Raw genomic sequence first — 42,421 nt, forward strand, 5'->3', positions numbered from 1 at the left:
CAGCCGTGCAGTGCCTGGCCCGCCGTCATCGCGGGCAAGCCCGCTCCCACAATGGGGGGCGGTGAGGCGGGAGGCTTGGAGGCACCACAAAACAAATGTGGGAGCTGGCTTGCCTGCGATGGCGGTGTGTCTGCCAGCCGTGCAGTGCCTGGCCCGCCGCCATCGCGGGCAAGCCCGCTCCTACAGGGGCGGTGGCTGCCTGGCACCGCGGCTACACAGGCTTGCGGATGCGCATCAGCTCAGAAACTCCGACCTTGAGCAACCGCGCCGTCTTGCCCTTGGCCAACGCCTCGACACCTTCATGCTCGGTCAGCCCTGCCAGTTGCGCCGCCATGTTCATCACCAGCGCCTCTCGGGAATACACCCCGCCTTCCAGGGAATAGCTCGCCGCGATCAGTTGGCGCAGTTCCAGGGGCAAGCGCCAGCGCGTACGCAGCGCCGAGCCGTAGCCGGCACCGAAGGTGGACAACGACTCGCCAATCAACTCATCGTCCAGTTCACCGCCGCCCTGGCGCCACTCCTGCAAGCTGCGCAGCAGCGCAAGGTCGCCCAGGCGGTGGAGGATACCGGCGCTGTAGCAGCGTTCGTGGTCAAGGTCGAGCATGCGCGCCAAGGAGCGGGCGTATTGCGCAGTCTGCTGGGACAGTTGCCAATGGCGTTCGGCGTACTCCATCAGGCTGGCATCGCCAAGGATCACGTTGCGCTTGAGGGCTAGGCCAAGCATCAGGTTCATGCTCTGCCCGGCTGCCAGCTTGTGCAGGGCCATGGACAGCGTCTGCACCGGCGTGCCGTGATGGCCGGCGCTGTTGGCGGCGGCGATCAACACGGCGGTGATCTGTGGATCGGTTTTTACCTGCTCTTCCAGTTGCTTGAGATCCAGGCCTTCCGGCGCCAGGCTGCGTTGCACGGCGGCCTTGACGTCAACCCGCAGCGGCGCGCCGTCCGACAGCTCGCGGCGCCGCTCCAGGAACACCGGCAAGGTCATGCCCGCGGCCAGGGCCGGGGCCTCGCAATAAACCGTTTCGCCTTCATTGAGCAGCAGGTCCTGCAGGCGTTGCGTAAGGCCTTCCATGTTCAAGGGTTTGGTCAGGTAAGCAGTCGGCGCCAACGGCAACGCTTCGCGCACGCTGGCGCCGTCATTGCGTGCGCTCAACAGAATAAACGGCAAGGCCGGCACGCGCCGACCCTGACGCACACTGCGCAACAGGCTCAGGCCATCAACGCCCGGCAGTTCCCAATCGGCAATGATCAAATCGTAGGGTTTGTCTCGCAACAACTCGGCGGCTTGCTGCCCGTCGGCGCACACATCCAGCCGCGCGTCGCAGCGCACATTCAACAACACCTGCTTGAGCAGATCCCGCGACCAGGGGTCGGTCTCGGCAATCAGCACACGGGGTACAGCAGGTAAATCAACAGCAGTCATGCAGCACGCTCCATCGGCAATCCTTGCACCTTAGACAAAGGAAGCGCCCGCGTACAATGAACAAGGCCTGAATCGGCGCATAGCCCACAAAAAAACCCGCCGAAGCGGGTTTTTCCTGTCGATCGGGTCAGCCTGCGCTTACAGCTCGGAGAAGCACTCTTCGATGATCGCCAAGCCTTTGTCCAACTGCTCGTCCGGCGAGGTCAGCGGGACCAGTACGCGCAATACGTTGCCGTAGGTGCCGCACGACAGCAGGATCAGGCCCTTGTCACGCGCCTTGGCCACGACGGAGGCTACCGCCGCAGCGTTCGGCTTGTGGCTGTCGCCATTCTCGAACAGCTCGACCGCGATCATCGCACCCAGGGCACGCACTTCACCGATCACCGGGTACTTGGCCTGGATAGCCTTGAGGCCGGTCACCAGGCGCTCGCCAACAGCCTTGCAGCGGTCCAGCAGGTGCTCTTCTTCGAACACCTCCATCACCGCCAGGGCCGCGGCGCAAGCGATCGGGCTACCGGCATAGGTGCCGCCCAGGCCGCCTGGGGCGATGGCGTCCATGTATTCGGCCTTGCCGCACACACCGGCCAGCGGGAAGCCGCCAGCGATGGACTTGGCGAACGTGGTCAGGTCGGCGGCAACGCCCATCTGTTCCATGGCGAAGAAGGTCCCGGTACGACCGGCACCGGTTTGCACTTCGTCGGCGATCAGCAGGATGCCGTGCTTGTCGCACAGTTCGCGCAGGCGCTTCATGAAGGCTTTAGGCGCGACGTAGAAACCGCCTTCGCCCTGCACCGGCTCGATGATGATGGCCGCGATATCACGCGGCTCGGCATCGTTTTTGAAGATGCGTTCGATGCTGGCGATGGAGTCGTCGATGCTCACGCCGTGCAGCTCGTTCGGGTACAGCGCACGGAAGATGCCGCCCGGCATCAGGCCCATGCCAGCGGAGTACGGCACGACCTTGCCGGTCAGGCCCAGGGTCATCATGGTGCGGCCGTGGTACGCGCCAGTGAAGGCGATCACGCCGGCACGGCCAGTCGCGGCACGGGCGATTTTCACAGCGTTTTCAACGGCTTCGGAACCGGTGGTGACCAGCAGGGTTTTCTTGGCGAAATCACCCGGGACCTTGGCGTTGACTTTTTCGCACAGCTCCACGTAAGGCTCATAGGCCAGGACCTGGAAGCAGGTGTGGGTCAGCTTGTTCAGCTGTTCGGTCACGGCCGCGATGATTTTCGGGTGCAGGTGACCGGTGTTCAGTACAGCGATACCGCCAGCGAAGTCGATGAACTCGCGACCTTCTACGTCGGTCACCGTGGCGTTCTTCGCGGATTCGGCGAAGATCGGGTGAATCTGGCCAACACCGCGCGGTACAGCGGCTTCGCGGCGTTTCATCAAGGAAGCGTTAGTCTTGTTGCTCATAAATTCCTCATTCGCCACTCATCGGGTGGCGCGGTCCAAGGATTACGTGGCGGGGAGGCAACTACGCCAGCATGCGATGATCGACTGCCACAGCTTTCCCGGCCACTTCGAATAACGGTGTGAAGCACGCAAAGGGACAGCGCTCTCGTGCCCTTTGCGTTTACAGCGATACCTTGCCGGTTAGATGCCCAGGCAGAGGTATTTGATTTCCAGGTAATCCTCGATCCCGTACTTGGAACCTTCACGGCCCAGGCCCGAAGCCTTGATCCCGCCGAACGGTGCCACTTCGTTGGAGATCAGCCCGGTGTTGACGCCGACCATACCGTATTCCAGGGCCTCGGCCACACGGAACACACGGCCCAGGTCGCGGGCATAGAAGTAGGACGCCAGGCCGAACTCGGTGTCGTTGGACATGGCGATCACTTCGGCTTCGTCTTTGAAGCGGAACAGCGGCGCCAGCGGGCCGAAGGTTTCTTCCTTGGCCACAGCGGCGTTTTTCGGCACGTTGGTGAGGATGGTCGGCTCGAAGAAGTTGCCTTCCATGACCTTACCGCCAGCCAGCAACGTCGCGCCTTTGCTCAAGGCATCGGCGATGTGTTCCTGGACCTTGGCCACGGCTTTTTCGTCGATCAGGGGACCGGTGGTGGTGCCGTCTTCCAGACCGTTGCCGATCTTCAACTTGGCCACGGCCGCTTTCAGTTTTTCAGCGAACGCGTCATACACCGAGTCCTGGATATACAGGCGGTTGGCGCATACACAGGTCTGACCGTTGTTACGGTACTTGGAGATGATCGCGCCTTCGACGGCCTTATCCAGGTCAGCGTCGTCGAACACGATGAACGGCGCGTTGCCGCCCAGCTCCAGGGAAACTTTCTTGATGTCCTTGGCGCATTCGGCCATCAACTGGCGACCGATTTCAGTCGAGCCGGTGAAGGACAATTTACGCACGATAGGGTTGCTGGTCAGCTCGCTGCCGATATCGCCGGCGCTGCCGGAAACCACGCTGAACACGCCGTTGGGGATTCCGGCCCGCTGGGCCAATTCGGCCAGGGCGAACGCCGAGAACGGGGTTTGCGACGCAGGCTTGAGGACCATGGTGCAACCGGCGGCCAGGGCCGGGCCGGCTTTACGGGTGATCATCGCGGCCGGGAAGTTCCACGGCGTGATGGCGGCGGTGACACCGATCGGCTGCTTGATCACGATCAGGCGCTTGTCCGGCTGATGGCCAGGGATCACGTCACCGTAGACACGCTTGGCCTCTTCGGCGAACCACTCGATGAACGAAGCGGCGTAGACGATTTCGCCCTTGGCTTCAGCCAGCGGCTTGCCCTGCTCCAGGGTCATCAGGCGGGCCAGGTCATCCTGGTTCTCGATGATCAGCTCGAACCAGCGACGCAGCTTGTTCGCCCGGTCCTTGGCGGTCAGTGCGCGCCAGGCCGGCAAGGCCTTGTCAGCGGCTTCGATGGCACGACGGGTTTCGGCGGCGCCCATCTTCGGCACGGTGCCCAGGATCTCGCCAGTCGCGGGGTTGTTGACCTTGATCGTTTGACCGTTGTCCGCATCGACCCAAGCGCCATCAATAAAGGCTTGCTGGCGGAACAACTGGGTGTCTTTAAGCTGCATGTCGGCTTTCCTTAACAGCACCGCGCGCGCGCGGGGCAAATTAGAGTTGTTGAAAGGCGCCTCGAAGGCTGCCGTCAGGGAAATCAGTCACTGGGCGCAAGCTGAAACATCGCGCACGGGAGACAGAGCGTTTGAAATCTCAAACGAATCCTAGGATCAATGGGGGGGCAGGGCAATAGTCTGTTCGAAAAAAAGAACGAAAACGGCGCATTAGCCGGATTATTCTGACAAGCGTACGACAGCCCGATTCAACGCCAACGACGCACACCGCCCGGTACAGAGCCTCCCTACTCCAGAATCCCACCGGCAGACGGCCAAAAACCAGCATGGACGCCCAAGGTCGACATGGGTATGATGGCGCCCGCACAAGCATCCGTAGCTCAGCTGGATAGAGTACTGCCCTCCGAAGGCAGGGGTCGTGGGTTCGAATCCCGCCGGGTGCACCATACAAACGAAAAGCCCCAGGTCTTGCGACCTGGGGCTTTTTTGTGGGCGCTGGTTCAGCGTTTTTGCAACGCTTCCAGCCGAGCCGGTAGGTCTTCGTCGGGAAAGCGCGTGTGCAAGTCCAGCAGCTTTTCATCCGCCGCCCTGCTCTCACCCGCCTGGCGCAGGCGCACGATTTCCTCAAGCCCTTGCTCCAGGGACTGCGGTTTGGCGGCCATCTGCTTGCTCATTTTGGCCATGGGCTCGTCAGCCATGGCACTTGCCATCTCAGCCTGGACGGGCGCGCTGTCTGCCTGTGGCGCTAGCGCCAGGCGAGCCATCGGCGCGGGGGCGGCTGGGGCGGACAGTGCCTGTGGCGGCGGCGCGGCGGCGTACTGGGCGGTCTCGGGCAGGTTGAGGTCGGGCACTGGCGAGCGCAGTACTACGCCAATCAACAGTGCGACCCCGGCTACGGTGGCAAAGGCCATCTGCCAGCGTGGTCGTTGGCAGGCTTGCAGCCAGCGTTGCCACAGGCTTGGCGCGGGCGTGGGGGCTTCGCGGCGGGCGGCGGCGAGGATGAAGGCGTCGAGGGACGCGGGTGGCTCGCTGGCGCTGTGTTGGCGAAAGTGCTGGATCAGCCCTTCGTCAGTCGGATCCTGGGGGTGTCGGGAGTCAGTCATACGGGTACCTCCTCGGCCAGCAGCCGACGCAGTTTCTGCTGGGCGTAACGCAAGCGGCTTTTTACCGTTTCCAGTGGGCTGCCGGTGAGGGCGGCGATTTGCGGCAGTTCCAGCTCGCCATGCAGGCGCAGCATGAACACTTCGCGCTGGTCTTCGGGCAGGTCTTGCAACGCTGCTTCCAGGCGGCCCTGGTCGCGGCTCAGGCTCAGTTGTTGCTCGGGGCCGGCGCTGTCGTCGGGCTTGGCGTGCAGCTGTTCATCGTAGCTGTCGTGCAGCGGGTTGTGGATGCCGTGCTTGCGCCAATGATCGATCAGGCGGTTGCGGGCAATCTGGAACAACCAGGTACGAAAACTCGCCCGGCCTTGTGGCTCGGTAGTGCTGCGAATCAGGCTGAGCCAGGTGTCCTGATAGATTTCCTCGGCCAGTTCGGCCTTGTTGCAAAGGCCCACGAGGAACCGGTAAAGGCCCTGGCGATGCCGGGCGTACAGGGTCTCGAACGCAGCAGCATCGCCGGAGCGGTAGCGGGCCAGCAGCGATTCGTCGCTGGGTGGATCGTCTGGTACGGCCATATCAGGTGGCGAACTCCTTTCGATGGATCAATGCAGATTAGCTGTGGGAGCCGGGCTTGCCCGCGATAGCGGTGGGTCAGGCGCTATTTTCGGCGCTGACCCACCGCTATCGCAGGCAAGCCAGCTCCCACAGAGGATCTCTGTTGTGGGCAAGATCAGTGTTTGAGACTTTGGGCCAGTTCCACCAGTTGTACGAATTCATTGCGCAGCCCGTAGGGATCATCGCCACGGGCCGAGCGGGCCAGGGCGGCGGTGTCTTTCAGGCTCATGGTGCCAGTGTAGCGGCCATCGCCCTTGAGCTGTTGGGCGAAGGCGGCCACGGCTGCCGCGAAGCGCAGGTCGTCGCTGGCAGCCTGCTGGGTGCTATTGATCGGGTGTTCGATCAAGCGACTGCTGCCACCCGCCGCCGGCTTGTAGCAGACCCGCAACATGGCCAGTTCTGCAGCGTTACCCTCGGCAGCCGGCGCCGGGGCATAGCGCAGCGGTTCCAGCCAGCCTTTGGCGCCCTTCGGTACGATTTCATACAGCGCCGTCACGGTATGCCCGGCACCGATCTCGCCGGCGTCCACCTTGTCGTTGCTGAAATCCTCACGCTTCAAGGCGCGGTTTTCATAGCCCAGCAGGCGATATTCGCTGACTTGGGCCGGGTTGAATTCCACCTGCAGTTTCACATCCCGCGCCACCACGGCCAGGGTCGAGCTGAGTTGTTCCACCAGCACCTTGCGCGCTTCGCGCAGGTTGTCGATATAGGCGTAGTTGCCATCGCCCGCGTCGGCCAGTTGTTCCATCAGGTGTTCGTTGTAGTTGCCCACGCCAAACCCCAGGGTGGTCAGGGACACCCCGGTTTTGCGCTGGTCCACGGCCATTTGCTTGAGGCTGTCGAAGTCGCTGATGCCGACGTTGAAGTCACCGTCAGTGGCCAGCAGGATGCGGTTGATGCCCTTATCGATAAACCCTTCGCGGGCCATCTGATAGGCCAGTTCGATACCCGATGCACCTGCCGTCGAACCACCGGCGGTCAATTGGTCGATGGCGTTGCGGATTTTTGCCTTGTCACCCCCGGACGTAGGCTTGAGCACTACCCGCGATTCGCCGGCATACACCACCAGAGACACGCGGTCCTGAGCACGCAGTTGGTCCACCAGCAGCTTGAGGGTGCTTTTAACCAGCGGCAGGCCTTCACGACGGTCCATGGAACCGGACACATCCACCAGGAACACCAGGTTGGCCGGCGCCAACTCGGCCACGGCACGCTCGGAGGCCTTGATGCCGATACGCAGCAGGCGCGTGTTGGGATTCCAGGGGGCGGGCGCGACTTCCGTGGTCACGCCGAACGGCGAGCCGTCGCTCGGCAGTGCGTAGTCGTAGGGGAAGTAGTTGACCATTTCCTCAAGTCGTACAGCGCCTTCAGGCGGCAGTTGACCTTGGTTGAGGAAGCGTCTGACATTGGCGTAGCTGCCCGTGTCGACATCGACGCTGAAGGTAGAAACCGGGGTTTGGGCAACGCTGTGCACCGGGTTGTCCGGCAAGTGCTGATACTGCTCACGCGGCTCGGCGCGGTATTCCATGGCCACCGCGTCATGCATGGCCATCGGTGCCGGCATTGCCATTCTTTTGAGCATGGCGCCCTGAGCCTGAACGGGCTCGCTTTGCAGTTCGGGGACAGCAACCGCTTCGGGTGCCTTGGCTTCGTCACGGGATGACAGCCCACACCCGGCAAGTGCCACCAGCAAGGTCACGGCAAAGCCCTGGGCAGCGGGGCGCAGGAAGAGAAGAGGACGGGACATGGGTTGAACCTCGTGAGTGAATGATGCGTTCACAAGGTCAGACGTTAGAAATGGGCGGTTCGGGTTAACTCCCGCTCAGCACAGTGGCGAGGGGGCTTGTCCCCCGCTGGGCTGCGCAGCAGCCCCTCTAAGACCCATCGAGCTTTATCAGATACACCGAGGGGCCAGGGTTGGGGCTGCTGCGCAGCCCAGCGGGGGACAAGCCCCCTCGCCACAGCAGCCCCCTGGCCACAAAAAACCTCCTCACTACAAGGAGGCTCTTATCAGTCCGAGCCGTACTTGGGCGAGCGCGGGCCGTACAGCAGGCCGGTGCGTTGCCCGGCCGACAGCAGGCGTGCGCTGGTGATGCCGGCAATCGGGTGCGCTGCGTCAGTGGAGCTGTTGATCACTTGCTTGACCGCCGCCGTGATCAGCATGCCCACCAGGCCGCCACCGTTGTTGTTGCCTTCCTCGCTGGATGCCCGCGCCGAACCGGTCCACAAGGTGGTGCCAGTACGCAGGTCGACCAGTTTGGCCGAGGCCGTCACCGAGGTGTCGCTGGTGACCAGCATGTACTTGGTGCCGTACTCGCTGACGGTGATGTACAGCGCCGCATCTGCGCCGAAGATCTCATGCAGCTTGCCCGGTGCCACGGCCTGGATATCGTTGGCGGTGGTCAGGCCGTTCTGGCGGAAGGTTTCATCCACCAGGGCAATCGGCATCACGTAGTAACCAGCTTCGGCCAACGGGTAAGTCACCTGCGATACCAGGCTGTAGGACGCCTGCACTTCAGGGGATTCGTTGATCGGTGGCAACACCAGGATCGACTTCGGCCGCGCCTGCTTGTACGCCGAGTAATCGACGGTCTTGGGCGCCGCGCAACCGCCCAGCAAAGCCAGGGCCAGCAAGGCGCCGGTGATTTTCAGCAGGCTCATTTGACGTCTCCGGCCTTGGCGTTCTTCAGCAAAAAGTCCATGTAGGCGGCCGACTCAGGGAACAGCGCCTTCTCGGTGCGAAACTGCTGCACCATCTGGTCATCCTTGCCCATGCTCAGGTACAGCATGCCCAAGTGGGCGTGGTAGCCCGGCGGGGCCTGGCGGCCACTGGCGTTGATCTTTTGCAGGTCGCGTTCCAGCGCTTCGACCTGGGCTTCCTTGGGCTCGCCCTTGAAGTACTCGTAAACCTGTGGCTGGTAGCTTTCCCATTGATACAGGGGTTTGGGTGCCGTCTGGCACCCTGCAACCAGCGCGGTTGCTGTCAGCATCAGCGCCAACTTCACTGCCTTGCTCATCCGTGTACTGCTCCTTGAAAACAACTAATCAGTTACGCGGGTTCCAGGCGCCGGCGTTGATGCCGTCGACCAGGCGATTGATCGCTTCGCGCATAGCCAGGTCCAGGACCTTGCCATTGAGGGTGGAGTCGTAGCTGGCGGTGCCGCCAAAGCCCACGACTTCGCGGTTCGACAGCGCGTATTCACCGGCGCCCTGGGTGGAATACACCACTTCGGAAGTGCTGATGTTGACGATATTCAGGTTGATCTTGGCGTAGGCCACCTGGGTCTTGCCACGGCCGAGGATGCCGAACAGTTGGCGGTCGCCAGTCTCTTTGCGGCCGAACTCGGTCACATCGCCGGTCACCACGTAGTCAGCGCCCTTGAGGTTTTGCGCGGTGCCTTTGATTTTCGCTTCCTGGGAGATTTCGCCCATGTTGTCGCGGTCCAGCACGCTGAAGCGGTTGGTCTGCTGCAAGTGGGTGATCAGGATGGTCTTGGCCTGGCCACCGAGGCGGTCCACGCCATCGGAGAAGATCCCGCGCATGTAGCTGGAGCGGTTATCGAACTTGCCCACGGCAATCGGCACACGTACGCCGGAATAGGCGACGTTGGCGCTGGCGACTTTTTCGATCGGCAGTGCGCGGGAGCTTTCGGTGGCGCAACCGGCCAGGGACAGCACTGCTGTAACGGTAAGGCCGGACAGGCGGATTTTTAAGAGTGATTTCACGTGGTGCTCCTAAGTGGTAAATCGAGACCGCAGGTGACGCTAGCGCGATGGAATACCGCGCAGATCGTCAACGATAAAACGGCTAAGCGCTCCGGTGTAGAAGGTCTCTACATTAGAGTTGCCGCTGTTGGTCAGCACCCCGGCCATGGTTTTCATGTTCTGCCAGTCGCCCTTGTAACCCGCAGGCATCAGCCCTTGGCGAGCCTGGGAAAAATGCAGAACCTCGGCATCGGCTTTCTTGACCTTGACCTGATAGCTGAAATCGACACTGGCAAGGATGGTGTTGTCATCGACGATGGCCGTCATAAAACCGCCCTTCGTATCTTGAATACGCCGCGTATAGATGACGCTCACCTCCAACAAGTAGTCGGCCTTTTCCTTGCTGGCGGCGTAGCGCTTGGCCTTGAGCAAGCGGTCGACCAGATCGACACCCAGTTGCTGGCGAACCTTGTCATCTGGCAGGAAGCGTTCGTTCTTGCCCACCACCTCAACGTCAAATGTATCGAGCCAATACGTGGCGCTCTTGGCAATAGTCACGGGCGCTGGAGAGATGTAGTACGCAGGCTTGGACGCACAGCCGGCCAGGAAGGACAGCGCCAGCAGTAAGGCAAAAACACGCATCTTCGAATTCATCCCTGATTAAGTGCAGCGGCATTTTACGGGGTTGAGAGCGGTTCTCAAGTTGTTTCGTCCATTCCTGTAGGAGCGAGCTTGCTCGCGAAGCACGTAAACGATAACGCGCATTTGCTGAATGAACGCGTCGTCTGGACGTTTTTCGCGAGCAAGCTCGCTCCTACAAGGACTGTTTAGAACGCGTAGCGCGCCTTGAGCATGACGCCATCGGCATCAAACCCGCTGCGGGCCTGGCGGGTGTAGCTGGCACCGACGCTGAACGCCGAGACCTGGTAGTTCACGCCCACGCTGGCTTCATAGCTGTCACGCGCGACCGATGCGCCGGTTACGCTGAACGTCGAGCCACCGTTCACAAAGCTGGACGTCTGCGCCACGCGATCACCCATCAGGTCGTGATAGGCCATCAAGGTCGCTTCCGGTTGCAGGGTACCGGCGCCCAGCGGCAGGTTGCCCGCCACACGCAGGCCAGCGCCCAGTTCACCGACTTCGTAACGCTGGGAACCGGTGTTCAGGGCCGCCGAAGAACCCTTCTCATGCAGGCTGTCCATGTGCACGCTGGAGTAGCGTGCTGCCACACGTGGTTCGATCAGCACGCTGTCCGACGCCTTGAAGCTGTAGCCGCCGATCACGCTGGCCGACAACGCCTGGCTGTCGTAGCTGCCCTTGGCGGTGGTGCCGACGATGTGGCGCTTGCTGTCGTTGTCGTTGACGCCATAGCTCAGGCTGCCATCGACAAACCAGTTTTGCAGCGACCAGTTACCGTACAGCGACAAGGCGTTGCCCTGCACTTCGGTCTTGTTGCCCTGGTCCGAATGGATGTTGGAGTTGAGGTAGCTGTACGCCACACCCACGCGGGTGTTGTCGTTCAAGCGCCCGTCCACACCCACTGCCACGCCGCTGCTGTTGGCCGAGTAGCCGTTGTCGCCACCGCGACCGTCCTGGTCCATGTTGCTGCTCAGGGCTTGCACCCAAACACCGCCGCGTTCGCTGCCATCGCGTTGGCCGGCCAGGCGATTGAGGATCGCGCCGTTGATCACGGTCTGCCCGGACAGGGCCACGTCCAGCGCGCCACGGTTCACGTCCGGCTTGAGCTGTTCGCCAATCCGCGCCAATTGCTGGGCGGTGCCGGCGTTGGCCACGGCCTGGAACACCGCGTCGTCCTGGCTCAGTTGCCCCAGCACTTCGTTTTTCAACAGGTTAACGGCCGTCACCGCCGAGGTCGTAGCGCCAACGCCGCCGAGGTCGGTTTGTACCTGCTCGTCTGGTTTCAGACCCACTACGGCCTTGACCGTCTGCGTATCGGCCGAGTAGCTGAGTACATCGAGCAACGACGAGCTGCTGGCAACCGTCAGGCCGTTGTTCTGCACGCTGCCGGCTTGCAGCAGGGTGTATTCGGTGCCGCTGGGTGCTGCGGTGAAATCGCCGGGCTTGGCGCTCAAGGTCACGTTGGAGCCCTGGGCGAAATTCGCGGCGCCGCTGACCGTCAGGTAAGGCGTGGTCGGCACGACGCTGTTGGACAGGCGCATATCAATCCCGGCACCGTTGGCCACATTCAGGTCGCCAGTGATCGCGGTACCGGCGCCAGACAGGTTCAACGAACCCGCGTTGATCGATACCGGGCTGCCAATGCGCGCGCCGGTAAAATCGGCCTGGCCGTTGATGTTCACACCCGTGACACCGAGTACGTCACCCACGATTTTGCCGCCGCTCCAGTTCAGGCTCGCCAGGTTGCCGCCGTCGATGGCGGTGCCGGAGTTGCTGCGGATTTCGCCGGCTTGCTGGTTGATCTCCAGGGGCGTCAACTGGTACTGCGGGTTGATCTTGATCGCCGTCGCATCGGCGCTGATCAGGCCACGGTTGACCAGGCCGCGCTCACCGCTCGGCGAGGTGGTGTTAAAGGTCGCGCCTTGCACGTTGAAAGCCATGGCGTTGCTGCCGTGGGCTTCGATGGTGCCGGTGTTGAGCAGGTAGTCGTAGGTGCCCGCATCCAGTTGCACGGCGATCGACTGCCCGCCGTTGACGGAAACCAGGCCGCTGTTTTCGATACGCAGGGGGTTGGTATCGGTTTCGATCTCAATCCCCAGGGCCTCTTCACCGGTAACGCGAATGGTCCCGGAGTTGAGCAGCTTGCCACCGATGGTGACCGGCATGTTGTTGTGGGTATCGAGGATCAGGCCATAGCCGTAGTAGGACGTGACATCCACCACACCGCTGTTGACCACGTCGCCCGCCACGGTGGTGCCGTTGAGGTAGATACCCTCGGCGTCGGATTCATCGCCCGAACCTGGGACTTCAACCAGGGTGATATTGCCCGAGTTGATGATGCTGCCGCCCACGTTGCTGGCGCCCACTTCAAAGCCTTCAGCCCAGATCGTGTTGCTCAGGTGGATATTGCCGGCCTGAATGATATCGCCGGTGATGTTGCTGCCGGTGGTGGTGAGCATTTGATCCAGCGCCCCATCGACGATCAGGCCACGCACGGCTTTACCGCCGGCATCCAGGGTCAGGTTGGCGTCGTTGCGCAGCGTGCCCTGGATATCGGTCAGGGAAATATTCACGCCATCGGCACTGGGTTGGGTCGAGACGACATTGCGCGCGCCCACCAGGGTCACAGGCTCGTTGAACGTCTGGGAGGCCCACACGTTCTGACCGGTGCTGACGTCAAACTCCACCGCGCTGACTTGTGCGGCAACGGCGCTGACCATCATGGCCAACAGGGTTTTCTGGAACTGCTTGCACTTCATTTGAAACTCCATTTACTACGACAACACCGCCAATGTGCCCGGCGGTTGTAGGGGGCATGATTCAGGACGCGGGGACGGGAATACGCTGTGCGGGGTCGGTGATGTCATACACATGCTGCTCACAGCCGGCGCCGACGATCACGAACTCCACCAGGTACACCTTTTGCTTTTGCGGCTTGAACGCCGAGGTCATCGGGCCGCAGGCGTAGACAATTTTTTCGGCGTAGCGGTAGTAGTTCGAGTCGTACACCCGCGACTCGCCCAACACTTCAATCGTGTGCTGCGGGTCGGCCAGCACTTCCAGCTGCGGGAAGCGCTTGACCGCCGCGCTGTTGGCCACCTCGCTCATCTTGGCGATCCAGCCGAACACCTTGCCCCGGCCCGAATCCACCACTGTGCCGAGGATCTCCGGGCGCTGGTCGGCATCGCCGCCACGGCGCACGGAGAACTGCACGGGGTAGGTAAACCCGGTGGCGCGCATGATCACCTTGGCGTGCTCGGCATCGGCCACGACTGTGTTCTGCTGCAACTGCACGCCATCTTTCAAGAGGCTGGGCGACGAGTCGCGGGCATTGGAGTGGCAGCCTGCGAGGGCCAGGGCTGCGAGGATAAAAGCAAGGTTCTTCATAAAAGGTTTTTCCTTGGCGACAGCGGGGCTGGGGTGGCCCTGCTGGAATCAAAAACTCAAAAAAAACACCACCCCATATAAAAACAGGGAAAAGCCAGCCAACGCCGCACGCCACTGCGGGTCGGCGTCCTTGCTCATGCCGCCAGGCGCGATGGCCACCCTGGCGCCTCGCGCATAGTTGTAGACCGCCTGGCCAAACCACAGCTGCACCAACACCATGGTCAAAAAACGATTCCAACTACCATCAAATCGCAAGAAGCCGTTCAATAACGCTGCCAGCAATAAAGCCACGCCAATGCCATGCCGGTACTTGTACAAGTGATGGCTCATTCATCTGAGCGCCCAAACAACCGCGCCAGCCAGCCGGCTTTTTCTACGCGGGCAGAGGCTGGTGCCGGGATAACGTCTTCACTGGGGTGGAGCAAGTCGCCGGGGTAATGCTCATGCCCCAGGCAGGCGCTGTCATCGAGCCCGAACGCCTTGACCGCGGCAACCGCCTCAAAGCACCAGCGGCCGAAGTAGCTACCCATCTCAAGGGGGTGTTTTACCGGATCGCCATAGACATACCACCAGGGTTGCTGTTTACCGCGTCGGTTCAGCTCCAGGTACCAATGTTCCACGAACGCCCGCAACAGCGAGGCCTGCTGTTGCTGGGGCGCGTCGATGGCCTTGAGCAGCCTCGCATAAGGTTTGGCGTGCAATAGCTGTTCACCAATCACGCGCCCTGGCTGACGGGATGCGATGATTCGATCCAGCAGAACGTCCTGCCCGCCTTCGCCGATCAAGGCGACCAGCCGACGCCACTGGTCGTCGGGAATCTCCAGCGCCAGCGCCAGGCTCACCAACCAGAAACACCAGATGTAGTGGTTCAGGTCCGCCAACTCGAAGGTCCAGTCACGGCAAGTCTGCAGCGCATTTTCAGCACATATCGTGTCGGACTCTCGATTGGAAAGCTCCCATGCATCCATGATGGCGGGAAAGTACGTAGCCATCGATGCAACAGGACTGCCTCGCGAGTAGACGCGAATGGCTGCACGCAAATTATCTTTGGCAAAGTCGAACGCAAATTGCGCTCTGTATACCGGATTGGCCGACGGCTGCGACAACGTTTGGCTCACGCGCTCTATCCATTGCAGATCCTTTGCCTCACGACCATCCCAATACTGTTTATCTCCCAAAGGTGCGCGAATCATGGAGAACCTCATTAACGTCTTTCGGACGGTAAAATTTTAGACGTGTCTACCGCTTTGATTTTTCCGCGGGCATCAAGCACTTCAATTTCTGTCGCGCCATCTGGACGCGTTCTCACGACCCAAGTCTCCGTGCGGTTCGCGTCCACGGCGAGCCGTACATCCATACTCTGATTCTCTCCAACCGCACGTTCCAGACGATCGCCGCCAAGAATCCATGAGGTCGAGCCTTGCTTGCCATCTTGCGTATTGCCTAACCCCGAGGAGCCAGACTTCTTGTTATCCCCAACGAACTTGTACTCGATAACAACAAAGTCGACATCCGGGCGAGTGACCTTATAAAGATCATCGACCCCTGTTTCCCCGATACCCGGCACGCGGGCCAGCTTCTGTCCTTCGGGAACGATTTGCCGCACAGAGCGCTCGCCAAACAAGTCTCCCATCACACCTTTCTGCTCCCTGGTCAAAACCCCAAGGTCCATCAGCGGCTTGCCATCAGGCCCATAGATACCGCCACTCTTGAGCAGTGCCTGCTCGGCCGCTTCGTTGATGATACCGGTGAAGCGTTTGCCCACCGCCCCGGCCAGCTCGCCGGTCAGGCGGGTGGTCGTCGCGCCAGCACCACCGACACCCGCGCCGCCCAGGCCGAGGCCCACGCCGGTAGAGGTGGCGATCATCTCGTTCTGGCGCAGCACGTCGGCGCCATAGCCCTGCATGATATGCAGGGTGTCCAGATAGCCCTTGAGCCTCAGCTCTTCGGGCAAGCTCTGCACCGCCTCTACCGCCGCGATAAATTGCCGGCCGCCACAGCTTGGGCAATTGACGGTACTCATCGCCCAAAGCGCCGTCTTGGAACCGAAACTGGCCAGATCCTCTACGGCATTAGCAATACCCTCGGCACTGCCCTGACCTTTGGCATTGAGGATTTCGGCCATGTTTTTCGGGTCATGCAGGTACTTGTAAGGGTCGACCAGCTCAATGTACTTGACCAGGTTTTCAACCGACGGCCGGTCTTTCATCAGGCGCGACAGACCCAGCCGTTCATTGTTGTAATCGGCCAGGCTGACCTGGAACAGGTCCGCGCTTTTGGACTGCGAAAGCTCGCTGCGCAAGAAGCTGGCCGCCGTCGTGGTGTTGCCATCCTCGACACCCAACACGGTGTTCCAGCCGCGATCGACCATCGCCGCCGCCGTTCGCAGCAGCTCTATGCGTGCTTGCTCTTCGGTGATGCCCTGCGCTTGTGCATAGCGATCGACGCGCTCCTTGTCGGAGGCGAACTTGATCTCGTCCGGGTGCAACTGACGGTTGTACCGATCCACGCTGGCCGCAGTGCCACCGGCAACAATGGCGCCGCCGGTGCCATGCCCGGAACCGACCGCCGTCCCCACGCCGGAGGCAATCAGCGTAGCCACGGCCTTACGGTCGGCCTCTTTCATGCCACTGTCTTCCAGCGCTTGCAGAATCGAGGGCATCAGCGCCGCCGAGGCGCCCGCACCCAACGCGCCGCTCTGCACATTGCCGCTGGAAAGCCCCAACGCAGCGCCCGCCAATGCGTGCAACATAACGCGCGCTGCGCCGCCTTCGGCCCAGGCGGCCTTGGTTGCGCTGTCGATGTCTTTGCGGTTTTTCTGCTCGTCGGCAAAACTGCCGATTTTATTGAAGATATCGCTGGCCGATGTATTGGCCACGATCCCCACCGCCGTACCGCCGGTAGCGCCGCCCAGCCCGGCGGCAATCAGCCCGGACGCAATATCGGCCATCAGTTTTTTGTCGCCACCCACTTGCCAGCGCAGCGCCTCGGCATTCGCCGTCTCGTACGCCTGGGCCGCAGCACCCGCCGTTGGCGAGCCCGCGGTGGCCTGGTCTTTTGCCTCTTGCCCAAGCTTCTTGGCTTCATCTGCCTTGGCTTTGGCTACCGCACCGATCACCCCACTGGCCAATTGCGCCGAGCTTTGGATCAGGTCGATGCGCTCCTGCATGGCCTTTTCGTCTGGGCGGTCGAGCTTCTGGTTGGCATTGGCGGTGTCGCGGTTGAGCCCCACCAGGTCATTGGCGCCCTCGGGGTTGCGGACCACAATCGTGCCATCGCTGACCGCACTGCGGGTGTGGCTGCGCTCGTCTTCCTTGAGCGCCACAGGAATGCTGCCACCCGGTGAGGTGCCGCCGCTGCTGCTGAATGATGCAGAGAGGCCCGCCGACTGGCTCTGGATCTCACTGGTGTTCTTGATATCACTGACGATCAGGCGATCGGTGCTCAAGCGGTTCTTCACCGCCGCCGCTTCGCTGGCAATCACCCCGCCCTGCAAGGTGGTGGTCTTGCCGACATTGATGTCGTAGCCACCGGCCCCCGCAAACAGGCCGGTCTGGTCGGTCACGGCCTTGTAGTCGCTGTTCATCTTGGCCGCAGCGATGCTGGCCGAGCCGGTGACGGTGGAGCCGTAGCAGAACGGCGGGATGCAGATACTCGCGCCAAAGCCTGCGCTGCTCTGCTTGCTGCGCGAAGACTCGGTGTCCTGACGCGAGAGGATATTGAGGTCGCCACCAATGTCGGCCTGGATGCGATCGGCGCGCACCTGGGCACCGGCGAGGGTGGTGTCGCCGCCGCTTTTGAGCAGCAGCGAGCCGGTGTCCAGGGTGGTGTTGACCTGGGTTACCGAGTTGCCATTACCGTTGTTTTTCGCGCCCTGTGCACCCAGGTCGAGGGTGAAGCCGTTCTGCTCGCCGATGTTGAAGCTGGCGCCAATGGCAGTCTTGTTGGTCGAGCCATCGTTCTTGCGGTCGACGGTGTCCTGGGCGCTTTGCAGCAACACGTTGTTCTTGGCCAGCAACAAGGTGTTGGCGGCTTTCAGGCTGCTGCCGGTGATCTCGATATTGCCCTGGGTGCCAGGCGCTTCGCCGGTGGCGACAATCGACAGATCCTGCCCCGCATTGAGCGTGCTCTGGCGCGCCGTCAGGCTGTTGTACTCGCTGCTGGCCTTGCTGCGGGTGTTGGCCAGTTCGGTGCCGATCTTGATCAACGACCCGTTGCTGGGCGAACCGCCCTCTTTGTTCTTGAAGCCGGCGCTCTGGCCGTTGGCGTCCGAGGCCTGGCCACCCAGGTTGTAGGCGGCCAGCGCAGCCTGGGCGATTTTCACCGCCTTGAGGCGCGGGTCATCGGCGTTCTTCGCCGCTTCAGTGGCATCGTGGATGCTGCGCGCAGTATCAATCACCGCACCGCCAATCACCCGGCCCACGGCCAGGCTTTTGGAGCTGTCTTGCGTGGTTTGCCGCGCCGTTTCAGCACCGGCGGTGATGGTCACGTTGGAGCCACTGAGGTCCATGTTCTTGGTGCTGACCAGGTCACTGGCGACCACGTTCAACTCACGCCCGGCAATCAACGAAACATTGCCTTCGCTGGAGCCGATGGTGCTGCCGGTCAGGGTGGTTTCCTGGGCGGTGCCGTTGTGTTTGCTGCTGCTGATCGACAGGTGCTGATTGCCGGTGATGTCGTCCAGGCCCAGCTTGTTGCCGGTCAACACGCCGGTCAGGTCGCGATTTTTTTCCTTATGCATGTCGGTGCGCGAAAAGGTGTTCTGCGCCGCATCAATGGTCAGGTCACGCCCGGCCTGCACGGCCAGGTCGCCGGTGCTGACCAGCGCCGAACCGGTCACTTTCGCATCCTGCCCCGCCACCACGCTGACCGTCTCGCCAGAAACCATGCTGCCCACGGCCATGGTCCGTTTCTCGTCAACCTTGTCCTGGACCTTGCTCGACTTCAGCCCGCCCCAACTGCTTTTGCTTTCTTTGCGCTCATGCCGCGCACTTTCGGCATCGGTCACGGCGACGATTTGCACATCCTTGCCCGCCACCAGTTTTGCCGCGCCTTTGTCGGCGGCAACGCTGCTGCCCGCCAGCAGCAGGTTCTCACCGGCTACCAGGGTGCTGTTACCGCCGGAGCTGACGCTGCTGCCCACGTTGTTGACGGTGTCGGTTTCATCGAGGCGGAATTTTTTCCCGGACGAGCTTTTCTTGGTCTTGCTGTAGAAGCTGTAGTCCTGATCTTCGGCGGCCTTGAGGGCCAGGTTCTTGCCGGCCACCAGGTACGCTTCATTGCCAGCGCTGACGTTACTGGCGAGCAACAGCAAATCCTCGCCCGCATTCAAGGTCAGGTTGCCGCCGGCCTTGAGCACGGTGGACACCTGGCTGACATGGTCCTCGATGCTCTTGACCTTTTTCGAGTTGTACGCCGAATGCTGCTCGTTGGCCGCCGCTGCCAGGTTGACGTTGCGCACGCCACCGACGCTGATATCGCGCTTGGCTTCGATCTGGCTGCCCACTGCGCTCACATCACGCCCGGCGACCACATGGAAGTCGCGCCCGGCTTCAACCACCGAGCCTTGCTGGGTGATGATCTCGTGGCGCGAACGGCTGCCAATGGCGCCGCTGTCCAGGGTTTGTGCCGAGACGATATTCACGTCGCGCATCGCCTGGGCGGTGGTGTCGCCGCCACTCTTGAGGGCACCGCCGACGCTGTTGATATCGCGCCCGGCCTGAATCGCCAGGGTGCTGGCCGATTCGATGCGCGCCGCGTTGTCGATAAAATCGGTGCGCTCGATGCGGTAGTCGCTGGCGCTCTGGTGCGTGGTGACGCTGCGCTCATTGAGCAGGTCGGCGCCCACCACCAGGTTGACCTGCTGCCCGGCGATGATCCCGCCGGCACGGTTGTTGAGGTTATTGCCGGTCAGCAGGTCGAGACGGTTGCCGGCTTCCATCAGCCCTCTATTGCTCAGGTTGCCGCCCACATTGGCGCCCAGGTTGCTGGTGGCGCGCAGCGTGCCGACGTTGTTGAGGTTGGCGCCGGTCATCAGGCTCAGGTCGCTGCCGGAAATCAGTGCACCGTTGGGGGCCAGGCGATTGCTGGCCTGGGCCAGGTACAACACCGGCACCAGCACTTGCTGGCCGGCGACGCTGGCGTTTTCCAGCCACACGATGTCGTGGGTCAGGGCCGCCACTTGTTCGGCGGTGAGGCTCACGCCCACAGCCAGGTTCAGTTGCTGGCGCGCGCCGATGGCATTGTCCATCAGGTACTTGAACACACCGGCGTCGCTGGTCTGGCCGTCGATAAAACGCTGGCCGGTACGGGCGACTACGGCTTGCTGGATCAGGCGCTGTTCATAGAAGCCATCGCCCAGGCGCTTCTGGCTGGTATCGGGGTCGTAGCCCAACTTGGCCAGCATGTAATCGGAACTCAAGAACTCAGCCATGTTGGTCAGCTGCGGGTTGGTCTCGATCAGGTACTTGTGCGGGTTGGCGGCAAACTGGCTGTTGGGCAGACCCTGCACGCCGCTGCCGTCGCTGAAGTGGAACAGGCCATTCTGGCCGGTGGGCAAGCTGAAGCCCGGCAGGCCCAGAGGGTTGACTTGTTGTTGGGCGACGTCCGGTGGCAACTGCCCGTTGAGGTGCACCTGGGTGGAGAAGCCGGGGGCGTTGGTGTCGGTCTTCGCGCCGCTGCCAACGTAGGTGTAGCCGCCGCGCACCACGCTGTTATCGATACCGGCCTGGGCCTGGATATTCACCGCGCCGCCCGCCTGGATCACCGCTGCGTAGCGCTGGTCGGGAGCCGCCAGCTGGGTGGTTTTGGTATCGCCCCACTGGCGCTCCATGCCGCCGATAAAGCCGGCCATCGCCGCTTCCAGGCCGCCCAGATTATTGGGGTCGTAGGCTGCGCCACCCATCGAATAACGCTGGGTAAATTGCGCAGCGGCCCGGTTGTAGCCTTCCGGGTGACGGGTACGTTCAGAAGAGAACACACGCTCGGTGAGGGTGTCGTGGGTTTCGAGACCGATGTTGGTCAACTGGTTGACCCGCGCCGTCAGGCTGCCGGCCGCAGCGATGCTACTGCTGCTGTTGAGCACATCGCCGCCGACCAACAGCAGGTTGGCGCCAGAGGTAATGCTGGAGGCCGCACTGGCGTCGGTGACCCTCAGGCGATCACGCTGGGCGATCAAGAACGGACGGTTTTCCTTGCCGCCGTCGCAGTCGCCACCGTTGACGTTTTCAATGCACTGCACCGGGCTGATCGACGCGCTATAGATCCCCGACTCGCTGGTCAACACGGTACGGATATTCTGGATAGTGCCAGCGGCCAGGCTCAGGCTGCCGTCACTCTGGATGCTCGACGAGCTGTTGAGGATGCTGGTGGCCAAGGCCCCTTTGCCGTCGCGGTCGATGCTCAGGTTGCCCATGGCATAGATATCGGCACCGAGGTTTTTCAGGCGCTCGACCCGCAGGCTCATATCGCCGCCACTGAACAGCAAACCGTTCTGGTTGAGCAGGCTGGCGGTGGTCAGGGTCATGGCGCGACCGCTGCCCAGGGTGCCGAGGTTGTTCACCGCAGCGCTGGCCAGGGTGAAGTCGGTGGCGGCTGTCAGGCGGCCGGTGTTGTTGAGGGCGCCGCCCAGGCTCAGGTCGAGGCTGCCGTTGCTGGCGATCACGCCCTGGGTGGACCAGTTCTGGCCCGTGCCTTTGATACGGTTGGACGCGAGCAATTGCCCGGTGGTGGTTTGCTCAAGGGTGTCGACATTGACCGTGAGGTTGCCGGCCTGGATCAGGCTGCTGTTGGTCCAGTTGGTTTTATCTAGACTCAAATCGCCTTGGGTCACCAGACTGCCGCCGACGTTATCGAGGTTGATCCCGGCGATATCGAACACCCCGGTGCCCACATGCAGCACGCTGCCACCCTGGTTCTGGAAGGTGCCGGCGGCCAGGCTCAAGTCGGCATTGGCCGCTTCCAGCTTGCCGCCGCTGTTATCCAACACGCCGCCAATCGCCAGGCGGCTTTGGCCGCTGGTGCCCAGGGCGCGCAATTGCCCGCCCTGGTTGCTCAGGCTGGCGGCGGTGATATCCAGGGTGCTGGCGCTTTCGATCAGGCCACGGTTGTTGAGGGCGCCCAGCAGGCTGAGATCGACCTGCTGACCGGCTATCTGCCCAGCGTTATCGACGCTGCCGCCACTGAGGCGCACGCGCTGGCCGGCGAATACACCACCGTTACCGTTGTTGAAAACACCGGCGTTGATCAGCGCATCGCCTGCCTTGGCCGAGAGCTTGCCCCCGGCATTGTTCAAGCTGCCGACCGTCAGGTTGAGACCGGCGTTTTCGCTGTGGATCAGGCCATCGTTGTCGTTTTGCACCAGGCCGCTGGTGTTCAGGGTCAGCCCGGCGTTTGCCGCCAGGGTGCCGCTGTTGCGGTTGTCCAGGCTGGCCGCCAATACCGTCAGCAGGGTTTGGCTGGTGAGTTTGCCGCCCTGGTTGTCGAGGGCTGCAACACGCTCGATCGACAGCGGGCCGGCACTGGCCAGCTTGCCGTTGCGGTTGATCAGGTCGGCCAGCAGGTCGAGGGTCAGTGCGCCGTTGCCGGTCAGGCTGCCGGCGCTGTTGTCCAGGCTGTTGCCGCGCAAGGTGAAGGCGCCGGCGCTGTCGATGGCGCCGCCCTGACTGTTGTTGAGTGCGCCGCTGAGGGTCAGGGTTTGCGCGGCGGCGCTGGAAATCACGCCTTTGTTGCTGTTATCCAGGCTGTCGCCGGCCACGCTGAGGGTGTCGTGGCTGACCACCACGCCGCCCTGGTTATTGACCTGTGCAACGTTGGCCTGCAACGCGCCATCGCTGATGATTTCGCCTTGGCTGTTGTGCAGCGCAGCGGCGGTCAACTGGGTGCTGCCGCTGGTCAACAGGCGGCCTTTGTTGCGGTTATCCACAGTGCTGGCGGTGACGTCCAGGGCCTTTCTGGCGCTGATGACACCGCCCTGGTTATCCAGGGTCTGGCTGGCCTTGGCGGTGGCGGTACGGCTGGCAACCACACTACCGTTGTTGCGGATATCGCGGGCGTCGAGACTGACGTCGCCGGTGGTGGTGCGGGTGTTATCGGCATTTACGCCGGCTTCGATAACGCCGTTGTTGGTCAACTTGCCGCCGCTGCTCAGGCGCACCGTATCGCGGGCTGCGAGGCTTTTCTGGGTGTTCAGGTCGCCGCTGGTTTTCACCGTCAGGGCGGTGCCGGCGTAGGCCGGGCCCTTGGCGTCGAGGCTCGCCGCCTTGACGTCGATCGCGCCACTGGCCGCGGCTTGCGCCATGCTCAGGTGCCCGTTGGCATCGAGCTGGATATCGCCCGCGCTGGCCGCCAAAGTGCCGTCCAGTTTCACCCCGACACCGGCCTCGGTGCCCACCAGCTTGATCGCGCCGGCGTACATGCCGCCCAGCGCCGACGAATCGATCGCCAACGCAGGCTTGTCGCTGCCATCGTCGGCACGCGCGGTGGTTTTTAGCGTCTGGGCCTCAACATCATTGCGCCCGGCAATCACGGTCAGGTTGCGCGCATTGATCTGCGCGTTGATCTTGGCGGTGCGGGTGATGATTTCGAAGCGGTCGACGTTGCTCGCGTTCAAGCCCTGGCCGTCGATGGTCACTGCGCCGCCATCGACCTGATAACGGTCCAGGCGACCGTTATCGAGGATCGGTTTACCGGTGGTCAGGGTCACGTTGGGGGTGTTGATAAAGCCGCAGCCATTGCAGGTCACGCCATAGGGGTTGGCGACGATGACCTTGGCCGACTGCCCCGCCACTTCGGTGTAGCCGCGCAACTGGCTGGCGCTGCCGCCGTTGACTTCGTTGAGGATGACATTCGCCGAGCCGCCCTTGAGGTTGGGGTTGCCGACGATAATCCCGCCCAGTTGGGTGGACTGCAACGGGCCGCCGGCGTTGTTGAGGATCACGCCATTGGGGCCGACGTTGTAGTCTTTGAAGTGGTTGTGGGACAGGCCGCTGCCATTGGGCGTGGCGATGTTGACCACCGGCACGCCATTGCCCGCCGCGCCCACTGTGGTGCCGGGGCCGCTGACCACGATGCCGTCGGCCTGGGCCAGCAGCGGTTGCCAGAACAGCGCGTTGGCCAGGATCAGCACCAGGCCGCGCTTGGGCAGGCCGCAGAACGCGTCACGACGCTTCAAGGCAGCAGAAGGCAGGCGGGCGAGGAAGGCAAACTGGCGGACGTCCATGTCAAATTCTCGATGCGGCTAGGCGTTGAATTACAGGTAGAAATCCATCCGGAAGTAGATCGGCGCTTCGCGCTCGCTCATCACTGCCGGACGTTCCAAAGAGTGGGCAAAGGTCACGCTGGTGCTGACGTTTTTGCCACGGGCGAACAGCTCCACGGAGTTGCTGGAAACCCGGCCGTGGACGATGTCGTTGTAGCGGTCGTTGCGGATCACGCCCTGGTCATAACCCAGGCTCACACCGTATTCGCCGAAGGCCGGGCGCAACCACTCCACCAGCACCGGCCGCGACCAGCGCAGGTCGTTGCGCCAGTAGCCGCCGCTGTCACCATTGAGTTGCTGGTCCTTGAAGCCGCGCACCGAAGACGAGCCTCCGAGGCTCATGCGCTGCGGGCTGAACAGCATGTCTTCACTGCGTTGGCCGGTGGCCAGGCTGGTAAAGCTGAACGACTCGCCCCACAGCGTGAACGGCTGCAGGTAGCTGACAGTGGCGGTGTATTTGCGGTAGCGCGAATTGGGTTGGCGACTGCCGAATTCGCCACGTTCGTCCTGGGACTGGGCATCGAGCAGGCCAATGCCGTTCTGCATGCCCAGATCCATGTTGACGAAGGCACTGCCGACCCGCCGACCGTGGTTGATGCCGACCTGCATCTCGCTCAAGCGCGTGCTGCTGTCCAGGCGAGTGCTGAGCACGTAGTTGTTGGTACGCAAGTGGGACAGGCCGACGTTGACCGAGGTCTTGCTCACGTCATCGCGATGCACCACGCGTTCGGCGCGCAGTTGGTGGTTCTGGCTGTCGCCCGATTGCTTGAAGCTGAACGTGTCGGCCTGGCCCAGTGCGCGGTAGTCGCTCTCGCTGTAGGTGTAGCTGAAGTTCCACCAGCCCCACGGTACGTTGTAATAGAGCATGCCGTTCTTTGAAGTCTTCTGGTGATCGCTGATCGCGTCATGCCCGCCGCGCAACACCAACTGGTCGGCCAGGCCCAGGGGGCTGTCCCACTCAAGGCCGGCGCCCCACTGCTGCTCGCCGGTACTTTTCTGCCCGTCGTTATTGCGCGACAGGCTGGCGCGCCAGGGCTTTTGCGGGTTGTTTTTCACCAGCACCGAACTGCCGCCGATGGCATCGCCGGGGGCCAGTTCCATTTGTGCCTGGTTGGAGGGCAAACGGTTGAGCTGATCGATGGCCTGCTCGATTTCCCGCAAGTTGAGCAAGTCGCCGTTTTTACCCGGAAAAGCCATGGCCAACTCGCGTGCCGACAACGTGCTGTCGTCGGCGCCCTTCAAACCTTCGAGCTTGCCTTCCACCACCAACACTTGCAGATGCCCTTTGGACAAGTCCTGCTGCGGCAAGTAGGCACGGCTGGTGACCATGCCCTTGTCGATGTAGTGATCGGTGACGGCCTTGAGCAGTTGATTGAGCTGGGCCACGCCCAGGCACTTGTCTATATAGGGCTTGATCAAACGCTCACGCTCGGTGGCGGACAGGTTGTCGGCGCCCTTGAGCTCGATGGTCTTGATCGGGAAGCAACGGCTATCCACCGGAGCGGTGGGCGTTGCGGGTTTGACTTCTTTGCCGGGCAATTCCTTGAGGTCTTCGAGGCGCCGGCGCTGCTCTTCAAGCAGGCGGTTCTGCCGCTCGCGGATCAGGTCCTGATCACCTGGCGAAGTCGCAGCCACCGCGCTGTTAGACGCGCAGAGGGCGAACAGGGCAATACACAGTGAATACCGAATCCGTGGCAATAACGAAGGCATGTTCGATCCATCGAATAACAAGGGGCGGCAAACTAACATCGAACTTCCACCCAGCCAAAATGTTCGGCTAGTTGAAGCTAAAAATTAAATCACCTGTAAGATGCTGATAAATAACGATAAAAACTATCAGCAATAATTAAATGCTTGTATTCGGAATTTTTATTCCGACAAGCGGTATCAGTTTTGATACAGCTTTCGGCGCAACTTGAAAGTTGCCATTAGTTAGCCATCAATGTTGTGCCGAGATGGTTTAGTAGCCAAAGAGGCGGAAAAGTTCGCGGTTATTTTGTGAATTGGATCCCATTTCTGACGATAGGTACCGCAGAGCCCTCCCTGTAGGAGCTGGCCAGCGATGACGGCCGCGAGACCGCCGCAGGGTGTCAGGTGCCCAGCGTCATCGTTGACGACCATCGCCGGCGAGCCGGCTCCTACACGGCGCGTTCCGCCACCAGCTTCAGCTTTCGCTGTTGTGTCGTCACCGCCTGCACCCCACCCTCCTGATCGTTATGAATCACCAACACCCCCGGCCTGCGCAGTTGCTCAAGCTCCCCCGCCGCCAGGCGGAAGCTCTCGCTCAGGCCGTGGTCACTCAGCGCCTTGGTTGCCGCACGGCGCTGGGCAAATTGCTTGCCGCGCCGTTGTTGGTAGCGCGCCCAGCTGATCAGCAGCACCGCATTGAACAGAGCGATCCACAGGTAGATCTGCAAGGTGTTCAACGCGGCAAAAATCGGTGCATCGATGCGTGGGCCGCCGTTGCTATCGAGCATCGGCACCAGGCCGCGCACCAGCAGGAGCACCAGGCCGGCCCAGGCCATCAGGGTCAGGAAGATATCGATGGCCTGCATCACAGGCCGCTGTGGGGTGCGGATCAGGTTCATGGGTTCACTTCCTTGGCAGGTGCCTTGATGCCGCGATCCGGGCTGACCCAGCGCGCGCGTTTTTGATGTTGGCGGAACAGGACTTTGGGGAAGCTGACCAGGGTGGTGAACAGGCTCACCAGCCAGAACACCAGCGGGTACCAGACGGTCCAGAACAGGGTTTTCCACAGGCCGCGCTCGTAGCGCCGGTCGATCATGATGCTCACGGCAAACTGCACCAGGCACACCACCGCCAGCAGCAAGCCGGTGAAGGCCGGTGGCATCAGCGAGCCGACGGCAATCGCCTCGGGCAACGGCACGACTTTACCCACGCCCCAGAAGATCACTGACAGCAGGAAGGTGAAGGCCCAGCCGGTGGACAGGCAGTATTCGAACAGCAGCGGCCACAGGTAGCGGTGGCGCCATTGCCAGATCCCACGGATGTTCTTGAACAGCACTTCGGCGCCGCCCTGGGCCCAGCGCAGGCGCTGTTTCCATAGGCCACCGAGGGTTTCCGGCATAAGGATCCAGCACAGCGCGCGCGGTTCGTAGAAGATGCTCCAGTGGTCCAGTTGCAGCTTCCAGCTCACGTCGATGTCTTCGGTGATCATGTCGGTGCTCCAGTAGTCGACCCGGTCCAGGGCCGCCCGCCGAAACGCCACCACCACGCCGGATACGGTGAAGATCCGCCCGAACACCCGCTGGGTACGCTTGATCAAGCCGATGATCGAAGAGAACTCGCCTACCTGCACCCGGCCGATCAAGGTCGAGCGCGTGCGGATCCGTGGGTTGCCGGTGACCGCTCCCAGACGCGGGTTGTCGAGCATCGGCGCCACCAGGTAGGCGGCGGCATTGCGGTCGAGCAAGGCGTCGCCATCGATGCACACCAGGTATTCACTGTGGGCCGCCACGGCGCCCATGCGCAGGGCCACGGCCTTGCCCTGGTTTTGCGCCAGATGCAGCACGCGCAAGCGCGGCTCATGCAGCGCCAGGGCATCGAGCACCTGGGCGGTGTTGTCGCTGGAGCCGTCGTTGATCGCAATCACTTCCAGGTTGCGATAACGCTGGGCCAACGCCGCGCCAATGGTCTCGGCGGCGTTGTCGCCTTCGTTGTAGCAAGGGATCAGGATCGAGATCAGCGGCTCGCCCTTGAGCACCGGCGCCGGGGTGTCATCGGCCCATGGCCAGTGGCGTTCCCAGTGCAGCCAGAAGTACAGGCCACCGGCGATCCACAGCCCGGACATGAACAACGGGTAGAAAAACACGAACTCCATCAGGAACTGCCCAGTGACCAGGAAGATCAGGCCCAGGGGCACACCCAACACCAATGCCAAAACGAGAAGAGCTAGGATTCTGTCGAACATGAGTCAAGGATTCCATTTGTTGGAAAGGGCCGGACGCACGGTGTTCAGATCCGGCGAATTCTCCAGGAAGTTGTCGGGGTAGTAGCCAAAACTGCTGGCGCCCTGGCGCTTGAGCACGCCCATCCACTCGGCCATTTGCGCACCGGAAAGATCCGGGGCGGCCGGGGTGCGCCAATCCTTGGCCTGCAATTCGAAGACCGTGCGCTGCATCGCCCCGGGCCGGGCCTTGACCGTGGCCACGAGTTTTTCCAGCCACGCGTTGGAGTTTTTCAACGACTGGCCTTCCATCAACGGCATCGCCATCGGCGCGGTCCAGTCGTAGTGCTGGAGGAAGTCGTCGAGGTTCTGCGCAAACCAGGCTTCGCTGGCCGGGTTGAGCATCGGTTCGGCGAAGATGTTGCGCGCGGTGAGCACTTCCGGGCCGCGCAGGGTGCGGACCTTGGCGGTCAGTTCATGGGTGAAGTCGATCAGGTAGCGGCTCTTGAAACGGGTCCAGCGCTGCATCACCTCCGGGTCGGCGCGCAGTGCCTGGATGCTGCCCGGCAGGCCGTTGGCTGCGTAGGTTTTCAGGGCCTGGGGGCTGGCGTCTTCAAAGTCCGAAAGCACGGCGTCGTCGTGGAACAACACCCCATGGATAGCGCTGGTACGGGCGAGGTCTTCGTAGATCTCACCGATGATTTTGCGCACCTTGGGATCGAACGGCGACAGCCGCTGGTACTGCTTGGGGTCGACGTCCACTTTGCCGGTGGCCGGGTCCCAACGGCTGACGCGGGGCAGCTTGGGGTCCAGGGCAAAGCTGAGCACCGGCATCCAGGCGTAGACCTTTACCAGGCCGCCACGGGTGTGCAACTGCCAGCTGACGCGGTTGAACAGGTCGGCGCGCATCGGCAGGTGGCGGTTGGGGAAGTACAGCGAACGCGCCAGGCCATCGCCCTTGGGATCCGCGAACGCCTGCAGGAACACGGTGTCGACGCCCATGTCCAGCACGCGCTGGACCAATGCGTCGAGGTTGCGCACTTCTTGCGCCTTGTCCGGGTCGTAGACCTGGTCCAGGTCCACATGCAGTACGCGCATCGGCGCTTTGACCTGCGCCGATACCATGCTGTTGGCGAAGTCTTCGCCGTACGGGTCGTTGTCCACCAGAAAGCGCGGGCTGCTCATCAAGTTGCCGAGGTTGTCGAGGCCGTCCTCCAGGGTCAGGGCCATCTGGTACCCCTGCTCGCCCACTACCGCCAGAGAGGTGCCGTCCGCCGCCCCGTATGGCCAGACCCACACACGCGGGGCCTTGCCGGTAACGGCGCGGATCTTATTGGAAATCGCCGCGACGTCGGCGCGCATCCGCGCCTGGAACTGCGCTTCGGGCTCATAACTGCGGGTGACCGGGTCATAGCGCCGGGTAGCCGCAGCCGGCTCCATGTTGCCCTGGGGGTTGGCCAGCACACCTTTGTGAAGGGCGTCGGTATGCGCGGCGATTTCCACCAGGCCCGATTGCGCCACTTCGCGCACTTGTTGCCAGGTCAAAAACTCCCCGCGGTCACGGGGCACGCCGGCAAAATCCACCGGCTGGTTCAACGGCGTGTCGACCCAACTGCCCACCGGCGCCAGCACGGCCGGCCACTGGTAGGCACGCAGGATCGGCATCACGCGGGTGTAGAAGCTCGAATAGCCGTCGTCGAAGCTGAGCATGACGGCTTTGGGCGGCAGCTGCGGCCCACCGGCGCGGGCGGCAAGGACCTGGTCGACGCTGACCGCCTGGTAGCCGTTCTCGCGCAGCCAGGACAACTGTTCGATCAGGCGTTCGGTACGCACCGCCACCACTCTCTGGTCGGGGTCACGGTCGTTGACATCGTGGTAGGCAATGCCCAGGAAATGGTTTTTCGGCCACGGCGCTTCGTTGACCGGTTTGAGTCGTTCGGCAGGTGGCGTAAAAGGCGCGGGGGACTGGGCACAGGCACTGCTCAGCAAAAAACCCAGGGCCAGCAGGCAACGGGAAACAAGGGTCATGATCGGACTCTTCTAGAAACGGTAAGTGAGGTCGACGAGCAGGCGCACATCGCTTTCGCGCTGACCGTCATAAGGTCGGTTGATCCAGCTCAGGTTGGCGCCGGTTTCCAGTACGTCGTTCCAGCGATAACGCTGGCCGTAACTGAGCAAACCAATGGCGCCGGTGGCGTAATCGCGCTGGCTGTAGGTGCCCGCACCGGCCTGGAACTGCTGACTCCACTGGGTTTCGTAGCGGTGATAGAGCACATGGTTGACGCTCACCGTGGGGAGCACGCTGAAGTCTGAACGCGGGTTGAAATACGCGGCTTCTTCCTTGCTGTTGCGGCTGGCGGCGACTTCCAGGCCAAGGTCCACTTGCACGCCCGGCGAGCGGTAGACGCCCTCACGGCCGCTGAGCAGCGCCTCGACACGGTCGTTGCCGTCACTGAAGTGGGACGGGCTCAGCGCCAGTCTCCACTCACGGCTCTCGTTGGCGCGCCAGCGGATAAACCCGCTGCCGCCATTGGCCGTGACGTTGGCATTGAGCGCACGCAACGGTGTGCTGGCGGCCAGGTAGTCAAGACTGCCCCCGTACTGCCAGTGGTCGTTGATGTCTCGCGCAATCGCCAGGCGTGCGCCTTGCTTGGTGCCTTTGCCGTAGGAATGATTGGAGACTTCGGCCTCCAGGGTCATATCGCGGGTTCGCCGTTCCACGCCCAGGCGCTGCCAGCGGTGGTGGCCAGTGCCTTCTTCAAAGTCGGCGGTGGCGTAGCCGATACCGCCGAATATCCGCCAGTCTTCATCGATGGGCGGGCTGTAGAGCAGGGTTTCGATGCCCCAGTCGCGGCTACCCGACACCGCCCCGCCGCCATGACTTTTACCGGTCTCGGCTTCGATGCGCAGCTCGGCCATTTCATGCACCTTGCGCAAGCGCTGGAGGCGTTGGACCTGGCGGTTTTCCGGGGCGCGGTCGACCACGTCATCGGCGAGCACATCAAGCTGGCGCCACTCCTGCAGCTCCAGCGCGTTGTAGCCTTGGGAGACTTCCAGGTCGATATGGCGGGGGTTCTGGTTTTCTGCGTCCTTGAGGGCAATCTCCGCACGCCGCGGCCAGGCGCGGGCGCGGAACATGTCCGCCTGGGCCACGCGCATGCCGACGTTGCCGGGCGAGGTGCGCACCAGGTTCTCCAGGCTTTTTTCACTGGTTGGCAGATCGGCGCCGTAGGTCGCGGCCTGGGCCGCCAGTTGCTGGGCGGCCAGCCACGCGTCGTTGGGGTTGCCGAGGGGCAGCCCCTTGAGTTCGACCCGAGGCTTTTGCGTGCTCGCCAGGTCGTTTGCGACAGCGCGGGCCTCGCCGGTCTGGTCGTTTTCCAACAGGGAGTAGTACAGCGCGGTGCTGTCTACCACTTGGTTGCTGGGGTCGGCGTCCGGCGCGGCCACCGCTTGGCGAAACAGCGGCGCAGCCTTTTCCGGCAGGCGTTGATCGAGGTAGGCGGCGGCCACCCAGCGCAGGGCGTAGCCGGGCAGTTGCACGCCTTGAGCTTGCAAGGCTTCGTAGTCGTGGATCACCTCGGCGGTACGTGCACGGGCCTTGAGCGCGCCCATCCGGTCGATACGCCAGCGCACCACATCGTCATGGGCACTGGCGTCCGGGGCCCAGGTGGCGAGCAGTTGGTCGTAATCCTTGAGGGCGCGGTCGGCGATCACAAAGCGTTCGCTTTCACTGCGCGTCGGGAATTCAGCCAGGCGCACACGTTCGGCAGCCAAGTCACCTTCCAGGCGGCGCTGGGTCACCGGGTCCAGCAGGCCGGGGTGCAGCGCGCTCAGGCGCAAGGCCGGTTCCGGCATACGTGCACGTTGCAGGGCGATCAGGTATTCGCGCACCACCTCGGGCTGGTTGCCGGCGCGGATAAACGCCTGGTCGAACTCGAACAGTGAATCAAACGGCTGCCCGGCACGGGACAACGCGTAGCCCAGGGCCATGCGCCGCTCGACATCCTCGGGCTTGGCCACCACCAGGGTGCGGGCACGCTGTACGGCTTCGGCGGCTTTGCCGCCATCGGCCAGGGTCAGGGCCAGGCCCAGTTGCAGGTCCGGGTTGTTCGGTTCGCGCAGCAACGCCTGGCGATACACGGCCTCGGCGGGCGCCCAGCGCTGTTGATTGCGGTAGGTGCGGGCCACGGTGGTCAGCGCTTGAGTGGTCAGTTGGCGCTGGCGCCCCTGGCGCTCATAGACCTTGAGTACTTCATCATCCTGGCGTGCCCAGCTGGCAATCAGCAGGTGGTCGCTGACCTGGCCAGCGGTCTGGCGTTCGACAGGCAATTGGCGCAACAGGTTGAGCGCCGGCGTGTAGTTGCCGGTGCGGGCCTGGCGAATCAGGGAGTCGTAGGCAGGATCGGCCACGGCCAGGGTTGGCAGCAGCAGGACGGCACCGATCAGTAGACGCAATCGATCAGGACCGTAGGCAGAGGGGTTACGCAACATGTCGTCAGCTTCCTTACTTGGAAAGCTGTAGCGATATCGCCTGTACAACACGCATCAGGCCGCCGGTATCTGGGGACCCGGACTAGCTTTCCTGGGGCGCAATATCCCCGAGCGGGGTAAGGATTTGGGCAAATCAGGACAATTGTTCAGAATTGTCCTACAAGCCAGTGGAGATCAAATGTGGGAGCGGGCTTGCTCGCGAATGCGGTGGGTCAGTCATGGATATGTTGACTGATACACCGCATTCGCGAGCAAGCCCGCTCCCACATTTTTGCTTCGGTGTTGGCCTACAGGGGCTTATTGCGCGCCGCTGACCGCACCCAGTTTGCCCAGTACGCCGCCGATAAACTGCTCGACAGTCATTTTCTGGCCATTGAAGGTCACTTCATTGTTGGCGTAGTGCAGCTTGGCCAGGATGTCGTTGCCTTCCAGGGTTGCCAGTTGCGTGCCCACGGCCATCTCGCTGACCATCTCGCTGGCCATCTGGGATTGCTGCTCGATGGCTTTGGGGTCGGTCACGCCACCGATCTGCGCTTGCAGTGCAGCAATGTCAGAGATCATCGGCTTGGACAGGGTCAGGTTGGCATCCAGCAGCGTGATCATCTGCTTGGCCAGTTCAACCGGTGGCAGCTCCATGGTGGACGGTTTGGTCAGGTCTACCACCAGGTTGAAGCGGCTTTCGCCATTGGCGGTCTTGAGGGCCAGGTTTTCCAGGGCCACTTGCGGTTTGGCGGCCAGCAGCAGGTCGACATTGGCCTGGGCCAGCGCTTGTTCGGCTTCGCTCAGTTGCAGTTCTGGAATCGGTTGCCCGGCAGCTTGGGCAGCCTGCACCGGTTGCATCTTTTCCTGATACAGCTTGGTCAGCACCATGGCCGACGGCACGTCGATGTTCTTCATGCTCACGGCCATGGCCGCCGAACCGACTGGTTTGCCCTGGTAACCGATCTCGGCGACTTTGTAATCAACACGGCCGCTGAGGTTGTTGTCCTTGGTCTCGCTGCTGTCTTTCTGCTCGAAGCCTTTGACGGTCAGCACCGCTTGTTGTGGACCAAAGGTGAACTGGGTGTTGCTCAGCTCGACGGTGTTCTGGCCGACATAAAAGCCGAAACTGCTCTTGGACAGGTTGCTGGCCACGGTCAGGCCGTTGAGTTGCGCCTGGAACGGTGCGCCATCAGGGCCGACCAGGTCCACCTTGAGGGCGTCCATGTAGCCATTGACCTTGATCTCTTCACCCTTGGCGGTGTTGAAGTAGTCCATCTTCAGGCCAGAGAAGTTGACGCTGGTGGTGGCGTCCTTGTACTCCAGGGGCAGCAGTTCCATGTTGCCGTTCACCGAACGGTTGAAGCTGATGTTGGCCACGCCGTTGATTGGCGAAACATCCTTGGTGGCGGCGAACCATTTTTCGGTGGTCGGGTTCTTCTCAAGGGCCAGATGGCTGGTAGCCAGCACTGGCCACCACTTCAGGGTAATCAGGCGCGAGACAGGCAGCGGGCCGTGTTCGATACGGTCGACAAACAGCAGCTCGCTGTCTTTGAACTGTTCACCGAACGCCGCGCCTTCGGCCTTGAGGCGGAAGTGGCCGGTGCTGCTGAACCAGCCGCGATCCAGGGAGACCATCTCCAGGGTCATGCGGCCATCGACACCGGCCAGGGAGCGTTCCATCTCCTTGTTGGCGTCTTCGATCGTGGTTTTCAACACCCCTTCCAGCTGGCTGCCGGTGTACCAGGCACCGCCGGCACTGACCACGCCGACGGCGGCAACAAAACCCAAGAGTACAACGGCTGATTTATTCATGAAGTGTCCTGATCCAATCCTGTGCGAAGTGGGCTGTCTTCCCTGACTCCCGAAGTGGGCGTCGGCTCAAGCCCGCCGAAAACGGGGCAAGGTTAGCACTGGCGGGGGGGCTCGTTGCAATCTCTTGTGGCTAACGGCGGGGTCCAGGGGGTGGACAGGGAACACTGTGGCGAGGGGGCTTGTCCCCCGCTGGGCTGCGAAGCAGCCCCCCCTCGGTCTTCCTGATACACCAAGGGGGCAGGTTTTGGGGCTGCTTTGCAGCCCAGCGCGGGGCAAGCCCGCTCGCCGCGGGGAAATGTTGCGCTTAGTCAGGAGTATTCCATCTCGATTTCGTCGAGCTGGTGGTCGAAGCTCTTCAGCCGGGCGGTCCAGGTGTACACCAGCACTTCAAACTCGCGGTGGATCACCGCATTGCCCGGGGTGTCGGCCTTGGGGTCGTAGAAGTCCAACTGGTAACGCTCGCGGGCCATGGCGGTGGCGACGTCGGACAGCTCCCGGGCGTTGTTCAGCCAGTGCCTCCCTTCGGCCACTTGCCGGTCGAGCAGCACGCATTGTTTTTTCAGGGCCTCGAGGCTTTTTTCGAGGGGGGTGCCGGTCAGTTCGCCCATGACTTCCTGGAACGTCCGCCCAGGCTGCCAGTAGCTGCCCCAGAAGTAGCGGTCGAACACGGTTTCGACCCGGCGCAGGGCGACCTTGGTGTCCCAGATCGCGACCCGCGTCTTGCCTTGTTCAAGGATTTTTTTCTGGGTGCGCTGGCCCTGGTAGGACGCCCAGGCCACCACGCCAACGGACAACGCGGCGATCAGCGCGCAGGCGCTGTCGAGGAACACCATGGCCTTATCCAGTTGATGGGCCAGCATGACACCGTAGAAGTAAGTCGCCGATAACAACACCAGTGCGAAGAGCACGCACCAGAAAGCGGGAGCATAAGGGTTTTTCATTATTGGAATCCCCATGAGCAACGCAGGCAGTGATCAGCGGGCCATCACGCAAGCCCGTCTGATCAAAGCATAGCAATCGCCTCAGGGTTTGCCGGGTTCTGCACCGTGCGTTCGTCCGCTTTCCCAGCCGCCGCCCAAGGCCAGGAACAGGTCGATCTGGCTCATTGCCACCTGCGTGTTGGCCTGCGCCAGTTGCGCACGCATGTCGGTGTAGGTGCGGGTGGCTTGCAGGTCGGCGAGGAACGACTCGCGGCCGGCCTGGAAGAAGCGGTGCGTCTGGTCGGCGGCCTGTTGCGCCGACTGCTCGGCCTCGGCCAGCGCATCGCGGCGCTGCAGCTGCGCGGTGTATTGCGCCAGCCCGGTCTGGGTCTCGCGGATGGCATTGAGTACCACCCCGTCGAAGTGCGCCAAGGCCCCCTGGGTCGCGGCTTCGGCTTCATGAATGCGCGCGCGCGAGCCGTTGGACGGCACCGTCCAGCTCAACAGCGGGCCGAAGCCCCAGCGGTTGGTGGCCGGTTTGCCAAGGTTGTCGATAATACCCACGGTGCCGATGGAGGCGCCGATGCTGATATCCGGGTACAACTCGCCGGTGGCCACGCCAATTCCCGCCGTCGCTGCCGCCAGCCGGCGTTCGGCCTGGCGCACGTCGGGGCGGCGTTTGAGCAGGGTTGCACCGTCGCCCACCGGCAGCAACTGGGCGATATGCGGCAACTCGGCGCAATCGCGGGTGCCGGCCGGCAGTTGGTCCAGGGGCTTGGCCAGGAGCATCGACAGGCGGAACAAACCGGCCTGGCGCGCCGCCTCAAAGCGCGGCAGTTCGGCACGCAGCGACTTGAATTGGGTTTGCGAACGGGTGACCTGGGTTTCATCACCGCGCCCGGCGTCGCGCAGGCGTTGGGTCAGGCGTGTGCTTTGGGCTTGCAAATCCAGGGACTGGCGGGCGATGTGCAGCTCTTCGTTGGCCGCGCACACCTGGGTGTAGGAGCGCACCACGTCCGCCACCAGGGTGATGCGCGCGGTATCCACGGCGGCCTGGGTCGCGTCGGCGTTGGCCTGGGCGCCTTCGATACCGCGCTGCAGGGTGCCGAACAGGTCGAACTGATAAGAGGTGGTGATGCCGATATCGCCGACATTGGCCACCGGTACCTTGTCCGCCAGCAAAAAGGCTTCGCCGGACTCCTGCAAACGCTGGGCGCCGAGCTTGACCCCGCCGCTCCAACCGCCCGCCGATTGCGCTTCCTGCTCCTGGAAACGCGCCCGTTGCAGGTTGGCCGCAGCCACGCGCAAATCGGTGTTGGAGGCCATGGCCTGGCGCACCAGTTCATCCAGGCGCGGGTCCTGGTACAGCTTCCACCAGTCGGCGGGTACCGGGGCCGAGACCACATTGTTGCCCTGCCCGGCCAGTTGGCCCTGCAGGTCGCCACGGTTGACGGCGGCTGCGTCGGGCAACTGGTAATCCGGGCCCACCACCTGGCAGGCCGACAGCAGCAGCCCCAGCCCGACGGTCGCCAGCAGTTGCTTCATGGCTGGTCTCCGGATTTTGCCTGGTCATCGATGATCGACACGGTGGCCGTGCGCCCGGCAATCATGCGGAAATCCGCCGGCACATCGTCAAACGCAATGCGCACCGGGATCCGCTGGGCCAGGCGCACCCAACTGAAGGCCGGGTTGACGTTGGGCAGCAGGTTGGAGCCGCTGGTGCGGTCACGGTCTTCGATCCCGGCGACGATGCTCTGCACATGGCCGCGCAAGCGCGCGCTATCGCCGACCACGCGGATATCCACGCTCTGGCCGACATGAATGCCGTCCAGCTTGGTCTCTTCAAAATAGCCGTCGATGTGGAAGGAATTGCTGTCCACCACCGACAACACCGGGCGCCCGGCGGTCACGAACTCCTGGGCCCGAGGCGCACGGTCGTTGACGTAGCCATCCACCGGGCTGCGGATCACCGAGCGGTCGAGGTTGAGCTGAGCGCTGTCCACTGTCACCTGCGCTTCGGCCAGGGCCGACTGGGCGCGGGCCACGCGGGACTGGCTTTCTTCCAGTTGCTCGCTGGCCACCAGGTTGCCCAGGCCCCGGTTGCGCTTGGCTTCACGCTGGGCCTGGGCCAGGGTTTCCTGGCGGTCGGCCACGGCCGCCTGGGCTTGGCGCAGGGCCAGCTTGAAACGGTCCTGGTCCACCGAAAACAGCACCTGGCCACGGCTCACCAACTGGTTGTCGCGCACGTCCACTCGCTGGATCAGCCCGGACACGTCCGGGGCGATCTGCACGATGTCGGCACGGATATGCCCGTCGCGGGTCCAGGGGGCGAACATGTAATACATGACCATGCGCCAGACCACGACGCAGGCGAAGGTCACTACGAGCAACGTCAGGACCACGCGGCCAATCGTCAAAAAAGGTTTTTTCATGTCATCAGGTATCGACTGAGTGAGTCCACAGCGCCCAGCAACAGCGCGTAGAGAGCCACATTGAATAATGCCCGGTGCCAGACCAGGCGATAGAAGTGGACGCGGTTCAACAGCCCGTGCACCACCAGGTAAAAGCCATACGTAATGCCCATCAGCACCAGCAGCGTGGGCAGGAACACCCCGCTGATATCCAGGTCACCGATCATAGAGGCGCTCCATCGGGCAGCGGCGCTTGCATCTCGGCGCCGCCAATGAATTCAACCCCAGGCAGCAGCGCCAGGCGCAGGCCGGCCAGGGCGTGCAACAGGTGCAGGCGGGTATCGCCCTCGCCTTGCAGGCCCTGGCCGTTGAGCGCGCGGCGCGTGCGATCGAGGGTCATCAACAGGCCGCTGGGCGCGGGCAAGCGCTCACCGGCTTTAAGGCAGGCCTTGAAGTAAGCGCCGACACCTTCGACCACCTGGTTGAGCAACACCCGTGGCACGCCGAGGATGCGCGGCGAGTAGGCCAGCAGGTCGAGCAGGTTCAGTGCCACCCGCAAATCACGCAGGGCAATGCCGGTGTCCTGGCCAGTGAGGGCCAGGCGCGGCAGGTGTTGCATCAGGCGGTCGAGCATTTGCACGGCCATGTGCCGGTGCTCGGCCAGGGTCGCAGGTTCGGTGAGGCCGACAATGTCGCGCCAGCTGAAGCGGGTCAGGCGCTTGGCCGCCAGTTCGGCGCCAAAGGGCCGGGCGATCAGCGTCCACACAAAGGCAAACAGCAGGCCCACGGGACCGGCCAGGTTGACGTTGGCGAAGTTGAGGAAGTCCGCATCATAGGCCCCCTGGATACTGATGAATGACGAAGTGTTCACCAGCGTCAGCAACATGCCCAGGTAAAAGCGCGGCTGCACGGTGAGGGTGCCGATGCAGATGAACGGCACGGCGAACGCCAGCACCAGCATCGGGAAATCGTGCAGGTTGGGCAGCACCAGAAACAGGTAGAGGCTGGCGAACAGCACCGACATTGCCGTCCAGAAAAAGAACCGATAAATCTGTGGCGCCGGGTCGTCCATCGAGGCGAAGAAGCTGCACGCCACCGCCGCCAGAATCACCGCACTGCCGCCGTCGGTCCAGCCCAGCAGAATCCACAGCACCGAGGCGACGATGATCGCGGTGACGGTGGAGAACGCCGAGTAAAACATCAGGCCACGGTCAAGAAATGGCGTGAGCCGGCCCAGCCGCCAGTGACGGTAGACGGCGCGCCAGGTGTCCTGGCTTTCGCACTCGATGGCGGCTTGCAGGCTGCGGCAGTCTTGCCACAAATCGATCCACTCACCAAGGCGGTACAACGCGTTGGAAAACAGCAGGGTGTGGCGATCGTCCAGCGCTTCGCCTTGGGGTTGCAGGGCGTCTAGCTGGTCACGCAAGGCGCGCCAGCTTTCCAGCGGTGCGCCTTGTTGGGTGTCTTGCAGCCATTGCTGGGTGGCTTGGAGTATCGGCGTGAGGCGATCGAGAAACGCCGGAGCGCGGTGTTCGATGGCGTACAGCGCATCATCCAGGGCATCCACCACCGGCAGCAGGTGGATCATGCGCCCACGCAGTTCCTTGGTGTTACGCACGGTCTGCGGCCGTGCGCCTTCGTGGGGCAACTGGCCGATCATCAATTCGAGAGTGTTGAAGGTGGCGACCATACCGCCGCGCAGGTTGCTGACTTCTTCAGGCTGCACATTGCGCGTCAGAAAGCGCTGGCTGTAGACCTGGGCATCGGCAAACCACTTGGCCACCGAGCCATCGAACACCGGCATCAGGCGGCGCGGCCAGAACATCGCGCCCACCACGGCGGCCACTGCGATGCCGAGGAAGATTTCTTCGGTCCGCGCCTCGGCCACATCCCACACCGCCAGGGGGTTATCCACCACCGGCAGGGCGATCAGCGGCAGGGTGTAGCCGGCCAGCATCAAGGCGTAGTTGTTGGCTGTGCGCAGGTGCATGGAGAGGAACAGCAAAGTGCCCGTCCACAACGCAATCACCACCACCAGAATGTAGGGCGACTGTACAAACATCGGCACAAAAAACACCGCCGCCGCCGCGCCCATCAAGGTGCCGATGGCGCGGTACAACGCCTTGGAACTGGTGGGGCCGACAAACGGGCTGGAGACGATATACACCGTGGCCATCGCCCAATACGGACGCGGCATTTGCATGAGCATGGCGATGTACAACGCGATCATCGAGGCGGCGAAGGTACGCACGCCGTAGAACCAGTCGCGAGCGGGAGGAAAGCCGCTGAAAAATCCGTTCAAAGCGTCGCCGCCTCAAAGGCGCGCAACACACGCAGCGCGGCCTGCATATCGGTGGGCGCAATGTCGGCCAGCACTTCACGACGCAGGCGCACCAGTTGCGCCTCCACGGCTTGCACCAGCTCCCGACCGCGCTCGGTGAGGCTCAAGGCCTTGGCGCGGCGATCGTGGATATCTTCGGTGCGGCACACATAACCGCTGCTGCACAGTTGGTCGAGCAGGCGCACCAGGGACGGGCTTTCCATCCCCGAGGCCTGGGCCACCTTGACTTGATGCACGCCGTCGCCGAGACGGCCGATCATCAGTAAAGGCACTGCGCAGGCTTCGGAAATACCGTAGCTCACCAGGGTGCTCTGGCAGATTTTGCGCCAGTGACGGGCGCCAGCCACCATGCTGCTGCTGAGGCTCATGTGAAGGTGTTCGAGGGAGTGGGACACGGGATAGTTCGCATACAGTTAGTTTGCTAACTATCAATATGATCGAGGAATGGAATCTCGTCAACTTTTGATACAAATTCCCTGATAGGCGGCGGGCTGTGGCCTGTAGGAGCGAGCTTGCTCGCGAAAAACGCCAATACACCGCGTTGATCCAGGTTACCCACGCCATCGTTACCGACCTTCGCGAGCAAGCTCGCTCCTACAAAAAAGCCTTCTGGCTATCCGTCCAGCCGGCTTGAGCGACGAATAGGACGGCGTCCATCAAAGGTGAAGGTTTTCAGCGCGCCCGATCAACTTTTCTGACCATACCGCCGAACACTCCAGACTTTTGCAGCCTCGGAAATCACCACTAAGACAGCCATAAAAATAACGTTGTAATCTGGAAATACGCGAGCGCCAATCAACAAAATCGAAACAGAGGGTACTATAAAAATAATACGCAAAGGAGTTTGTGAATATACAAGCCATTTAACCTGTGCTTTTTGCAATAAAAATAACACACAAGAAAAAATAACCGAAACTTGAAGAGCCAAGTTAAAAGCAAACATATAAATCTGCACTGAACCGTGATCCGGAAAAATATTCACAGCGCTGGCAATATCGCTAAAAAAAGGAACTCGTCCGCCAAGTAAACTGTTCAGAAAATACCAGATGACATAAATAGCATCCAACCCACCCCACAACCACCACACCTTTTTCCTATTCATTTTCGCCATCCTTGTATTCGTAGGTGGTCAGCCCATCGATTCTACAAACGCCCCGGCAGGGTGTTTGTAGCATCCAAGCACGGCTCCTCGTGAAGTAACTTAGCCCGCCAGGCGGGTATATCGTCTGCGTCCACATCCAAGCGCTTGAGCCACTGGTCAGCCGACCAGTCCACCAGCCGCAACTCGCCATCATGAGAGCCTCCGTGCAGTGAGCCTACAGTCTCGTAGCGGATGTCCTTGAGCACATGGTTCAACAACACGTAGGCCGCCGGTTTCGGATCATCGGCATCACCACCAAGGTATGGGTATGCACCGGCCTGGATCACTACGCCGTTACCGAAGTCATAGAAGGCAAAATGGCTGGAAGGTAGCTGCGCACGCAGGCCATCCAGGCCGCCGACAAGATCCAGGCGTGCTTGGTCGAGCAAGGTCAGCCAACTGACTGTCTTGATTTTTGTGGGTTTGAACTCGGGGATATTCGCCAACAGAGCGGCTGTTCCTACATCCAATCCAGGCATGCGCGCCGCCATAAAGGCTTCAGTAGGCTCATTGCTATCCCGGTTGGTGACGGAAAGATTGAAGGCATGCCCCGCGCAGCCCTGCTCGGGGACCAATCGGCGCGCGGAGTCAATGAACAAGCGTAGGAAACTGAGTGGATTCTGCTCTTGGTACAAAAGCGGTACTGAGAACTCCAGAGTGCTTAGTTCATCCCCCATCCTTGCCGCCCATCCCTGCATGCCAAAAATATCGAAGAGCCAAGCGCTAGCGTCGTTGGATTGCTTGCCGCTGAGGTAGTAGAAGCTGAGGTAGTCGTCTTCATCCATTGCGCTCAGCATTTCACGCAGTGACTTTGCCTGACCATACGCTGACAGTGGTTGACCCTGTCTAGGCTCCTCACGCCAGAGCCAAGTGAGATGGGGCTCGGCTAGACGCTTAAAGTCGTCGAAGCACTTGCATAACGCTTCGCGCACCAATGGTGTATGGGCCTCCTTGAAATACAGCGTTGCCCGCAGGCAAAGTACTGCGCCGATATAGTTCTGGGCCCCGCCCTTCATCAACAGATGACCGGGTATTTCCAGCAGGTGTGGTTGTTTGGCAAGTTCTTCGGCTACATTAAATTCCGGTTCCATCGAGGTTCCTCCGAATCAGTAAGCGGGGATCATTGGCCGAGGGGAGCGGCCACGCGTCAGGATAAACATCACGCCACCAGCGATGGCTGCGGCCCAGCCAAGCTGCGCCACTGGCACGTTGGACTGCTGATTTTCCTGGCTACAGTCACATTCGGTGGA

Annotated in this window: 29 protein-coding genes and 1 tRNA gene; 1 reads left to right on the forward strand and 29 read right to left on the reverse strand. The window is 62.1% G+C overall.

Features of this window, described 5'->3' with window-relative positions; translation table 11 throughout:
• Positions 1-211 precede the first annotated feature (211 nt).
• From BHC62_RS19660 to gabD, 3 genes are all read right to left on the reverse strand, one after another.
• On the reverse strand, positions 212-1,423 hold the full coding sequence (locus tag BHC62_RS19660) for an HDOD domain-containing protein (RefSeq protein ID WP_070995862.1): 1,212 nt from the start codon (positions 1,421-1,423) through the stop codon (positions 212-214).
• A 138-nt stretch (positions 1,424-1,561) separates the two neighbouring features.
• Positions 1,562-2,842 (reverse strand): 4-aminobutyrate--2-oxoglutarate transaminase, encoded by a 1,281-nt coding sequence (gene gabT, locus BHC62_RS19665; protein ID WP_029298879.1) that lies wholly within the window; start codon positions 2,840-2,842, stop codon positions 1,562-1,564.
• A 180-nt stretch (positions 2,843-3,022) separates the two neighbouring features.
• Positions 3,023-4,465 carry an NADP-dependent succinate-semialdehyde dehydrogenase gene (gene gabD / locus BHC62_RS19670; protein WP_029298877.1) on the reverse strand — a complete coding sequence of 481 codons (1,443 nt, stop codon included), beginning with the start codon at positions 4,463-4,465 and terminating at the stop codon, positions 3,023-3,025.
• 369 nt (positions 4,466-4,834) lie between these two features.
• Here gabD and BHC62_RS19675 point away from each other — a divergent pair.
• Positions 4,835-4,911 (forward strand) — tRNA-Arg (locus BHC62_RS19675).
• A 54-nt stretch (positions 4,912-4,965) separates the two neighbouring features.
• On the opposite strand, the gene BHC62_RS19680 is transcribed toward BHC62_RS19675, so the two are convergent.
• The 26 genes from BHC62_RS19680 to BHC62_RS19805 form a co-directional block, all read right to left on the reverse strand.
• On the reverse strand, positions 4,966-5,568 hold the full coding sequence (locus tag BHC62_RS19680; RefSeq protein WP_029298852.1) for a hypothetical protein: 603 nt from the start codon (positions 5,566-5,568) through the stop codon (positions 4,966-4,968).
• The gene (locus tag BHC62_RS19685) at positions 5,565-6,137 is read right to left on the reverse strand and encodes an RNA polymerase sigma factor (protein WP_070995863.1); all 573 of its coding nucleotides are present in this window, start codon (positions 6,135-6,137) and stop codon (positions 5,565-5,567) included. Before BHC62_RS19685 ends, BHC62_RS19680 begins: the two co-directional genes overlap by 4 nt.
• 155 nt (positions 6,138-6,292) lie before the next feature.
• Positions 6,293-7,924 (reverse strand): VWA domain-containing protein, encoded by a 1,632-nt coding sequence (locus BHC62_RS19690; protein WP_070995864.1) that lies wholly within the window; start codon positions 7,922-7,924, stop codon positions 6,293-6,295.
• A gap of 263 nt (positions 7,925-8,187) precedes the next feature.
• A complete protein-coding gene (locus BHC62_RS19695) occupies positions 8,188-8,838 on the reverse strand; it encodes a DUF799 domain-containing protein (protein ID WP_029298845.1) in 651 nt (216 codons plus the stop codon).
• Entirely contained in the window at positions 8,835-9,194 is a 360-nt protein-coding gene (locus BHC62_RS19700) for a DUF4810 domain-containing protein (RefSeq protein ID WP_029298843.1), read from the reverse strand. Before BHC62_RS19700 ends, BHC62_RS19695 begins: the two co-directional genes overlap by 4 nt.
• Before the next feature lie 28 nt (positions 9,195-9,222).
• Complete coding sequence (locus tag BHC62_RS19705) at positions 9,223-9,903, reverse strand: CsgG/HfaB family protein (RefSeq protein WP_070995865.1); 681 nt, start codon at positions 9,901-9,903, stop codon at positions 9,223-9,225.
• A 39-nt stretch (positions 9,904-9,942) separates the two neighbouring features.
• A complete protein-coding gene (locus BHC62_RS19710; protein WP_070995866.1) occupies positions 9,943-10,524 on the reverse strand; it encodes a hypothetical protein in 582 nt (193 codons plus the stop codon).
• A 185-nt stretch (positions 10,525-10,709) separates the two neighbouring features.
• Positions 10,710-13,280: an autotransporter outer membrane beta-barrel domain-containing protein gene (locus BHC62_RS19715; RefSeq protein ID WP_070995867.1), complete on the reverse strand. Its 2,571-nt coding sequence runs from the start codon at positions 13,278-13,280 to the stop codon at positions 10,710-10,712.
• A 61-nt stretch (positions 13,281-13,341) separates the two neighbouring features.
• Positions 13,342-13,908, reverse strand: a complete 567-nt coding sequence (locus tag BHC62_RS19720; RefSeq protein ID WP_029298836.1) for a hypothetical protein — start codon at positions 13,906-13,908, stop codon at positions 13,342-13,344.
• 48 nt (positions 13,909-13,956) lie between these two features.
• On the reverse strand, positions 13,957-14,238 hold the full coding sequence (locus tag BHC62_RS19725) for a hypothetical protein (protein ID WP_143007560.1): 282 nt from the start codon (positions 14,236-14,238) through the stop codon (positions 13,957-13,959).
• Complete coding sequence (locus BHC62_RS19730) at positions 14,235-15,101, reverse strand: PoNi-like cognate immunity protein (protein ID WP_070995869.1); 867 nt, start codon at positions 15,099-15,101, stop codon at positions 14,235-14,237. Before BHC62_RS19730 ends, BHC62_RS19725 begins: the two co-directional genes overlap by 4 nt.
• A gap of 11 nt (positions 15,102-15,112) precedes the next feature.
• Entirely contained in the window at positions 15,113-24,127 is a 9,015-nt protein-coding gene (locus BHC62_RS19735; protein WP_070995870.1) for a hemagglutinin repeat-containing protein, read from the reverse strand.
• Between the two features lie 30 nt (positions 24,128-24,157).
• Positions 24,158-25,876: a ShlB/FhaC/HecB family hemolysin secretion/activation protein gene (locus BHC62_RS19740; RefSeq protein WP_029298828.1), complete on the reverse strand. Its 1,719-nt coding sequence runs from the start codon at positions 25,874-25,876 to the stop codon at positions 24,158-24,160.
• A 428-nt stretch (positions 25,877-26,304) separates the two neighbouring features.
• Positions 26,305-26,754 carry a poly-beta-1,6-N-acetyl-D-glucosamine biosynthesis protein PgaD gene (pgaD, locus tag BHC62_RS19745; RefSeq protein WP_070995871.1) on the reverse strand — a complete coding sequence of 150 codons (450 nt, stop codon included), beginning with the start codon at positions 26,752-26,754 and terminating at the stop codon, positions 26,305-26,307.
• Positions 26,751-28,097 (reverse strand): poly-beta-1,6-N-acetyl-D-glucosamine synthase, encoded by a 1,347-nt coding sequence (gene pgaC / locus BHC62_RS19750; RefSeq protein ID WP_029298825.1) that lies wholly within the window; start codon positions 28,095-28,097, stop codon positions 26,751-26,753. The genes pgaD and pgaC overlap by 4 nt, the downstream gene beginning before the upstream one ends.
• 3 nt (positions 28,098-28,100) lie before the next feature.
• On the reverse strand, positions 28,101-30,101 hold the full coding sequence (gene pgaB / locus BHC62_RS19755; protein ID WP_029298824.1) for a poly-beta-1,6-N-acetyl-D-glucosamine N-deacetylase PgaB: 2,001 nt from the start codon (positions 30,099-30,101) through the stop codon (positions 28,101-28,103).
• Between the two features lie 12 nt (positions 30,102-30,113).
• Positions 30,114-32,564, reverse strand: coding sequence for a poly-beta-1,6 N-acetyl-D-glucosamine export porin PgaA (gene pgaA, locus BHC62_RS19760; protein WP_070995872.1), 2,451 nt, complete (start codon positions 32,562-32,564; stop codon positions 30,114-30,116).
• Between the two features lie 297 nt (positions 32,565-32,861).
• Positions 32,862-34,358: a YdgA family protein gene (locus BHC62_RS19765; RefSeq protein WP_070995873.1), complete on the reverse strand. Its 1,497-nt coding sequence runs from the start codon at positions 34,356-34,358 to the stop codon at positions 32,862-32,864.
• A 308-nt stretch (positions 34,359-34,666) separates the two neighbouring features.
• Positions 34,667-35,299, reverse strand: coding sequence for a hypothetical protein (locus tag BHC62_RS19770; protein ID WP_029298821.1), 633 nt, complete (start codon positions 35,297-35,299; stop codon positions 34,667-34,669).
• A gap of 81 nt (positions 35,300-35,380) precedes the next feature.
• Positions 35,381-36,823 carry an efflux transporter outer membrane subunit gene (locus tag BHC62_RS19775; protein ID WP_070995874.1) on the reverse strand — a complete coding sequence of 481 codons (1,443 nt, stop codon included), beginning with the start codon at positions 36,821-36,823 and terminating at the stop codon, positions 35,381-35,383.
• Positions 36,820-37,710, reverse strand: a complete 891-nt coding sequence (locus BHC62_RS19780) for an efflux RND transporter periplasmic adaptor subunit (RefSeq protein ID WP_070995875.1) — start codon at positions 37,708-37,710, stop codon at positions 36,820-36,822. Before BHC62_RS19780 ends, BHC62_RS19775 begins: the two co-directional genes overlap by 4 nt.
• Positions 37,707-37,916 (reverse strand): DUF1656 domain-containing protein, encoded by a 210-nt coding sequence (locus tag BHC62_RS19785; protein WP_029298814.1) that lies wholly within the window; start codon positions 37,914-37,916, stop codon positions 37,707-37,709. Before BHC62_RS19785 ends, BHC62_RS19780 begins: the two co-directional genes overlap by 4 nt.
• Positions 37,913-39,991: an FUSC family protein gene (locus BHC62_RS19790; protein ID WP_029298812.1), complete on the reverse strand. Its 2,079-nt coding sequence runs from the start codon at positions 39,989-39,991 to the stop codon at positions 37,913-37,915. Before BHC62_RS19790 ends, BHC62_RS19785 begins: the two co-directional genes overlap by 4 nt.
• Positions 39,988-40,398: a MarR family winged helix-turn-helix transcriptional regulator gene (locus BHC62_RS19795; protein ID WP_029298811.1), complete on the reverse strand. Its 411-nt coding sequence runs from the start codon at positions 40,396-40,398 to the stop codon at positions 39,988-39,990. The genes BHC62_RS19790 and BHC62_RS19795 overlap by 4 nt, the downstream gene beginning before the upstream one ends.
• Before the next feature lie 317 nt (positions 40,399-40,715).
• On the reverse strand, positions 40,716-41,132 hold the full coding sequence (locus BHC62_RS19800) for a hypothetical protein (protein WP_070995876.1): 417 nt from the start codon (positions 41,130-41,132) through the stop codon (positions 40,716-40,718).
• A 41-nt stretch (positions 41,133-41,173) separates the two neighbouring features.
• Positions 41,174-42,262 carry a DUF3396 domain-containing protein gene (locus BHC62_RS19805; RefSeq protein ID WP_070995877.1) on the reverse strand — a complete coding sequence of 363 codons (1,089 nt, stop codon included), beginning with the start codon at positions 42,260-42,262 and terminating at the stop codon, positions 41,174-41,176.
• Between the last annotated feature and the right edge of the window lie 159 nt (positions 42,263-42,421).

This window comes from Pseudomonas sp. 06C 126 (genome assembly GCF_001855215.1).
Lineage (GTDB): Bacteria > Pseudomonadota > Gammaproteobacteria > Pseudomonadales > Pseudomonadaceae > Aquipseudomonas > Aquipseudomonas proteolytica.

Excerpts from the sequence above, each read along its gene's own strand:
- BHC62_RS19660 (WP_070995862.1), bottom strand. The coding sequence starts at position 1,423 with ATGACTGCTGTTGATTTACCTGCTGTACCCCGTGTGCTGATTGCCGAG.
- gabT (WP_029298879.1), bottom strand. The coding sequence starts at position 2,842 with ATGAGCAACAAGACTAACGCTTCCTTGATGAAACGCCGCGAAGCCGCT.
- gabD (WP_029298877.1), bottom strand. The coding sequence starts at position 4,465 with ATGCAGCTTAAAGACACCCAGTTGTTCCGCCAGCAAGCCTTTATTGAT.
- BHC62_RS19680 (WP_029298852.1), bottom strand. The coding sequence starts at position 5,568 with ATGACTGACTCCCGACACCCCCAGGATCCGACTGACGAAGGGCTGATC.
- BHC62_RS19685 (WP_070995863.1), bottom strand. The coding sequence starts at position 6,137 with ATGGCCGTACCAGACGATCCACCCAGCGACGAATCGCTGCTGGCCCGC.
- BHC62_RS19690 (WP_070995864.1), bottom strand. The coding sequence starts at position 7,924 with ATGTCCCGTCCTCTTCTCTTCCTGCGCCCCGCTGCCCAGGGCTTTGCC.
- BHC62_RS19695 (WP_029298845.1), bottom strand. The coding sequence starts at position 8,838 with ATGAGCCTGCTGAAAATCACCGGCGCCTTGCTGGCCCTGGCTTTGCTG.
- BHC62_RS19700 (WP_029298843.1), bottom strand. The coding sequence starts at position 9,194 with ATGAGCAAGGCAGTGAAGTTGGCGCTGATGCTGACAGCAACCGCGCTG.
- BHC62_RS19710 (WP_070995866.1), bottom strand. The coding sequence starts at position 10,524 with ATGCGTGTTTTTGCCTTACTGCTGGCGCTGTCCTTCCTGGCCGGCTGT.
- BHC62_RS19715 (WP_070995867.1), bottom strand. The coding sequence starts at position 13,280 with ATGAAGTGCAAGCAGTTCCAGAAAACCCTGTTGGCCATGATGGTCAGC.
- BHC62_RS19720 (WP_029298836.1), bottom strand. The coding sequence starts at position 13,908 with ATGAAGAACCTTGCTTTTATCCTCGCAGCCCTGGCCCTCGCAGGCTGC.
- BHC62_RS19725 (WP_143007560.1), bottom strand. The coding sequence starts at position 14,238 with ATGAGCCATCACTTGTACAAGTACCGGCATGGCATTGGCGTGGCTTTA.
- BHC62_RS19730 (WP_070995869.1), bottom strand. The coding sequence starts at position 15,101 with ATGATTCGCGCACCTTTGGGAGATAAACAGTATTGGGATGGTCGTGAG.
- BHC62_RS19735 (WP_070995870.1), bottom strand. The coding sequence starts at position 24,127 with ATGGACGTCCGCCAGTTTGCCTTCCTCGCCCGCCTGCCTTCTGCTGCC.
- BHC62_RS19740 (WP_029298828.1), bottom strand. The coding sequence starts at position 25,876 with ATGCCTTCGTTATTGCCACGGATTCGGTATTCACTGTGTATTGCCCTG.
- pgaD (WP_070995871.1), bottom strand. The coding sequence starts at position 26,754 with ATGAACCTGATCCGCACCCCACAGCGGCCTGTGATGCAGGCCATCGAT.
- pgaC (WP_029298825.1), bottom strand. The coding sequence starts at position 28,097 with ATGTTCGACAGAATCCTAGCTCTTCTCGTTTTGGCATTGGTGTTGGGT.
- pgaB (WP_029298824.1), bottom strand. The coding sequence starts at position 30,101 with ATGACCCTTGTTTCCCGTTGCCTGCTGGCCCTGGGTTTTTTGCTGAGC.
- pgaA (WP_070995872.1), bottom strand. The coding sequence starts at position 32,564 with ATGTTGCGTAACCCCTCTGCCTACGGTCCTGATCGATTGCGTCTACTG.
- BHC62_RS19765 (WP_070995873.1), bottom strand. The coding sequence starts at position 34,358 with ATGAATAAATCAGCCGTTGTACTCTTGGGTTTTGTTGCCGCCGTCGGC.
- BHC62_RS19770 (WP_029298821.1), bottom strand. The coding sequence starts at position 35,299 with ATGAAAAACCCTTATGCTCCCGCTTTCTGGTGCGTGCTCTTCGCACTG.
- BHC62_RS19775 (WP_070995874.1), bottom strand. The coding sequence starts at position 36,823 with ATGAAGCAACTGCTGGCGACCGTCGGGCTGGGGCTGCTGCTGTCGGCC.
- BHC62_RS19780 (WP_070995875.1), bottom strand. The coding sequence starts at position 37,710 with ATGAAAAAACCTTTTTTGACGATTGGCCGCGTGGTCCTGACGTTGCTC.
- BHC62_RS19785 (WP_029298814.1), bottom strand. The coding sequence starts at position 37,916 with ATGATCGGTGACCTGGATATCAGCGGGGTGTTCCTGCCCACGCTGCTG.
- BHC62_RS19795 (WP_029298811.1), bottom strand. The coding sequence starts at position 40,398 with ATGAGCCTCAGCAGCAGCATGGTGGCTGGCGCCCGTCACTGGCGCAAA.
- BHC62_RS19800 (WP_070995876.1), bottom strand. The coding sequence starts at position 41,132 with ATGAATAGGAAAAAGGTGTGGTGGTTGTGGGGTGGGTTGGATGCTATT.
- BHC62_RS19805 (WP_070995877.1), bottom strand. The coding sequence starts at position 42,262 with ATGGAACCGGAATTTAATGTAGCCGAAGAACTTGCCAAACAACCACAC.